We start from the raw sequence: 43,007 nt of genomic DNA, 5'->3' as shown, positions 1-43,007 counted from the left end.
GGTTCACCCGCGATTGCGATAGTGAATTCACCGACGCAATCGCGGGTGAACCCGCTCCCACAGGGTCCATGGCGCTCTCACCTTAGTCGGCACGCTCCAGCTCGAATGCCAGGCTGTTGAGCAACGCCGGCGCCAGGATCACATCGTCGTGCTTCTGCCCTTCCAGCATCAGCGACCACACCTGCTCCAGCCCACACCCCGCCTTCAGCACCTCTTCAGCCAGCTCGACCTGCTCCGCGCTGCGACTCGCCCCCGCCCACCAGCAATGCGGCTGCACCTTCAGCGGCTTGAGCCGGAACGCCTGGCCCAACGCCATGTTGGCACTGAGCAACCGATAGCCGCTGGCAATTTCCGCCTGCACCCCGATATCCCGGTGAATCGCGCGCAGCGCGTCAATATCGGTACCACTGCGCTCGGCCACCTGGACCATCACCCAGTCCGCCGCCTCCTTCGGATCGGCAAACCGCGCCGTCGCTTCCTCGATCAAGCCCAGCACCACCGTCTCGCCGATCCCCGGGGCGAAGGCCAGCAGGCTCTTCACCAGGCCATCCCACGGTCCGGCCTCGGGCTCTTCGTCGTCCACCGCCAGCAGCCGCTCGCCCTGGGGCAGGTAGGTATCCACCAACCCGAGGAAGCCCACGGTCTCACCCGTCGCCTCCAACGCATGGGCCACCTCGATGGCCAGCGCCCCACCCAGCGACCAGCCCAGCAGGTTGTACGGCCCGACCGGGCGTACCTTGCGGATCTGCTCGACGTAGTACGCGACCATGTCGTCCCAGGAGGTTTCCTGCCAGCCCGGTACCACGTAGCTCTTGTTCACCACCCCGAGCACGCTGCGCTGCACGCCCAGGTGCCCGGCCAGCGGGTAGTAGGCGTAGGTGCCGCCACCGCCGGGCGGCAGGCAGAACAACGGCGCCCTGGTACTGGCGCTGATGTTCATGCTGACCACCGGGTTCTTTACCCGGGTTTCGCCAGCGCCGAGGAAGTCGGCGAGGTCCTCGAAGGTGTCCAGCAGCAGGAAGTCATGCAGGCTGAGCTGGGTGGAGAACGCCTCGCGCAGCCGGCTGACCAGGGTGATCACCAGCAGCGAATGCCCACCGAGGGCGAAGAAGTTGTCCTTGAGCCCGACCCGCTCGACCTTGAGCACCTCGGCCCAGATCTGCGCCAGTTGCCGCTCGCGCTCGTTGCGCGGCGCCTCGTAGCCGACCTGCGCCTGGCTGCCATCGGGCTTGGGCAGGGCCTTGCGGTCGAGCTTGCCGTTGGGCGTCTGCGGCATCTTTTCCAGCCACACCAGGTGACCCGGCACCATGTACTCCGGCAACCCGGCCTTGAGGTGCGCACGCAACTCCACACGCAAACCGTCCGGATCCCCTGCCCCCTCAACCGGCACCAGCCAGGCCGCCAGTTGCTTGATGCCGGACACCTCGATATCGATCACCACCGCCTCGCGCACTGCCGGATGCTCCAGCAGCCGCGCCTCGATCTCGCCCAACTCGATGCGGAAGCCGCGGATCTTCACCTGGTGGTCGAGACGACCGACGTACTCGATCACCCCGTCAGCGTGGTAACGGGCCACGTCGCCGGTGCGGTACAGGCGGCCGCCCGTGGTCGAGAACGGGTCCGGCACGAAGCGCTCTGCGGTCAGCGACGGACGCTGATGGTAGCCGCGAGCAAGACCTTCTCCGCCGATCAGCAGTTCGCCCCGTGCGCCTACCGGCAGCACGTCGAGGTCGTCGCTGACGATATGCAAGGTGGTGTTGGCCAGTGGCTTGCCCAGCCAGACGTCATCGCTGCGGGTCAGGTAGTGGCGCGCCGACCAGATGGTGGTCTCGGTCGGGCCGTAGACGTTCCACACATGCCCGGCCTGGTCGATCAGGCGCTGGGCCAGTTCCGCGCTCAATGCTTCGCCGCCACAGAGAATGGTCTTGCCCTTCAGGGCATCAGCCGGAGCAGCGTCGAGAATCATCCGCCAGCTGGACGGCGTGGCCTGGATCACGCTCACACCCTGCTCGGCGATCACCTGTAGCAGTGCCTGCGGGTCCTTGTTCTGGTGCGGCTTGAGCAGCACCACCGAGGCCCCGCGAATCAGCGGCAGGTACAGCTCCAGGCCGGCGATATCGAAGGACAGCGAGGTCAGCGACAGCACCCGGTCGTTGGCGCTCAGCCCCGGCTGCCCGGCCATGCTGAACAGGAAGTTGACCAGGGACTGATGCTGCAGGGTCACGCCCTTCGGCAGGCCGGTGGAGCCGGAGGTGTAGATCACGTAGGCGAGGTTTTCCGGCGCGGCCGAAGGCGGCAGGTTGTCCTGCTCGTAGCCTTCCAGCCAGTCGCCTGGCTGGTCCAGGCACAGGGTTTCAACGCCCGCCGGGATGGTCAGTTGCTCCAGCAAAGAAGACTGGCTGAGCAGCAGCGTCAAACCACTGTCCTGCATCATGTAGGCCAGCCGGTCACGGGGGAAATCCGGGTCCAGCGGCACGTAGGCGCCGCCGGCCTTCAGGATCGCCAGCAACCCGACGAGCATTTCCGCACCCCGTTCCAATGCCACGCCCACCAGCACATCCGGGCCGACACCCAGTTCACGCAGCTTGTGCGCCAGCTGGTTGGCACGTGCATTCAGTTCGGCGTACGCCATCGACGCTTCGGCAGAGACCAGGGCAACCGCCTCCGGCGTTTCCCGTACCTGCGCCTCGAACAGCGCCGGCAGGCACTGCTGGCGCGGGTACTCGGCCTGGCTCTGGTTCCAGTCCACCAGGATCTGCTGGCGCTCATCGCCGTCCAGCAACGGCAGCTCGGCGATACGCTGCCGGGCATCGACACAGACGCCTTGCAGCAGATTGCGCCAGTGCCGGGCAAAGCGCTCGGCGGTGGCGCTATCGAACAGTGCCGTGGCGAAGGTCAGCACGGCACCGATGCCGCTGTCCCGCTCCAGGGTTTCCAGGGTCAGGTCGAACGCCGCGCTGTGCTGGCCGGCCGGCAGCTTCTCCACGGCCAGCCCCGGCAGTTGCCGAGCCTGGCCGAGGGCCTGGGTCTGGTGGTTGAACATCACCTGGAACAGCGGGCTGCGGCCCAGGTCGCGCTCCGGGTGCAGGGCCTGCACCAGTTGCTCGAACGGCAGGTCCTGATGGGCCTGGGCTTGTACGGCGGTGTCCTTCACCTGTTGCAGCAACTGGACGAAGGTGAGGTCGCCGGAGAAGTCGGCCTTGAGCACCTGGGTGTTGACGAAGAAGCCGATCAACCCTTCGGTCTCGGCGCGGTTGCGGTTGGCGGTGGGCACGCCGACGCGGATATCGGCCTGGCCGGTATAGCGGTGCAGCAGGGTCTGGAACGCCGCCAGCAGGAGCATGAACAGGGTCACGCCATGCTGCCGCGCAAGGGCCTTGAGCGCCTGCGCCAGCTCTGCCGGCAACTCGATATCCAGGCGTGCACCGGCATGGCTCTGCACCAGTGGCCGCGGGCGGTCGGTGGGCAGTTCCAGTATCGGCTGCTCGCCGCCCAGTTGCGCGGTCCAGTAGCCCAGCTGGCGCTCCTGCTCGCCCGCCTCCATCCAGTTGCGCTGCCAGATCGCGTAGTCGGCGTACTGGATCGGCAAGGCCGGCAGATGCACGGCCTGGCCACGGCAATGGCCGTCGTAGAGGCGCACCAGCTCGTCGATCATGATCGGCATCGACCAGCCGTCGGAGACGATATGGTGCTGCACCACGATCAGCACATGCTCCTGCGCGCCCAGGCGCAACAGGCGCACCCGCAGCAACGGGCCCGCCTCCAGGTCGAAGGGCGCCCACAGCTCGGCAGCCACCCGCGCATCGAGGGCAGAGGGATCCTCCAGGTCTTCCACCGCCAGGCTGAACGCCTGCGGCGGATGCACCACCTGCAACGCCTGTTCGCCGTCCTGGCGGAAGGTGGTGCGCAGGGTTTCGTGGCGAGCCACCAGCGCGCCGAACGCCGCTTCCAGCGCCGCCACGTCCAGGCTCCCGCTCAGGCGCAGGGCCACCGGGATGTTGTAGGCGCTGCTGCGCGGTTCCAGTTGCCAGAGAAACCACTGGCGCTGCTGGGCGTAGGACAGCGCCGCGCTGGCCTCGATCTCGCGCTTGAAGATCGGGGTCACCCCGTACAGATTCACCCCCTGTCGCTTGAGCAGGGCGGCCAGCGCCTTGCGTTCCCGGGCAGACAGCGATTTAACGGAGTCAAGCAGCTCTTGCACGTGTGGGTCTCCAGTCAGGCGGGTTTCGCACGGACCTGTAGGAGCGGGTTTACCCGCGATTACGGTAGTGAATTCACCATCGCAATCGCGGGTGAACCCGCTCCTACAAGGTCCGCGTCCCCTATCAAGCGAGCAGGTTATCGATTTCCTCTGCACTAAGACGTTTGAGGGCCTCCAGGGATTTAGTCAGTTCGTCCTGAGCATGATCGACCTGGCCGCGCTTGGCCTCGACCACCGCGCACAGATCACCCAGCGTGCTCTTCTCGAACAGCTCGCGCAGGGCGATCTCGCAGCGCAGCTGATCGCGGATGCGCACCAGCATCTGCACCGCCAGCAACGAATGACCACCCAGCTCGAAGAAGTTGTCGGCCAGGCCGACCCGCTCCACCTGCAGCACCTCTTGCCAGATCGCCGCCAGTTGCTGCTCCAGCTCGCTGACCGGCGCCACATAGGCCGATTGCAGCGTGTCCGCCTGCGGCAGGGCCTTGCGGTCCAGCTTGCCGCTCGGCGTCAGTGGCAACTGCGCGAGGAACAGCCACTGTGCCGGCACCATGAAGCCCGGCAGGTCGCGGGCCAGCAGCGCCTTCAGCTCGTCCTGCGGCGCGCCATCGGCCACCACATAGGCCACCAACTGGTTGTCCCGCGCCAGCACCACCGCTTCGCGCACCGCCGGGTAGGCGAGGATCAAGGCCTCGATCTCGCCCAGCTCGATGCGCAGGCCACGCAGCTTGACCTGATGGTCGATCCGCCCGAGGTAGTCGATCACTCCGTCGGCACGCTGGCGCACCAGGTCGCCGGTGCGGTACAGGCGCGCGCCCGGGGTGAACGGATCCGGCACGAAGCGCTCGGCCGTGAGATCAGCACGCCCGTGGTAGCCGCGGGCCAGGGAATCGCCGCCGACATACAGCTCGCCGGCACTACCCGGCGCACAGGCCTGCAGGTTGCCGTCGAGCACATAGGTGCGCACGTTGGCGATCGGCCGGCCGATGGCGGCGACTGCCGTGTCCACAGGCCCTTCGATCAGCAGGCTGCTGGTGTCGATGGTGGCTTCGGTCGGGCCGTACAGGTTGTACACCTGCCCGCCCCACCGCTGGCGCAGTTGCTCCACCAGCGTGGCGCCCAGCGCCTCGCCGCCGAAGGCCAGGGTGCGCAAGGAATCCAGCTGCCCCGGGCGCACGCCCGGCAGCAGGGCCTGGAGCACCGACGGTGCCAGTTGCAGGACGCTGATGCGCTGGCCTTCCACTTCGCTCCACAGCAACGCCAGGTCATCGCTCAGCGCCGGGGTGGCGAGCACCAGTTGCGCGCCATTGAGCAGCGGCAGCCAGAACTCCCAGACCGAGGCGTCGAAGCTGAACGCGGTCTTCTGCAGCACGCGGTCCTGCGGCGTCAGCTTCAGCTCGCCCTGCATCCACAGCATGTGGTTGCTCAGCGCACCGTGACGGATCTCCACGCCCTTCGGCCGGCCAGTGGAACCGGAGGTGTAGATCACGTAGGCGAGGTTATCGGCGTGCACCGGCACCTGCAGCGGGGCGACGTCGCCGTGGTCCGCCCAGTCGATCGCCAGGTCGAGGTCCAGGCGCTCGACCCCGTTGTCGTGCAAGCCGCTGCGGGTCAACAGCAGTTCCACGCCGCTGTCGCGCAACATGTAGTCCAGCCGTTCGCTCGGATAGGCCGGGTCCAGCGGCACATAGGCGCCGCCGGCCTTGAGGATCGCCAGCAGGCCGACCACCAGTTCCAGGCTGCGCTCCAGCGAGACGCCCACCAGCACGTCAGGACCGACGCCCAGCGCCACCAGACGATGGGCCAGGCGATTGGCCTGGCGATCCAGCGCGGCATAGTCGAGGGTGCGCTCGCCCAGCCGCACGGCGATGGCGTCCGGCGTCGCCCACACCTGCGCCTCGATCAGCTCGTGCACGCTGCCCGCATCGAACGCCACTGCCGTGTCGTTCCAGCGTTCGGTGACCTGCTGGCGTTCCTCGGCATCGAGCATCGGCAGCTCGCCCAGGGGGGCTGCGGCATCGGCCACCAGGCCTCGCAGCAATTGGTCGAAATGCCCGGCGAGGCGGGCCATGCCGGTCTCGCTGAAGCGCTGGCGATCGAAGTTGAAGCGTACCGCCAGGGTGTCGTTGGCCTGCACCACCAGGGTCAGCGGGTAGTGGGTCTGCTCCTGGGTGATCACGCTGCCGAAGCGCAGCTCCGCTGGCGCTGCGGCTTGCAGCGCCTCGGACACCGGGTAGTTCTCGAACACCAGGATATTGTCGAACAGCGCCTCGCCGCCCTGCCCGGCCCAGCGCTGGATGTCGTACAACGGCGTGTGCTCGTGCTCGCGCAGGGCCAGGTTGAAGTCCTGCACCTGGCGCACGAAGTCCGCCACCGACTGCTCGGCCCGCGGGCTGCCCACCACCGGCAGGGTGTTGATGAACAGGCCCAGTTGTTCCTCGATCCCCGCCAGTTCCGCCGGACGCCCGGCCACGGTGGCACCGAAGGTCACGCTGGCCTGCCCGCTGTAGCGTTGCAGCAGCAACAGCCAGGCCGCCTGGACCAGGGTGTTGAGGGTGACCCGCTGCTCCCGGGCAAAATCGCCGAGCTTGCGGGTGTCCTCGCGGTCCAGCGCGTAGTGCAGGTCGACGTAGCCCGAGGCCGCGCCGTCCGGCTTGAGCACCTGGGCCAGGCGGGTCGGCGCGTCCAGCACCGCCAGCTGCTCGCTCCAGAAGCGCTGGCTGGCCGCCGCGTCCTGGCGTTGCAGCCACTCGATGTAGTCGCGGTAGCGCGCGGCGGACAAGGCCGGGGCCTGGCCGTGGTAGCGCTGCAGCACTTCGCCGAGCAGCCGCGAATTGCTCCAGCCGTCCATGAGGATGTGATGGCTGGTGTACACCAGGTGATGGCGCTCATCGCCGGTGCGCAGCAGGGTCAGGCGCAGCAGGGCTTCCTGCTCCAGGTCGAAGCCACGCTGGCGATCGCCGTCGGCCCAGGCCTTCAGCACCTCCGGCGAGTGATCGCGACCACGCCAGTCCTGCTCGGCGAACGTCGCCACGACCTGCTTGCGGATCACTTGCAGCGGACGCTCCAGGTCGCTGACGAAAGCCGCGCGAAGCACGTCGTGCTGGTCCACCAGCGCCTGCCAGGCAGCCTGGAAGCGCGCCACGTCGAGGCCTTCGACATCGACGCGCATCTGGTTGACGTAGTTGCCCGCGGCCTTCTCGTACAAGGTGTGGAACAGCATGCCCTGCTGCATCGGCGACAGCGGATAGATGTCGGCGATCTCTGCCACTGCCACCGGCAGCCGGTCGATCTGCGCCTGTTCCAGGCGGGCCAGGGGGAAGTCCGATGGCGTGGCGCCGGCAACGCCATCGGCCAGGCAATGCTCGATCAGCTGGCGCAGTTCCTCGCCGTAGCGTTCGGCCAGGTCCTGCAGCAGCGCCGGCTCGAAGGCCGCGGTGCTGAAGCGCCAGTTCAGTTCCAGCTCGCCACCGTAGACCTGGCCACTGACGCTGATCAGGCTGTCCAGCGGCGCATCGATGCTGTGCATGTCACCGCGGCTTTCGCTGGCCGGGACGAACAGCGCGTCCTCGGCGGCGAAGCTGCCGTCGAACTGGCCCAGGTAGTTGAACACGATGCTGCCCTTGGCCAGCGCCGCCAGGCTGCTGCGTGCCTCGGCGCTGCCGAGATGGCGCAGCACGCCGTAGCCGATGCCCTTGTTGGGGATCGCCCGCAGCTGTTCCTTGACCGTCTTGATCGACCCGGCCAGGTCCGCCTGCGGACTCAGTTTCACCGGGTAGATGCTGGTGAACCAACCAACAGTGCGGGTGATGTCGAGGTCGTCGAACAGGTCCTCGCGGCCATGGCCTTCCAGCTTGATCAGCGACGACGGCTGCCCGGTCCACTGGCACAGCACCCGCGCCAGGGCGGTGAGCAGCAGGTCGTTGATCTGCGTGCGATAGGCCGCCGGGGCGTCCTGCAGCAGCTGGCGGGTAGCCTCGCGATCAAGACGGGTGGACACGCTGCTGACATGCCGGCTGGTCAGCTCGCCGCCGCGATGGCTCAGCGGCAGCTCGTCGCTGGCGTCGGCCAGCTGTGCCTGCCAGTAGGCCAGTTCCTGCTCCAGGGCCGCGCCCTGGGCATAGTCGCGCAGGTGCTCGCCCCAGTGCTTGAAGGCACTGGTCTTGCGCGGCAGGGTCACGGGCTGGCCGTCCAGCAGGGCGGCATAGGCCTGTTGCAGGTCTTCCAGGAGGATGCGCCAGGACACGCCGTCCACCACCAGGTGGTGGATCACCAGCAGCAGGCGCTGGGTGCCGTCCGGCAGCTCGGCCAGGACCGCGCGCAGCAGATGGCCGCGTTGCAGGTCGAGGCTGCGCTGGGCTTCTTGCACCAGCGGCTCCAGGTCGTCGGCGTAGGCCAGCGGGCGCAACCAGAGCAAGGCCTCGTCGCTGCTCGCCACATGCCGGGCCTGCCAGCCGCCGTCGGTTTCGACGAAGGCCAGGCGCAGGGCATCGTGGTGGGCCAGCAGCGCGCGCAGGGCCTGTTGCAGGGGCGCCGCGACCAGGGCCCGGGCCGGCTGCAGCAGCACCGCCTGGTTCCAGTGGTGACGGGTCGGGATGGGGCTGTCGAAGAACCCTTGCTGTACCGGCGTCAGCGGCGCCTCGCCCTGCACCGCGCCCTGCTCGATGGCCGTGGCGTCGGCCAGCCGCGCGACGGCGGCCAGGCTCTGCACGGTCTGGCGCTGGAACAGGTCCTTGGGCGTGAAGAAGATCCCGGCATGGCGGGCACGGCTGACCACCTGGATGGAAATGATCGAGTCGCCACCCAGTTCGAAGAAGTTATCGTGCAGGCCAACCCGCTCGACCTTCAGCACCTCTGCCCAGATCGCCGCCAACTGCATTTCCAGTTCGCTGCGCGGCGCCATCCAGGCCACCTGGGCCTGTCCGGATCCCGGCTGCGGCAGGGCCTTGCGATCCAGCTTGCCGTTCGGCGTCAGCGGCAGCTGCTCGAGGAACAGCCAGTGCGCCGGCACCATGAACGCCGGCAGGTCCTCGCCCAGGCGCGCCTTCAGGGTTTCGACCCATTGCTCGTCAGGCGCTCCGACCAGGTACGCCAGCAGTTGCGTGGCGTTAGCCAGCACCACCACATCGCGCCCTTCGGCGTGCCGGCGGATCACCGCCTCGATCTCGCCCAGCTCGATGCGCAGGCCACGGATCTTCACCTGATGGTCGATCCGCCCGAGGTAGTCGATCACCCCATCGGCGCGGTAGCGCACCAGGTCGCCGGTACGGTACAGACGCGCACCCGGCGTGAATGGATCCGGCACGAAGCGCTCGGCGCTCAGGTCAGCGCGACCGTGATAGCCACGGGCCAGGGCATCACCGCCGACGTACAGTTCGCCGGCACTGCCTAGCGGACAAGGTTGCAGGTTCGCGTCGAGCACGTAGGTGCGCACGTTGGCGATCGGCCGGCCGATGGCAGCGATGGTGCTGTCCACCGCTCCCTCGATCAGCAGGCTGCTGGTGTCGATGGTGGCTTCGGTCGGACCGTACAGGTTGTACAACCGACCCTCCCACTGCTCGCGCAACTGTTCCACCAGCACCGCACTCAACGCCTCGCCGCCGCACGCCAGGGTGCGCAGCGACGCCAGCTGGCCGCTGCGGACCTCCGGCAGCAAGGCCTGCAGCACCGACGGCGCCAGTTGCAGGACGCTGACGGCATGCCGCTCCACCTCGCTCCACAGCAACGACAGGTCGTCGCTCAGTGCCGGACTGGCCAGTACCAGTTGCGCACCATTGATCAGCGGCAGCCAGAACTCCCAGACCGAGGCGTCGAAGCTGAACGCGGTCTTCTGCAGCACCCGATCCCGTGCTGTCAGCTGCAGTTCGTCCTGCATCCACAGCATGTGGTTGGCCAGGGCGCCGTGGCGGATTTCCACGCCCTTCGGTCGCCCGGTGGAACCGGAGGTGTAGATCACGTAGGCGAGGTGGTCCGGGTCTACCGCGACCTGCACCGGTGCCACGTCGACGTGGTCCTTCCAGTCGATCGCCGTGTCGAGGTCGAGCCGGCGCACCCCCTCGCCCACTTGCAGCGACGAATGGGTCAGCAACAGACGGATACCGCTGTCACCCACCATGTAGTCGAGACGCTCACGGGGGTACGCCGGGTCCAGCGGCACATAGGCGCCGCCGGCCTTGAGGATCGCCAGCAGGCCAACGACCATTTCCAGGCTGCGCTCCAGCGAGATGCCCACCAGCACGTCCGGGCCCACGCCCAGGTCCAGCAGATGACGGGCCAGGCGGTTGGCCTGGCGGTCCAGGTCGGCGTAGCTCAGTTGCAGCTCGCCGAGGATCACCGCGACGGCCTCCGGCGTGGCCTGCGCCCGGGCTTCGACCAGCGCCGGCACGAAGGCTTCGGGGAAGATCACCGGGCTGGGATTGAAGCCCTGCAATAGCTGCTCGCGCTCGCCCTCGGTCAGCAACGACAGGCTGCCAAGGGGCGCCTGCGCATCCTCGATCAGCGCCCGCAACAGTTGCTCCAGGTGAACGGTGATGGCCGCCGCCTGTGCTGCGTCGCAGCACGTCCGGTCATGCCCCAGGCGCATCGACAGACGCGTGCCGACATTGACCACCAGCGCCAGCGGATAGTGCGCCTGCTCCTGGTTGTTCAGAGCACCGAACACCAGCCCTTGCGGTGCGGCCTGTTCCAGCGCCTCGGACACCGGGTAGTTCTCGAACACCAGGATCGAGTCGAACAGCGCCTCGCCGCCATGGCCGGCCCAGCGCTGGATATCGTTCAGCGGCGTGTGCTCGTACTCGCGCAGGGCGACGTTGCCGGCCTGCACCTGCGCCAGCCACTGCCCGACGCGCTGCTCGGGACGCGGGCAACCCAGTACCGGCAAGGTATTGATGAACAGGCCCAGTTGCTCCTCAATGCCCGCCAGTTCAGTCGGACGACCGGCCACGGTGGCGCCGAACACCACCACGGACTGCCCGGTATAGCGTTGCAGCAGCAACAACCAGGCGGCCTGGACCAGGGTGTTGAGGGTGACACGGTGCTCCCGGGCGAACTCGCCCAGGCGCAGGGTCAGTTCGGCATCCAGGCTGTGCCCATGATCGCCGTAGCCTTCGCCGGCACGGGGCGTGACCAGTGCCGTGGAAAGGCGGGTCGGCGCTTCCAGCGCACGCAGTTGCTCGCTCCAGAAGCGCTGCGCGGCGGAGCCATCCTGATCCTGCAGCCAGGCGATGTAGTCGCGGTAACGTCCGGCCTGCCGGGGCACGACCTGGCCGCTGTAGCGCTGCAGGACTTCACCGAGCATGCGCGAGGTGCTCCAGCCATCCATCAGGATGTGGTGGCAGGTGTAGATCAATTGATGGCTGTGCGCGCCGGTGCGGGCCACCGCCAGGCGCAGCAGCGGGCCCTGGTCAAGGACGAAGCCGCGGCTACGCTCCTCGGCGGCCCGGGCATCGAGCCAGGCGCGCTGATCGTGCGCCATGCGGGCATCGCACTCGACGAATGGCACCTCGACCTCGCGCAGGACGATCTGCAACGGCTGCTCCAGCGCGGTGACGAAGACACTGCGCAGCACCTCGTGCTGATCCACCAGGCCTTGCCAGGCGGCGCGGAAGCGGGCCACGTCGAGGCCGTCGACATCGATGCGCAACTGGTTGATGTAGTGCCCCGCCTCCGCCTCGTAGAGGCTGTGGAACAGCATGCCGCGCTGCATCGGCGACAGCGGATAGAGGTCCTGCACCTGGCCGGCAGCCACCGGCAGCCCGTCCAGCTCGGCCTGGGTCAGCGCCACCAGGGGGAAGTCCGACGGGGTGATTCCGGCCACGTCGTCGCGAGTGCAATGCTCCACCAGCAGGCGCAGCTCCGCCGCGTAGTCGTCCGCCAGGCGTTGCACGGTTTCACGCTCGAACACCGCGCTGCTGAAGCTCCAGCCCAGGTCCAGCTCGCCGCCGTACACCTGGCCATTGAGGCTGAGCAGCGCGGCCAGCGGCGCGGCGAAGTCCTGACCGTCGCCAGCGCTTTCACCGGACGGTGCGAACAGGGCGTCCTCGGCGGTGAAGCTACCGTCGAACTGGCCCAGGTAGTTGAAGACGATATTGCCCTGGGCCAGGCCGTCGAGGGTGGCGCGGGCCGCGTCGTTGCCGAGGTGGCGCAGCACGCCGTAGCCGATGCCCTTGTTGGGGATCGCCCGCAGCTGTTCCTTGATCGCCTTGATCGAGGCGCCGAGGTCCGCCGCCGGGGTCAGGCGCACCGGGAACAGGTTGCTGAACCAGCCGACGGTGCGGCTCAGGTCGATATCGTCGAACAGGTCTTCGCGGCCATGGCCTTCCAGACGCACCAGGGCATGGGCCTGCCCGGTCCAGCGGCAGATCACCCGGGCCAGGGCACTGAGCAGCAGGTCGTTGATCTGCGTGCGGTAGGCCGCCGGGGCGTCCTGCAGCAGCTTGCGGGTCAGCTCGGCATCCAGGTGGGTGCTGACCGACACGGCATGGCGGCGCTGCTGGCTGCCTTCGGGATGATCGCAGGGCAGCGCGTCGCTGACGTCCTGCAGTTGCGCCTGCCAGTAGCCCAGCTCCTGTTCCAGCACCGGGCTGACGGCGTAGTCGTGCAACCGGCCGGCCCAGTCCTTCAGCGAGCTGGTCTTGGCCGGCAGCGGCTGCTGCTGGCAGGCGCTCTGCAGGTCTTCCAGCAGCACGCGCCAGGACACGCCGTCCACCACCAGGTGATGGACCACCAGCAGCAGGCGCTGCTCGCCGCCGGCCAGGTTGACCAGCACGGCGCGCAGCAGCGGGCCGTCCTTGAGGTCGAGGCTGCGCTGGGCTTCGTTGGCCAGTTCACGCAGCGCGCCGACATCGTCCAGCTCGCGGACCCAGAGCACGCCGGCGCTGTTGGCCGGGGCGAAGCTGGCCTGCCAGTCGGCGGCCTGCTGCTGGAAGCTGAGGCGCAGGGCATCGTGCTGTTCGATCAACGCATGCAGTGCGGCCTGCAGGTGCACCGGGTCGAGGACCCGGGTGGGCTTGAGCATCACCGCCTGGTTCCAGTGCTGGCGTTCGGGGATGGCGGTGTCGAAGAAGCGCGCCTGGATCGGCAGCAGCGGCAGGCGCCCGCTGATCTGCACCGGGGCCGGGGCAGCGGCTTTCTTCTCGATCAACTTGGCGACGCTGGCCAGCTGGCCGATGGTCTGTTTCTCGAACAGCTGCTTGGGGCTCAGCTTGATCCCCTGGCGCTTGGCCCGGGCGATGATCTGCAGGCTGAGGATGGAGTCGCCGCCCAGCTCGAAGAAGTTGTCGGTGCTGCCGACCTGCTCCAGCTTGAGCACGTCGCGCCAGATCGCGGCGAGCTTTTCCTCGATCTCGCCGGACGGCGCCACATAGCGCTGCTTGACCGCGCCCGGCTTGGGCAGGGCGCGCTTGTCGAGCTTGCCGTTGGCGGTCAGCGGCAGGCGCTCCAGCAGGAGGATCTGCGCCGGTACCAGGTACTCCGGCAGGCTGGCCGCCAGTTGCTGGCGCAGGGCTTCGCCGTCGAGGCTGACGCCGCTGGCGGCGACGCAGTAGCCCACCAGTTGCAGGCGCGTTTCGTCGCTGTCTTGCGGCAGCGCGAGAACCACCGCCTCGGCGACGCCGGCAAGGCCTTGCAGCAGGTGCCCCACTTCGCCCGGCTCGACCCGGTAGCCGCGGATCTTCACCTGGTCGTCGGCACGGCCGAGGTATTCCAGTACCCCGTCCACCTGCCGCGCGCGGTCACCGGCGCGGTAGCGGCGCTGGCCATTTTCCGCCGGAACGAAGCGTTCGGCGGTCAGCGCCGGCTGGCCCAGGTAGCCCTGGGCCAGGCCCTGGCCGCCGAGGTACAGCTCGCCGGCGACGCGTTCCGCCACCGGGTTGAGCCAGGCATCCAGCACCTGCGCCGTCGCGTTGGCCAGCGGTTGGCCCACCGGCACGCTGCGGCAGCCATCGAGGCGCGCGCCGACTTCGTGGGTGAGGATGCCGACGGTGGTTTCGGTCGGGCCGTAGTGGTTGAGGATCCGGCAGCCCGGCTTCAGGCTGCGCACCTGCTCCACCAGGCTCCAGCTGCTGGCCTCGCCACCGAGCACCAACAGTTGCCGCGGCAGCACGTCCGCCGCGTTGGCCGCCTGCAACAGGCCTTGCAGATGACTCGGCACGATCTTCAGCACGTCGATGCGCTGCTCGGCCATGTAGGCGGCGAAGCGGTCCGGGTCGAAGGCGTGTTCGTGGGACAGCAGGTGCAACGGCCGGCCCGCGGCCAGGGCGCCGAAGAGCATGGTGTGGCCGAGGTCGGCGGCGATGGTCGAGACCATGGCCAGGCTGGCGTCGGCGTCCAGGTCCTGGCGTTCAAGCACGGCCTGCACGTAGTTGGCCAGGGCGCCATGGCTGATGACCACGCCCTTGGGCTGGCCGGTGGAGCCGGAGGTGTAGATCAGATAGGCCGGTTGTTCGGCGTGGATCTGCACGGCGGGCGCCTGGGTGTCGCAGGCGGCCCACAGTTGCGGATTCCAGCCGAGGGACGGGCAGCCCAGGTCGAGGTCGCCGCCCTGGATCAGCAGCACCGCGCCGCTGTCGCGCACCAGCTGGCGCAGACGCTCCTTGGGCTGGCGGGTGTCCAGCGGCAGGTAGACTGCGCCGAGCTTGAGCACTGCCAGCAGGCTGACGACCCACTCGATGCCACGCTCTTGGCACAGCGCCACGGTCTGCCCGGCAGCGACGCCCTGCGCTTGCAGGTAACCGGCGAGCTGGTTGGACTGGGCCTCCAGCTGGTCGTAGTCGAGGGTCTGTTCACCGGCACGCAGGGCCAGCTTGCCGCGACCGGCCTGCAGGCCGTGCTGCCACAGGGCGATGAAGTTGCCACCGGCCAGCGCCGGGGCCTGCGCTGCGGCCAGTTGCGCGGCCTGCTCGGGGAAGCCCAGCACGGCTTCGCCGGTATGCGCCACCAGGTTTTCCAGTACGCGACGCAGCGACCCGGCGATGCGCTCGATGGTCGCCGCCTCGAACAGGTCGGTGGCGTAGGTGAAGTAGCCACGCACGCCGTCCGGGCCGTCGACAAAGTCATAGGCCAGGTCGAAGCGCGCATCGGTGGAGCCGGAGGCGTACTTCTCGACGCTCAGCCCCTCGACGCTGCCGCCCTCGCCGTCGTCGGCGCCGGCCACCTGCTGGTTGATCTTGAACTGGAACAGCGGGTTGTGGCCGAGGTTGCGCTCCGGCAGCAGGGCGTCCACCAGGTGCTCGAAGGGCAGTTCCTGGTGCGACTGGGCACCGCTGACCACCTGCTTGACCTGCTCCAGCAGCGCGGCGAAGGTCTGCCGCTCGTCCACCTGGATGCGCAGCACCTGGGTGTTGATGAAGAAGCCGATCAGCCCTTCCAGCTCGCTGCGGGTACGCCCGGCATTGGGCGCGCCGATGCGGACATCGGCCTGGCCGCTGTAGCGCGACAGCACCACTGCCATGGCCGCCAGAACCAGCATGAACAGGGTCTGGCCATTGCCGCGGGCCAGTTGCTTGAGCTGGGCGGACAGCGCCGCCGGCAGGTCGGCCCGCAGCACGGCGCCGCGATGGCTTGGTTGCAATGGGCGTTCATGATCCAGCGGCAGGCTCAGCACGGGCTGCTCGTCGCCCAGTTGCTGCTTCCAGTAGTCCAGCTGGCGCTCGCCCTCCCCGGCTTCCAGCCAGGCGCGCTGCCAGATCGCGTAGTCGGCGTACTGGATCGCCAGTGCCGGCAACTGCGCCGGCTGGCCGCTGATCTCGCCCTGGTAGAGCTGGACGAACTCGCGCACCAGCAACTGCCCGGACCAGCCGTCGGAGACCACGTGGTGCATGCACAGGGTCAGCACATGCTCGCTGGCGCCGAGGCGGAACAGCCGGGCCCGCAGCAGGTTGCCGCCGAGCAGGTCGAACGGCGCCTGCAATTCGGCCTGCACCTGCGCCTGCAACAGCGCTTCGTTGGCGACCTCGGTCACCTCCAGGGCCACCGGCACCTGGTCGAGGATTTCCTGGTGGAAAGCCCCTTCCTCCGAGACAAAGCGGGTGCGCAGGGCTTCATGGCGCTGCACCAGCGCGTGCAGGGCGCGGCCCAGGCCGTCCTGGTCCAGCGTGCCGTTCAGGCGCACCGCCATGGGCACGTTGTAGGCGCTGTCATCCGGCGCCATCTGCCACAGGAACAGCATGCGCTGCTGGGCGTAGGACAGCGGGATGCGCGGCGTGTCGTGGCGGGTAACAGCGATCGGCAGCAGGCGGAAGCCCTGCCCGGTCTCGCGCATCTTGTCGAGGATCTGCCGGCGCTGCTCCAGGGGCAGGCCGACGAAACGTTTGGCAATGCGCTCTGCGGTAGTCTTGTCCATCTCAGGCTCCTGCCAGTTCGTTCATCAGTTTTTCGATATCGGACAGGCCGTCTTCGGTGAGCGACAGGCCGGTGTCGGCGAAGGCCAGGAGGAAATCGTTCAATTGCGGTTTCTCGAAGATAAGGCGCAGCGGTACGTCGATACCGAGGCCGGATTGAATGCGTGAGACCAGTTGCGCGGCCAGCAGGGAATGCCCGCCCAGCTCGAAGAAATCATCGAGCAGGCCGACGCGCTCGACCTTGAGCACCTCGGCCCAGATCGCCGCCATCTGCTGTTCCTGCTCGCTGACCGGAGCCACGTAGCTGCGCTGGGCCAGGCTGGCGTCCGGGGCCGGCAGGGCCTTGCGGTCGAGCTTGCCGTTGGGCGTCTGCGGCATCTTTTCCAGCCACACCAGGTGGCCCGGCACCATGTAGTCCGGCAAGCCGGCCTTGAGATGGGCCTTGAGGGCGTTGCGCAGCTCGGTGCTGTCCTCGTCGGCGACCAGGTAGGCGGCCAGTTGCTTGTGGCCGGCCAGGTCGATATCGATCACCACGGCCTGGTGTACTGCCGGGTGCTCCAGCAGCCGCGCCTCGATCTCGCCCAGCTCGATACGGAAGCCACGGATCTTCACCTGGTGGTCGAGACGACCGACGTACTCGATCACCCCGTCAGCGTGGTAACGGGCCACGTCGCCGGTGCGGTACAGGCGGCCGCCCGTGGTCGAGAACGGGTCCGGCACGAAGCGCTCTGCGGTCAGCGACGGACGCTGATGGTAGCCGCGAGCAAGACCTTCTCCGCCGATCAGCAGTTCGCCCCGTGCGCCTACCGGCAGCACGTCGAGGTCGTCGCTGACGATATGCAAGGTGGTGTTGGCCAGTGGCTTGCCCAGCCAGACGTCATCGCTGCGGGTCAGGTAGTGGCGCGCCGACCAGATGGTGGTCTCGGTCGGGCCGTAGACGTTCCACACATGCCCGGCCTGGTCGATCAGGCGCTGGGCCAGTTCCGCGCTCAATGCTTCGCCGCCACAGAGAATGGTCTTGCCCTTCAGGGCATCAGCCGGAGCAGCGTCGAGAATCATCCGCCAGCTGGACGGCGTGGCCTGGATCACGCTCACACCCTGCTCGGCGATCACCTGTAGCAGTGCCTGCGGGTCCTTGTTCTGGTGCGGCTTGAGCAGCACCACCGAGGCCCCGCGAATCAGCGGCAGGTACAGCTCCAGGCCGGCGATATCGAAGGACAGCGAGGTCAGCGACAGCACCCGGTCGTTGGCGCTCAGCCCCGGCTGCCCGGCCATGCTGAACAGGAAGTTGACCAGGGACTGATGCTGCAGGGTCACGCCCTTCGGCAGGCCGGTGGAGCCGGAGGTGTAGATCACGTAGGCGAGGTTTTCCGGCGCGGCCGAAGGCGGCAGGTTGTCCTGCTCGTAGCCTTCCAGCCAGTCGCCTTCCTGGTCCAGGCACAGGGTTTCAACGCCCGCCGGGATGGTCAGTTGCTCCAGCAACGACGACTGGCTGAGCAGCAGCTTCAGGCCACTGTCCTGCATCATGTAGGCCAGCCGGTCACGGGGGAAATCCGGGTCCAGCGGCACGTAGGCGCCGCCGGCCTTCATGATCGCCAGCAGGCCGACGAGCATTTCCGCACCCCGCTCCAGCGCCACGCCCACCAGCACATCCGGGCCGACGCCCAGTTCGCGCAGCTTGTACGCCAACTGGTTGGCATGGCCGTTGAGTTGCCCGTAGCTCAGGGTGATATCGCCCAGGACCAGCGCGGTGGCCTCCGGCGTCGCCCGCACCTGCGCCTCGAACAGCGCCGGCAGGCACTGCTGGCGCGGGTAGTCGGCCTGGCTCTGGTTCCAGTCCACCAGGATCCGCCGGCGCTCGTCGCCGTCCAGCAACGGCAGGTCGGCGATGCGCTGCCGGGCATCGGCGCAGATCCCTTGCAGCAGGTTGCGCCAGTGCCCGGCCAGGCGGGCGATGGTCGCGCCGTCGAACAGCGCCGTGGCATAGCTCAGTTCAGCCGCCAGGCCAGCGGCATGCTCGACGGTGTTCAGGGTCAGGTCGAACTGCGCCGACTGGCTGTCGGCGGCAAGCACCTCGACGCTCAGCCCCGGCAATTGCCGCGCCGTGCCCCGGGCCTCGGCCTGATGGTTGAACATCACCTGGAACAGCGGGCTGTGGCTGAGGCTGCGCTGCGGTTGCAGGGCTTCCACCAGTTGCTCGAAGGGCAGTTCCTGGTGCGCCTGGGCCTGCAGGGCGGTCTGCTTCACCTGCTGCAACAGCCCGGCGAAGGTGGTGTCCGCGCTGAACTCGGCCTTGAGCACCTGGGTGTTGACGAAGAAGCCGATGAGCTTCTCGGTCTCGGCCCGGGTGCGGTTGGCGATCGGCACGCCGACGCGGATATCCGCCTGGCCGCTATGGCGCTGCAGCAGGGTCTGGAAGGCCGCCAGCAGGAGCATGAACAGGGTCACGCCGTGCTGCCGTGCCACGGCCTTGAGGCTGTCCACCAACGCCGCGTCGAGGCTGATGGCATGGCGCGCGCCGGCCAGTTGCTGGATCGCCGGACGCGGGCGGTCGGTGGGCAGTTCCAGCACCGGCTGCGCACCGCCCAACTGCGCGGTCCAGTAGTCGAGCTGGCGCTGCTGTTCGCCGGCTTCCATCCACTGGCGCTGCCACAGGGCGTAGTCGGCGTACTGGATCGGCAAGGCATCGAGGCGGGTTTCCCGGCCCTGGCTGAAGCCTTCGTAGAGGCGCACCAGTTCGTCGACCATGATCGGCATCGACCAGCCATCGGAGACGCCATGGTGCTGGGTCAGCACCAGCACATGGCGGTCCTCGCCCAGGTGCAGCAGCCTGACCCGCAGCAACGGGCCCTGTTGCAGGTCGAACGGACGCCGTACCTCACGGGCGATGCAGTCTTCCAGGGCCTCGCCGGCCGCCAGCGTTTCCACTGCCAGCACCAGTGGCGCGGCCGGATGGACGATCTGCACGGCCTGTTCGCCGTCCTGGCGGAAGGTGGTGCGCAGGGTTTCGTGGCGGGCGATCAGCGCACTGAAGCTGGACTCCAGCGCCTCGATATCCAGCGCACCGTCCAGGCGCAGGGCCACGGGGATGTTGTAGGCGGCGCTGTCAGGCTCCAGTTGCCAGAGGAACCACTGGCGTTGCTGGGCGTAGGACAGGGCCAGCGGCTGCTCGCGGTCGGCGCGGACCAGGGCCGGTGCCTGGCTGGCCGGGCCTTGTTGCGCAGCAGCGGCGAAGGCCGCAAGGTCGGCGGACTCGAACAGATCGCGCAGGGACAGCTCCAGGCCCAGTTGCTGGCGCACCCGGGAGACCACCTGGGTGGCCAGCAGCGAGTGGCCGCCCAGTTCGAAGAAGTTGTCGCTGAGGCCGACCTGTGCCACCTGCAGGACATCGGCCCAGATGGCCGCCAGTTGCTGTTCCAGTTCGCTGACCGGCGCCACGTAGGCACCTTGCGCGGCGGAGGCGTCCGGCTTGGGCAGGGCCTTGCGGTCCAGCTTGCCGTTGGCGGTCAGCGGCATGGTGTCGAGCACTATCAGGTGCGCCGGGACCATGTAGTCCGGCAGGTTGGCCTTGAGATACGCCTTCAGGGTGTCGCGCAGATCGCTGCCAGCAGCGTCGTGCGGCACCAGGTAGGCCGCCAGTTGCTGGCCGGCCGGGCCGTCGACGGCGAGCACGATCACTTCGCGCACGGCGTCGTGTTCTTGCAGGCGCGCTTCGATCTCGCCCAGCTCGATACGGAAGCCACGGATCTTCACCTGATGGTCGATACGGCCGGCGTATTCGATCACCCCTGCGTCACGGAAGCGGGCAAGGTCGCCGGTGCGGTACAGGCGGCTGCCATCGGCGGCGAACGGGTTGGGCACGAAGCGTTCTGCGGTCAGCGCGGCGCGGTTGTGGTAGCCGCGGGCGAGGCCGGCATGGCCGACATGCAGCTCGCCACACACACCCGGGGCTACAGGGTTGAAATCGGTGTCGAGGACGACCATCGACAGGTCCGGGATCGCCTCGCCGATCGGGCTGACTTCGGCCTGTTGCAGGTCGGCCTTGCTGATCGGCCGGTAGGTCACGTGCACCGTGGTTTCGGTGATGCCGTACATGTTGATCAGCTGAGGCTGCTGATCGCCGAAGCGCTCGAACCAGGGTTGCAGGCTGCCGACGTCCAGCGCCTCGCCGCCGAAGACGACATAGCGCAGGGCCAGGGCATCCGGCGCATCACAGGCGACCCGGGCCAGTTGCTTGAACGCCGAGGGCGTCTGGTTCAGCACGGTGACCTGCTCGGCCACCAGCAGCTTGTGGAAATCATCCGGCGAGCGGGTGACTTCGCGTGGCACGACCACCAGGCGACCGCCATGCATCAGCGCACCGAAGATCTCCCACACGGAGAAGTCGAAGGCGTAGGAGTGGAACAGGGTCCACACGTCCTTCTCGTCGAAGCCGAACCAGGCCTCCGTGGCCTCGAACAGGCGCAGCACGTTGCTGTGCGGCAGCAGCGCGCCCTTCGGCTTGCCGGTTGAGCCGGAGGTGTAGATCACGTAGGCCAGGTTGTCCGGCGTGGTCAGGTTCACCGGGTTTTCTTCGCTGTGGCCCGTCAGTGCGCTCGGCAGCAGATCCGCCTGGGTCAGCAGCAACCTGATCCCGCTGTCCGACTGCATGTAGTCCAGACGGTCCTGTGGATAATCCGGGTCCAGCGGCACATAGGCACCGCCCGACTTGAGGATGCCCAGCACGCCGACCAGCATGTCCAGGCCACGCTCGATGGACAGCCCCACCAGCACATCCGGCCCCACGCCCTGCCCGCGCAGCTTGTGCGCCAGCTGGTTGGCCCGTGCGTTGAGCTGCGCATAGGTCAGCTGCTCGCCGGCGAAGCTCACCGCCACTGCCTCGGGCAGCCGTGCCGCCTGGGCTTCGATCAGTTGATGAATGCACGCCTCGTTCGGGAAGCGGGCAACGTCCTGCATCGGCGTCGAAGGCAACGCCAACTGGCCCAGCCGCGCCTGAGGGTCAACGACCAGCGCCGCCAGCAGGTGATTGAAATGCGCCGCCAGTTGCGCCACCGCCCGCTCGCCGAAATGCCGGCGGTCATGGCTGATGCGCAGCGACAGGCGCTCGCCGGTATTGACCACCAGGGTCAGCGGATAATGGGTCTGTTCCCGGGTGCGCACGTCGCCGAACACCAGTCCGTCCGGCGCCGCCTGTTGCAGGGCATCGGAAATCGGGTAGTTCTCGAACACCAGGATATTGTCGAACAGCGCCTCGCCGCTCCAGCCGGCCCAGCGCTGCACCTCGTACAGCGGCGTGTGCTCGAACTCGCGCAGGGCCAGGTTGAGCGCCTGCACCTGCTGCACGAAGTCGGCAACGGACTGCTCCGGACGCGGGCTGGCGACCACCGGCAGGGTGTTGATGAACAGGCCCAGCTGTTCCTCGACACCGGCCAGCTCGCTGGGTCGCCCGGCCACGGTGGCGCCGAAGGTGACGCTGGACTGCCCGGTGTAGCGCTGCAGCAGCAACAGCCACGCGGCCTGCACCAGGGTGTTGAGGGTGACCCGCTGTTCCCGGGCGAAATCGCCGAGACGGCGGGTCAGGCCGGCATCCAGGTCTTCGAGATGATCGCCGTAGCCCTGGCCCTCTCCCGCGCCCTTGAGGGCCTGGGCCAGACGGGTCGGTTCGTCGAAGGCGGCCAGTTGCTCCACCCAGAAGCGCTCGCCGGCCGCGGCGTCCTGCTGCTGCAGCCAGCGGATGTAGTCGCGGTACTGGCTGCCCTGCCCCGTCGGCGCGTGGCCGGCGTAGCGCTGCAGGACCTCGCCGAGCATGCGCGAGCTGCTCCAGCCGTCCATCAGGATATGGTGGCTGGTGTAGATCAGTTCATGACGGTCGTCGTCGGTGCGGATCAACGCCACCCGCAGCAGCGGGCCGCGAGTCAATTCGAAACCCTTGTCGCGCTCGATCCGCGCCCAATCGTCCAGCCAGGCATCCAGGCTTTCGCGGCCGCGGGCATCGATTTCCACGAACGGCAGCACCACCTGGCGCTGCACCACCTGCACAGGGTGCGCGGCGTCGCTGACGAAGCTGCTGCGCAGCACTTCATGCTGGTCCAGCAGCCCCTGCCAGGCTTCACGCAGGCGCGCGGCGTCGAGGCCGCCGACGCTGACCCGCAGCTGGTTGACGTAATCGCCTGCGCCCTGCGCATACAGGCTGTGGAACAGCATGCCCTGCTGCATCGGCGACAGCGGGTAGATGTCCTCGATGCCGGCGGCGGCCAGCGGCAGGCGATCGAGTTGTTGCTGGGTCAGCGCCGCCAGCGGGAAGTCCGACGGCGTGACGCCGTGATGGCCGGCCACGCAATGCTCCACCAGGTCTTGCAGCGCCCGCTCGTAGTCGCGGGCCAGGGCCTCGATGGTTTCGCTGCGGAACATCCCGCGGCTGTAGGTCCAGTCCAGGCGCAGCTGGCCGTCGAACACCTGGCCGTTGATACCCAGCCAGTTGCCCAGCGGGCCCTCGGGGCACAGCGGCTGGCCGCTGCCTTCCGGGGCGAGGCCGAAGGCGGCGTCCTGCTCGAAGCTGCCGTCGAACTGGCCGAGGTAGTTGAAGGTCACCCGTGGCTGTGGCAGCGCCGCCAGCGCGTGGGCGAAGTCACCATCGCCGAGGTAGCGCAGCACGCCGAAGCCGATGCCCTTGGCCGGCACGCCGCGCAACTGTTCCTTGATGGCGCACAGCGATGCGGCCGGGGTCGCGCCCGGGGTCAGGCGCACCGGGAACAGGCTGCTGAACCAGCCGACGGTGCGGCTCAGGTCGAGGCCGTCGAACAGGTCTTCGCGGCCATGGCCTTCCAGTTGCACGCGCACCGAAGGCTGCCCGCTCCACTGGCACAGGACCTGGGCCAGGGCGGTCAGCAGCAGGTCGTTGACCTGGGTGCGGTAGGCCGCCGGGGCGACCTTGAGCAGTTGCGTGGTCAACTGCGCATCGAAACGCGAGGTGGCATGGGCGGCATCCTGCACGCGCAGGCTGCCTTGCGGGTTGTCCTGCGGCAGGTTGTCTGCGGCACCGTCGAGCACGCCGCGCCAGTAGTCGCGCTCGGCTTCCAGGGCCGGGCTGTTGGCGTAGGCATGGAGCTTTTCGGCCCAGTCCTTGTAAGCGCTGGTCTTGGCCGGCAAGGCCGGGGCGCGGCCCGCCGCGATGGCGCTCCAGGCCTGTTGCAGGTCTTCCAGCAGCACGCGCCAGGACACGCCATCCACCACCAGGTGATGGATCACCAGCAGCAGGCGCTGCGAGCCGTCCGCCAGGTCCACCAGCACGGCGCGCAGCAGCGGGCCACTCTTCAGGTCGAGGCTGCGCTGGGCTTCGTCGGCCAGGGCGTCGAGGTCGTCGCTGCTGCGGGTCCACAGCAGCGAGGTGCTGTCCAGCGGCGCGAACACCGCCTGCCAGCCGGCGTATTGCCGGGCGAAATTGAGGCGCAGGGCATCGTGCTGCTCCAGCAGGGCATGCAGCGCCGCCTGGAGATGGGCAGGGTCGACCCTCTGTCCCGGCTTGAGCAGCACCGACTGGTTCCAGTGCTGGCGCTGCGGGATGTCCATTTCGAAGAAGCGCGCCTGGATCGGCAGCAGCGGCAGGTTGCCGCTGACCTGCTCGACCACCGGGGCCACGGCCTTCTTCTCGATCAGCCTGGCCACCGTGGCCAGCTGGCCGATGGTCTGTTTCTCGAACAGCTGCTTGGGATTGAGCTTGATCCCCTGGCGCTTGGCCCGGGCGATGATCTGCAGGCTGAGGATCGAGTCGCCACCCAGTTCGAAGAAGTTGTCGGTGCTGCCGACCTGTTCCAGCTTGAGCACGTCGCGCCAGATGGCCGCGAGCTTTTCCTCGATCTCGCCCTGGGGCGCCACGTAGCGCTGCTGCACCGCGCCCGGCCTTGGCAGGGCACGCTTGTCCAGCTTGCCGTTGGCGGTCAGCGGCAGTTGCTCCAGCAGGACGACCTGCGCCGGCACCATGTACTCCGGCAGCACCCCGGCCAGTTGCTGGCGCAGGGACTCGGCGCTAGCGCCTTCGGCCACGACCCAGGCCAGCAGTTGCAGGCGGCTGGCATCGTCGTCCTGCGGCACGGCGAGGACCACGGCCTGTTGCACCAGGCCTTGCAGCACCCGCGCGACTTCCGCCGGTTCGACGCGGTAGCCGCGGATCTTCACCTGGTCGTCGGCGCGGCCGATGAATTCCAGCTGGCCTTCGCGGTTGCGGCGCACGCGGTCGCCACTGCGGTACAGGCGCGCACCGGCCGGGCCGTGCGGGTCCGGCACGAAGCGCTCGGCGGTCAGCGCCGGCTGGCCGAGGTAACCCAGGGCCAGGCTGTCGCCACCGATATACAGCTCGCCGGGCACGCGCTCGGCGACGCCGTTGAACACATCGTCCAGCACCCGTACCACGGCACCCGGCAACGCTTCGCCCACTGGCACGACCTGGGGGATTTCGCCGGTGACTTCATGGGTCAGCACGCCGACCGTGGTTTCGCTCGGGCCGTAGTGGTTGACCACGCGGCACTGCGGACGCAGCTCGCGCACCCGCTCCACCAGCCCGGCCGGACAGGCTTCGCCGCCGACGATCAGCAGGTGCCGTGGCAGCACGTCCGCCGGCCGCGCGGCCTGGAGCAGCGCGGCAAGATGGCCGGGAACGATCTTCAGCACGCCGACCTGGTGGGTCGCCATGTAGTCGGCGAAGGCGTCCGGGTCGAAGCCCAGGGCCTCGGGCAGCACATGCAGGGTGCGCCCGGCGCACAGGGCGCCGAACAGCACGGTGTGGCCGAGGTCGGCGGCGATGGTCGAGGCCAGCGCCATGCTCGCCTCCGGTGCCGGTTGCAGGCGCGCCAGCAGGCCGCGCACGTAGCTGGCCAGGGCGCCATGGCTGACCAGCACGCCCTTGGGCTGGCCGGTGGAGCCGGACGTGTGGATCACGTAGGCCGGGGACTGCGCGGGCAGGGTGACGGTCGGCGTGGTGTCCGGTTGCTGCTCCCACAGCGTCGGCTGCCAGGCGATATCCACCGCCACGTCGAGGCGCGGGGCACCTTCGCCACGCAGCACGGCCTTGGCCCCGGCGCGCTCCAGCATCTGCTGCAGGCGCTCGTCCGGAGCCTTCACATCCAGCGGCATGTACACCGCACCGGCCTTGAAAATCGCCAGCAAGGCGGTCAGCCAGGGCAGCGAGCGCTCCATCAGCACCGCCACCGGCTCGCCCTGGGCGACGCCCTGTTGCTGCAGGTGATGGGCGAGACGGCTGGATGCCTGGTCCAGCTCGCGCCAGGTCAGGCTCTCGCTCAGGCAGCGGGCAGCGATGGCCTCCGGCTGGCGGGCGACATTGGCCTGCCACTGGCTCAGCACCGAAGGCGCCGCCGGCAGTGCCTGGACGGCCTCGGCTTGCGGCAACGCGGCAAGCTGGTAGAGCGGCGCTTGCGGCGCATCCAGCACGGCGTCGAACAGCGCCAGCAGTTGCGGAATGAACGCCTCGACCGTGGCGCGCTGGTAAAGGTCGCTGGCATAGGCGATATCGCCGTGGATCAACTGGCCGTCATCGGTGATGTCCAGGGCCAGGTCGAAGTGCGCGCCCTCGCGCTGCATCGGGTACTCGCTGACCTCCAGCCCCGGCAGCTTCAGTGACAGCTCCTGCTTGAGCACCACGTTCTGGTTGAACTTGGCCTGGAACAGCGGGTTGTGGCCAAGGTTGCGCTCCGGCGCCAACTGGTCCACCAGTTGCTCGAAGGGCACATCCTGATGGGCCTGGGCCTCGAACGAGGTCTCGCGGATCTGTGCCAGCAGGTCGAGGTAGCTCAGGCGCTCGTCCAGTTGGCAGCGCAGCACCTGGGTGTTGATGAAGAAGCCGATCAACCCTTCGGTCTCGCTGCGGCCGCGGTTGGCGTTGGGCACGCCGATACGGATATCGCGCTGCCCGGACTGGCGCGAGAGGAACAGCGAGAAGCCGGCCAGCACCAGCATGAACAGGCTCATGCCCTGGCTGCGGGCGAAGGCGTTGAGGCGCTGCGAGCGCGCGGCGCCGAAATCGAATTTCAGGTGCGCGCCACGGAAGCTCTGGGCCGGCGGGCGCGGGAAGTCCTGGGCGGCTTCCAGCAGCGGTTGCTCGTCACCCAGCTGGCGGCGCCAGTAGTCGAGCTGGCGCTCGCCCTCCCCGGCTTCCAGCCACTGGCGCTGCCAGATGGCGTAGTCGGCGTACTGCAATGGCAGCGCCGGCAGATAGGGTTGCGCGCCCTGGCTGAAGGCCTGGTAGCTCTGGGCGAACTCCTTGACCATCACTTCCATGGACCAGCCATCGGAGACGATATGGTGCATGCACACCACCAGCACATGCTCGTCGTCACTCACGCGCAACAGGCAGGCGCGCAGCAGCGGGCCCTTGAGCAGGTCGAACGGCCGGGCGATGAATTCGCCGGCCAGGCGCTCCAGCTCGGCATCGCTGGCCGGCTCGGCGCGCTGCAGGTCGATGGACAGCTGCGGCAGGATCACCTGGCGCGGCTGCTCGCCATCGGTGCTGAACACGGTGCGCAGCACTTCATGGCGTTGCAGCAGGTGGTCGAACGCGCGTTGCAGGGCCTGCTCGTCCAGCTGTCCGCGCAGACGCAGGGCGGTGCTCATCTTGTAGGCATCGCTGCCCGGGTCGAGCTGCCAGAGGAACAGCAGGCGCTGCTGGGCGTAGGACAGCGGGATCAGCTCGACGTCGTGGCGGCTCTCGACGATCGGCAGCAGGCTGAAGTCCTTGCCGTCCGCCCGCAGCTTGGCGAGGAACTGACGGCGCTGGTCGAGCGACAGACCGACAAAGCGTTTGGCGATACGTGCAGTGGTGGTCCCGCTCATGCTTCGGTTTCCTCCAGTGAATCCATGAACTGGTCCATGTCGTCCCAGTCATCATCGGTCGTGGTAGTGCTCAACGCCGCCACGGCAGCGGCCAGCTGGCTCAGCAGCGGCTGTTCGAACAGGGTGCGCAGCGGCAGGCTGACCCCCAGGTGCTTCTTGATCCGCGCGACCATCTGCGCCGCCAGCAGGGAATGCCCGCCCAGCTCGAAGAAACTGTCGTTGAGGCCGACCCGCTCGATCTTCAGCACCTCGGCCCAGATCGCCGCCAGTTGCTGCTCGATATCGGTGACCGGCGCCATGTAGCGCGCCTGCGCCTGGCTGGCGTCCGGCTGCGGCAGGGCCTTTCGGTCGAGCTTGCCGTTAGGCGTGAGGGGCATGGCATCGAGTGGGATGAAGAAGGTCGGGACCATGTAGTCCGGCAGGTGGGCCTTCAAGGCAGCCTTGAGCGAGTCGACATCGAGTTCGCTACGCAGGGTCAGGTAGGCCGCCAGTTGCTTGCCTTGCGGCCCCTCGATATCGAGGACCACGGTTTCGCGGATCGCCGGCTGTTCCAGCAGGCGGGTTTCGATCTCGCCCAGCTCGATGCGGTAGCCGCGGATCTTCACCTGGTGGTCGGCGCGACCGACGTATTCCAGCACGCCATCGACGCGGCGGCGGGCCAGGTCGCCGGTGCGGTACAGGCGCTCGCCCGGGGCGCCGAACGGATTCGGCACGAACACCGGCACGGTGCGGCGGGTATCGCTCACATAGCCGCGGCCGACGCCGGTACCGGCGACGCACAGCTCGCCCACGGCGCCCAGCGGCACCAGTTCCAGGGCATCGTCCAGCAGGTAGATCAGGTTGTTGTCGGTCGGCGTGCCGATCGGCAGGTAGGTGCTTTCGGTGGCGGCCAGGTCGACGCGGAAGAAAGCCACATCGTCCGAACACTCGGCCGGGCCATAGGCGTTGACCAGGCCGATCTGTGGATAACGCAGCAGCCACTGGCGCGCCAGTTCCGGCGGCATGGCTTCGCCGGTCGGCAGCATCCAGCGCAGGCCGTCGAGGTTGACGCGTTCTTCGGCCAGCAGGCCCTGGATCAGCGACGGGACGCTTTCCAGCACGGTAATGCCCTGCTCCACCACATGGGCCAGCAACGCCTGCGGATCACGAGCGATATCGTTCGGCACGATATCCACGCGGGCGCCGAACAGCGGTGCGGCGAGGAACTGCCAGACCGAGATATCGAAGCTCTGCGAGGCGGTCTGGGCGATCACGTCCTTGTCGCTCAGGTCGAGGTACGGAACCTTGCTCAGCTGGTTGTTGAGCATGCCGCGCTGTTCGACCATCACGCCCTTCGGCAGGCCGGTGGAGCCCGACGTGAAGATCACGTAGGCGAGGTTGTCCGGGGCGCTGTAGCGGCCCGGGTTGGTGATGGCATCGCTTTGCTGCACCTGTTCCCAGACCAGCAGTTGCACGCCCTCCAGCCCAACCAGCAATTCACGCGCCTGAGCCTCGCACGCGGCGCTGCACACCAGCACCGGCGCCCCGCTCTGCCCGATCACGCCGCTCAGGCGCTGGTTCGGCAGCGCCGGGTCCAGCGGCAGGTAGCCGGCACCGGCCTTGAAGCTGCCGACGATCATGCCCAGCAGGTCCGGGCCACGCTCGGCGAGCAAGGCGATCGGCTGGTCGAAGCCGGCGCCCGCTGCAATCAGGGCATGGCCCAGGCGGTTGGCCCTGGCGTTGAGCGTTGCGTAGCTCTGCTGCTGATCGAGAGAGCTGACGGCAATCCGTTCCGGCTGGGCTGCCACGCGCTCTTCGAACTGCGCCACATAGCTGCGCCCCAGCGGATACTCGCGGGCGCTGTGGTTGCAGCCGCGGGTCAGAAACGCCTGTTCCTCGTCGCCCAGCAGCGGCAACTGATCGATGCGCGCCCGGGGGTTGGCGCAGATCCCGCCCAGCAGGGTGCGCCAGTGGCCGGCCATGCGCCGCACCGTGGCTTCGTCGAACAGGTCGGTGGCGTAGGTGAAGGAGGCCTTCAGTTGCTCGCCTTCGCCGCTGGTTTCCAGCATCAGGTCGCTGCCCGCCGCCTGCGGGCGCTGGTCTTCGCCCAGTTGCTCGGCGCTCAGGCCGGCGACCGTCAGGCCGCAGGCCAGTTGCCGACCCTGGATGGCATTGACCAGCGGACGGTGGTTGAACATCACCTGGAACAGCGGATTGCGGTTCTGGCTGCGCGGGATCTGCAAGCCGTCGACGATGGCATCGAACGACAGCTCCTGGTGCGCCTGGGCGCCAAGGGCGGTCTGGCGCACGGTCTGCAACAGGGCGTCGAAACGGCTGTCGGGGAGGACTTCGCTGCGCAGCACCTGGGTGTTGACGAAGAAGCCGATCAAGCCTTCGGTTTCACTGCGGGTGCGGTTGGCGATCAGCCCGCCGACGCGGATATCGCGCTGGCCGCTGTAGCGGTGCAGCAGGGCCTTGAACGAGGCCAGCAAAACCACGAACAGGGTCACGCCCTGCTGCTGGGCGAGGCCTTGCAGGTTTTTCAGCAGGCTGCTGTCGAGGTCGATTTCCAGGCACTTGCCCTGTTGGCTGGGCAGTTGCGGATGGGGGCGGTCGGTGGGCAGTTCCAGCAGCGGATGCTCGTCGCCCAGGTGGGCGCGCCAGTACGCCAGCTGCCGCGCCTGCTCGCCGGCGTCCAGCCAGGCGCGCTGCCACAGGGCGTAGTCGCGGTACTGGATCGACAGCGGCGCGAGCTCGACGGGCTTGCCGGTCACCAGGGCGTCGTAGCAGGCCAGGCACTCGTCGATCAGCACGCCCATGGACCAGCCGTCGGTGATGATGTGGTGCAGGGTCAGCAACAGCACGTGCTGCTGCGCGGCCAGGCGCAGCACGCGCACGCGGAAAAGCGGGCCCTGTTGCAGATCGAAGGGGGTCAGCGCCTCGCTGGCCATCGCCTCGCGGGCGGCGAGCCACTGCTGGGCCTCGGGCAGTGCGCTGAGGTCGCGCAGGGTGATATCCACCGAACCGCTCTCGGCGACGCACTGGATCGCCTGTTCGCCGTCCTGGGCGAAGGTGGTGCGCAGGCTTTCATGGCGCTCCACCAGCACGGCGAAGGCGCGCTCCAGGGCAGCCATGTCGAAGGGACCGTTCAGGCCGACCGACACCGGCAGGTTGTAGGCGGGGCTCTGCGGATCGAACTGCCAGAGGAACCACATGCGTTGTTGGGCATGGGACAAGCCGTCGCGCTCGGCGAGCCCGGCGCAGGACGGAATCGGAAACTGGGCGAAGTCCACCTCTTCCCGACGCAACGCGTCGAGGAACAGGCTGCGTTTCTCGGCAGGCAACTCGACGAAACGGCGGGCGAGTGTCCGGGCTTGTTCGGCATTCATGCAGTGGGTCCTTGCTGATCGGCGTGACCGTGGCTTGGTCGTATGAACAAGAACGAACTGGAAGGGAAATATTTAGAAAGGAATGGCGGCGTTGGTCGGGGAAGCGTATCGGGGCTGTAGCGCCTTTGAGATCGAGCCGTACATCGCGCCGTGCATGCAGGTGTTTTTCTAGCTCACCCAAGATCAAGCGCCGCCCCCGGGGTGTCATATAAAGCTACGAAAAGCGCGTAATTTCTTCCTTTCTTGTAGGCAATTTCCCAAGCATACTTCCGCGCCTCGTTTGACATTGCGCTTCTGGAAATCGGCACCTAGGCTGCGTCGGTCGCCGCTTGCTGGCGATCAGGTTTGGTCACCTGTCGATTATGCGGAGTTGCTCATCTTCAACGTTGAGCGCGTTGGCTGCTGCTATGGCGGCTGTGCGCGGAGCACCCTAGGGTGCGCCGGATAATGCTCCTGTAATCCCGGTTGACCAATCCGCGTACAGTCGCCACCCAATCGTTTGGTCACGTACTGGATGGCGATCCCTTTGAATTACAGGAGCGTCATCATGATCAAACCCGTACCCGATCCACCCCGTACCGCCCACACCCACTTCGCCACCTGCAACGGCACCCACCCACCGCTGTTCGCCGTCTGCGAAGGCGCCAGCCTGGAAGATGCCCTGGTGCATATCAGCCTGTCCCTGGCCTCGGCCTACGAAACCAACTACCAACTCTGCGAATCGGGCGGCAAGCCGGTCCAGGGCCTGGCCTGGGCCACGCAGCATGCGCTGGAGATCAGCCAGGCGCTGGTTGAGTCGCTGTTGAAGGGGATCAGACAGTCCCTGGTTTGATATGGGCTGTATCGCGAAGAAGGCTGCAGGCATCGTCCTGTGGCCTTTTTTGTTGGGCTTTCCACCTGCACCGAGCAGCTTCCAAAAATCCCTATACATCTCTCGGAAACGTCTGATGTTTTTTCCCGTCTCGGGACTTCAGGGTTGCAGCCTTCCAACCGACGGGCACCACGGTTTTTTCATTCCGAAGAAGTCCGCGCGGCCTGCAAGCAAGGAGCAACCCCATGGACGCCGACATTCCACGCTTCACCAACCGAACCTCGCCTGTCATCCCGGGCTTCGTCCTCTCCGGCGAGGACAGTTAAGCCATGGCGCGCTCAACGCTCAACGGCCTGGGACAAGGCCTCGATGGCGACAAGACCACTACCGGTGCGACCTGCATCAGCAGCTTGCCCAACATGTCGCAGGAAGACCGGGGCGTGCTGCGTCTCGGTGACAAGACCACGCGGTGCCCTCGGTGCGGTGAAGTGGGCGTCATTGCCGAAGGATCACAGATCTTCAAGTGGTATGACATTCCCACTGCGCTGGATGGTGCGCGCATTCAGTGTGGCTGTCCGGTAGGCAGCAATCGCTTGATCGCCATAGCGGGCTCACCTCCGGCGGGCACCGCCCCGGCAGCCTCGCCTCGTAGTGCGATCACTCCAACCAGTGCACAACCCGCCGCCCAACCGGCTGCCGCTGCGCGTTCGGCCTCGCCCTTATCGTCGACTGGAACGCCAGTGCGTCCGAGCACTGAAGACAACGAGCCTGTCGAGCCCGGTTTCTATATCGTGCCGAAGTCCATCAACCGACGTGCGCTGGAAGCTGAATTGTTCGGTGACCTACCTTCGCCAGACGTGCTGCGCAAGTTCAATGGCCTTAACGGCAGTCTCGGTGATGACATCGTGAAGGCGGGGCAACTGGTCGTTCTCAGTGATCCGCGTAACAACATGTGCATGCGGGAAGAAGCGCATTTGATGCAGGCGGCGGAGGAAACGGCCGAGGCGTTGAGGGAATTAGCGCCGGAGGAGGCTGATTTAATGGTGAAGCATCAGGCAGCAATTGCTGCCGTGCTCGGCGAAGTGTCCACCTGGGTTGGCGTTACTACAGCAGTACTTGAAAAACACATGAAAGACTTGACCCGGATATTGATTGATCTCGAAAAACTACATCAAGAGACTTACCGTGTGCATGGCCATTTGCGTGGGGCCGATTTTTTCGAAAGACGTAAAAATTTACTGGACGAATTGGACACCAGTTTCTTCAAGTCAAACAAGCTACGCAGTGTCACCTCACTTGGCAGTCACCCCAAATTGAAAAAAGCCTTGGGAATCTCGACAAAAAGCCTTGTTCATCATTGGAACAAAGCAGGTGGACCAGGGCCTATCCCAGGATATTCAAATTATGTAAATGCCGTCGCCAAGGCGGAGAAATATATGAAGGTGGGTGGCGCTGTCGCCATAGGCATTGGTGGTGTTTCTTCAGTACTGGCAATTAAGGACGTTTGCATGGCTGGCACGGAAGAAGCTTGCAGGAAGAAGATTTTGACTGAAGGGAGCAAGTTTTCCGGAGCGACGGTGGGAGGAGTTGCCGGTGCGAAGTTAGGAGTCAAGTATAGTCCCGCTATCTGTGTCAGCCGTAGCAGCAGTCCTAGTGCGAGAGAAATTCTTGTATGCTCGCTGGTGGTTGTAGGAGGTGCATCCTGGCTAGGAAGTTTCTTCGGTGGGAAGGGTGGTGAGCGGAGTGGAGAAGTCATGCATGACTTTTATCTATATGACTGATCTGAACAACTGGCCAAAATCAATGGTCCTATTTCTCATAGTTGGGGTCGCGCTAGTTTTCTTCTGCTGGCTCGCTTTCAGGCTGTACATTACGAAAAGATACTGGAGCGATATATCTTCTTCATTTTCGAATAGCCCACTCATCAACTCGACCATTTCCGCACTTCAAGCCCAAGGACTTTTTGCACGGAGCTTCGCCATTGACTTTATCAGTGGGACGCTGTCCTGTTCGAAGGTACTGATTCGTAAGCAGAGAGTGTCCCACGATGACATTAAGTCTTTCCCCTCACATCTCAGAAGTTTGTTTTCCAAGGAAAGCCTGATTTTTCGGGTTTTCATACTATGGTCCATTGTCCTCTATCTGCTCTTGGAGTTCAGAGGACACAGCTCCTGAGGTTGCGCCGCGCGGGCGGCGCTCGATCTCAAAGGGCGCTGAAGAACTCAAGACAGGCGCGCACCGACGCAATCTCCAGCCCCCTCCCCTCAGAACCGCGTACGCATCGTAAACATCAAATTCCGCGGAGTACCAAAGTACGTACTGTTCTCCACCGTCCCCGTCTGCGAGTAGTAGGTCCGGTCGAACAGGTTCTCCACATTCACCGACAGATTGACGTTCTGGCTCAGGTCATACCCAACCCGGGCGTTGTACACCGCATAACCGCCGGTCTCGTTCTTCACGCCGGTACCGGGCACCGTGTCGATATAGCGACCATAGACACCACTCTGGATATTCCCACCCACACCAACCTGCCACTTGGACCACTCGCCCGGCAGTTGATAGTTGGCCCACAGGCGCAGCATGTGTTCCGGCATCGCGGTCAGGAACGACGTGCCCTCCAGCGCCACGTTGTCCGGGTTGCGCACGTACTGGCTGCGGTTGTAGGTGTAGCCGGCACTCAGCTCCAGCCCCGGCAGCACCTTGCCCGAGACTTCCGCCTCGAAACCTTCGGACCGCACCTTGCCACCGGCGACGTAGCAGCGGCAGGTGGCCGGCTGGGTCTGGTCGGTCTGGGCGCGACCCGAGTAGTTGGTGCGGAAGATGGCGAAGGCGGTGTTCAGCGCGCCGTCATACAGCTCGCCCTTGATCCCCAGTTCGTAGGACTCGCCGGAACGCGGTGCCAGCGGGTTGCCGGCCGCGGTTTCGTAGCTGAGCTGCGGGGTGAAGATCTCGGTGTAGCTGGCATAGGCCGACCATTCCGGGTTGAGCGCATAGACCAGGCCGTAGAACGGCACGACCTTGGCGTTGGTCTTCTGCGCGGTGAGGGTGTGCCGGCCATTGAGTTCGTTGAGCTGGTCCTGGGCGTAGTCCCACCAGCTGACCCGGGCGCCGACGATCACGTCCAGCGGGTCGATGACGTTGACCCGCAGCGAGCCATACACCCCTTGCTGGTCGAGGGTGGCGGTGGTGGTGCGGTATTTGTCGGTGAGGTCGTACTTGGGCGGGTCGAACTGGGTGATGTCCGGAATGAAGTCGTAGGCGCCGTTGTACCAGGTGACGTCGTAACGCCCGGCCACGCGCTTGCTGTGGGAGACGTTGCCACCGAGGATCAGTTCGCTGCGCCGGCCCAGCAGTTCGAAGTTGCCGTTGAGGAACAGGTCGGTGTTGTACTGGTAGTTGTTTTCGCCGCGGCCCTCGGCCCAGTTGTAGGCGCCGGAATTGTCGGCCGGGTCGATCAGGCCGCCGGTGTTGCTGTACAGCGCGTCGAGATTGAGCCGGGTGTAGTTGCTGGAAAGGGAGACTTTCCAGTCCTCGTTGAGCTGGTGCCTGGCCTCGATGAAGACCTGGGTCGACTCGACGTCGTTGTAGTCCGAGGGCGAGCTGAGGTTGGTGGAGCGCTTGAAGTCGATCTTCGAGCCGTCGCGGTAGGTGGGCAGGCCCCAGTCCATGGTCGCGTGGTTGTTGGCGTTCTGGTAGTTGAAGCCGACGCTGAGCAGGGTGTCCGGGGTCAGGTCGAATTCCAGCACGCCGTAGGTGGAAGCCCGCTCGCTCTTGCCCTCGTCGTAGAAGTAATGCCGCGAGCCGTAGGCGGTGGCCAGGCGGCCGCGCACGGTCTTGTCGGCGTTCAGCGCGCCCTGCACGTCGACTTCCTGGCGGTAGTTGTCCCAACTGCCGGCCTGGGTGACGGTGTTGAGCTGGAACTCGGCACCGGCCCGCTTGCGCACCAGGTTGATCGCACCGCCCGGCGAGCCCGCGCCCTGGAACAGGCCGGACGAGCCCTTGAGCACTTCCACCCGCTCGTAGGCGATCAGGTCGGTCCAGTTCAGCGAGGTGATGCCGGTGCTGGTGCCGGCGGGAATCGGGATGCCGTTGATCTGGAAGTTGTCGATCTCGAAGCCGCGGGCGTAGGGCTGGTTGTCGCCGTTCAGCGCGCCATAGGCGACCACGCCCTGGACGTTGTTGTAGACGTCGTTGAGGGTGGTGATGTTCTGGTCCTTGAGGCGCTGGGCGGTGAGTACCGTAACCGTCTGCGGAATCTCCTTGAGGCTGCGCTCGCTCTTGCCGATGGTCACCGCGCCGGTGGTGTAGGAACGGGTGTACTCGGTGTTCACCCCCAGGGTCTGGCCGTCGATGCTGGTGGGCGCCAGTTGCAGCGCGCCGCTCGGGTCGGCGGCGGGCAGCAGCAGGTAGTTGCCCTGAGCGTTGCGGACCACGGTCAGGCCGGTGCCGGCGAGAATCCGCGCAAAGCCCTGCTCCACGCTGTACTGGCCCTGCAGGCCGGCACTGGTCTTGCCGTTGGTGAGGCGCGCATCGGTGGCCAGCGGGATCGCCGCCTGCCTGCCGAACTGGCCGAGGGCCTGGTCCAGCGGGCCGGCGGCGACGCTGAAGGTGCGGACCGCGCTTGCCGTCGACACGCTGTCGTCGGCCTGGGCGGTCAGGTTGCAACCGAGCAGCAGGCTGCCCACCAGGGTCAGGTGCAGGGCCGAGGTACGGGTGTCGTGGATGGCGCGGGCCAGCGGGTGGAGACGATGCGTCATGGAGAGTTTCCGAGAGGTTCAAGGGGCCGCGTCAGCAGCGGGATTACCCCTAGGCCAATCGAGCGCGAGAAATCTGCCAGCCGGGTGAAAAAATTATCCGGCCTGTCGTGCTGCGACCGTGACCCAATAACGCGTGCGATGCCTGACGCTGACCGGCAGGCTGTCCACCAGTTGCGAGAAGATCCGCTCCTGGTCATCCAGCGGGAAGGAGCCAGTCAGGCGCAGTTCGGCCACCGCCGGCTCGCAGCGCAGGATGCCGCGGCGATGGCGGGCCAGTTGGGTGACGAAATCCGCCAGGCGCATGCGCTCGGCAACCAGGAAGCCATCGATCCAGGCTGTCGCGCCAGGGTCGATCGGCGCCAGCTGCGACACGCCGCGCGCATCGATGAACACCTGGTTCCCGGCCTCCACCACCTGTGCCTCGCGTCGACCGGGCACGGCTACCGACACACGCCCGCTGCTCACCGACAAGCGCGTGCCGCTGCCCGCTTCGTCGCAGCGTACGCAGAAGCGCGTACCCAGCGGCTGCAGCAGTGCATCCGGGGTCTGCACCCGCAGCGGCCGGCCGGCGGGGTCGTGGCCGGTGAGAATGTCCACTTCACCAAAGCGCAGCACGATCCGCCGCTCGCCGTCGCTGAAGCGCAGGTCCACGGCGCTGGCGGTGTTCAGCCACAGCTGGGTGCCGTCGGCCAGGGTCTTGTGCAGGCGCTGGCCGGTGGCGGTGGCGAGGTCGGCCAGTTCGCCCTGGACCCAGTGGCTGTCCTTGCCGTGCCAGGCGGCGGCGCCAAGCACGCCGACGCCGAACAGCAGCTTCAGCACCTGGCGGCGGTCGCCACTGACGTAGCGGGTGTGCTGCAAGGCCCCGCGCGCCACCGGGTTTTCCAGCAGCCGCGCGTGATTGCGCAGCACCCCCGGCAGTTGCGCCATGCGCTGCCAGGCGCGCTCGTGCTCGCTGTCGCTCTGCCGCCAGCGTTGCAGTTGCTGCAGCTCGGCCTCGCTGATATCGCCGGACTGGGTCAGGCTGAACCAGGCCAGCGCCTGGTCGCGCACGCGGGGGCTGATCGGGGCTTCCGGCACGGTGCTCACTCGAACAGGCTGGCGTAGCAGCGGCTGAACGCCTTGAGCATGGCCTTCTGCACCTGGTTGACGCTCAGGCCCAGTTGCGCGGCGATCTGCTTGTAGGACAGGCCATCGAGCTGCGAGAGCAGGAACACCTCCCGCACCCGCGGCGACAGGCCATGCAGCACGGCATCGATCTCGGTCAGGGTTTCGATCAGCAGGTAGCGCGCCTCGGCGGACAGGTCGAGCGCCTCCGGCTGCGCCGCCAGGGCCTCGGCATAGGCCCGCTCCACCGCCAGGCGGCGCCAGCGGTTGACCAGCAGGCTGTTGGCGATGGTCGCCAGGTAGGCCAGGGGCTGCTTGAGCTCGGCGACCGGACTGCGGGCGCGGATGATGCGCACGAAGGTGTCGTGGGCCAGGTCATCCGCATCCGCCGCCTCGCCCAGGCGGCGCTGCAACCAGCCCTTGAGCCAGCCATGATGTTGCAGGTAGAGGACTTCGACGTCCTGTTCGAATGAGTTGTGCGTGCCCATGGGACAGAACGCCTGCGTAGATGGTAACGATTCGCAATACTATCGATTCGCTCAACCGGGACGCAACTGCCTTGCTGAAACGCGGACCCTGTAGGAGCGGGTTCACCCGCGATGACGCCAGTGAATTCACTATCGCAATCGCGGGTGAACCCGCTCCTACAGGGCTCGTGCCACTCCTGATGCGGCTCTGTGAACTAGCGCTCCGAATGCCCCCGCGCCATCGCCACCACCACCTTGCGCTTGCCAGTGAACGGCGAGCGCGCATGGGCCGCAAGCATGTTGTCGAGCATCATCACGTCGTTTTCCAGCCAGGGGAACTTGATGGTGCATTCGTCCAGCACCCCGCGCACCTCGTCCAGCAGGTCCACCTCGATCGGCGAGCCGTCGCCGTAGTAGACGTTGCGCGGCAGCTCGTCCTCTTCCACCACGTCCAGCAGGCTCTCGCGCACTTCCGGCGGCAGGTTGGAGACGTGGAACAGGTGCGCCTGGTTGAACCAGACCATGTCCTGGGTCACCGGGTGCCGCGCCACCGACTGGCAGATCTGCCGGGTGCGCAGCTCACCGTCGTCCTTCCACTCGCACTGGATCGAATGGGCGCGGCAATAGGCCTCGACCACGCTTTCGTCCTCGGTGTTGAACACCTGGCTCCATTCCACGTCGAGGCCGTTGCCGTAGTTGCGCACGTACATCAGCTTCTTCTCGATGAAGCGCTCGCGGATCCGCGCCGGGATCCGCCGGTAGATCTCGCGGCTGTCGGCGATCGGCGTCTCGCCGCCGGTTTGCGCGGCGATCATGCTGTAGAACCAGATGCGCATCGGCCAGTCGAGGGTGTAGGCCTGCTCGTTGTGCAGCGGGATGCTCTGGTGCGCCGGGTATTCGGTGGAGGTGTAGACGCCCTTGGTCACGTTGCTGCGCGGGGTCGAGCCGAACTCGTAGCTGAGCAGCGGATCGCCGAAGCCCGCGGCAAATTCGCGAAAGCGCTCGGCGCCCCCCACCTCGAAGCCACGGAACAGAATGCCGCCGGCGGTGTGCAGGTGCTGCGCCACCAGCGGCTTGAACTCGCCGAGCGTTTCCATCAGGTCCAGCCCCGGCTCCGGCGCCTCGATCAACAGGGGCAAGGTGCCCGCACCCTCCAGCAAGGGCCGGATGTCCAAACTCAACGCTTCACTCATGAAGATTTCTCCCTGGTCGGTGCGAACGCCCGAGCCCCAGCGGTCGGGCACGCACCCTGTGCAGATGGAACGTTTGGCCGTGGCGGAAAATTAATCCCGCCTGGCGTGTCGTTGTGCCGCAGAAACATTTACTTGCAACTGGCGACTAAAATGCACGCGCCCTTGTTCGTAGAGAAATGGATGCAGCGGTCGCACCCGGCCGCTTTCACCGACAGCGAAAGCGAGAGCGCAACCCATGTCGAAGAAGTCCCGCTCGAAACTCTGGTTCCTGGTGCACAGCTGGCTGGCCCTGCCGATCTGGTTCTTCGTGCTGATCGTCTGCGTGACCGGGACCCTGGCCGTGGTGAGCAAGGAAATCATGTGGCTGGCCTACCCGGAGATGCGCGCCACCGCGCCGACCGACGATGCCGAGCGCCTGAGCTTCCAGCAGATCAAGGACCACCTCGACCAGAAGAACCCGGACGCGACCCTCGGCGCCCTGTTCCAGCCGGACGGCGACTATTTCGCCCTCAACGCCACCCTGACCCTGCCCGGCGGCCGCTCCACCATCGCCTACATCAACCCGTACAGCGGCGAGATCCAGGGCTACGCGCCAGACTTCGACTTCCGCCGCTTCACCCGCGCCCTGCATGGCTGGTGGCTGGTGCCGTTCACCAACGGCTATCCGTGGGGCTGGTACCTGGTGGCCTTCCTCGGCCTGCCGATGCTGGCCTCGCTGGTCACCGGGCTGGTGGTGTACAAGCGCTTCTGGAAAGGCTTCTTCAACCCGGTGCTGCGCCTGCGCCACGGTGCACGGATCTTCTGGGGCGACCTGCACCGGCTCAGCGGCATCTGGTCGATCTGGTTCATCGCGACCATCTCCATCACCGGCACCTGGTTCCTGATCCAGGCGATCCTCAGCGACAACCAGATCAGCATTTCCAGCTACTCGCCGGTGACCTCGGTGATCACCCACGGCAGCGTGCCCCTGACTGCGGACGGCAACCCGCCGCCGATGGTCAGCCTGGACCAGGTCCTGAAGGTCGCGCAGGACAAGGTCCCGAGCCTGGACGCGAGCAATATCTTCCTGCCCAGCAACACCTACGGCACCCTGCAGGTGGCCGGGCGCAGCTGGTATCCGCTGATGGCGCAGTCGGTGAACGTCCATCCCTACACCGGCGAGGTCACCTCGTCGCGGCTGCTGTCGGACCGCACGCCGCTCGAGTTCGTCACCGAATCGATGCGGCCGTTGCACACCGGTGATTTCGGCGGCTTCTGGATCAAGGCGATCTGGGCCTTCTTCGGCCTGGTGCTGTCAGTGATGGTGCTCAGCGGCCTGCTGATCTGGAGCAAGCGCACCGCCCTGGCCACCGCCGCCGCGCTCAAGCGCGAGACCCGTGAAGCGCGCAAGCCGCGCAATGCCGAGCCCCTGGAGAACCCGTCATGAGCAAGGACCTGGCAACCCCGGCACCCTCCGGCCTGGGGCGTTTCTGGCGCAAGTGGCGCTTTCACCTGAATATCCTGCTGATCCTGGTGCCGCTGGGGTTCATGCCACGCTATTTCGCCGAGACCGCGCTGTTTCGCGGCGACAAGGGCCTGGGGCAGCGGGTGGTGGGCGAAGTGCAGGTCGGGCCGTGGAGCCTGACGCTGGCCGAGCTGAAGGACAAGGCGCCGGAACTGGATGGCGTGTCCGGCTACATGAAGGGCTTCAATGCCGCGCTGTGCGACGCCTGCGCCCAGCGGGTCAAGGCCACCTACCTGAGGATCGGCAAGCCGCGCAGCTTGCGGGCGGCGGGGGTGATCTTCTTTGGCTCGGCGCATCGCCAGGGCGCGAGCTTGCCGGTGCCGCAGAACACGCCGGTGGATGCGCAGCTGTGGATCACCATGGAAGGCTGGGACGGGTCGGTACACCAGGCGGCGATCCCGCTGGAGCAGGCTTCGCCGAAGACGGTGGAGTGGCTGGCCAAGGCGGCGAGATAACTGAATCTGCATGGCCCTGAAGGGCCTGACGGAGCCTGTAGGAGCGGGTTCAGCCGCGATTGCGTCGGTGATGCCACCATCGTAATCGCGGGTGAACCCGCTCCTACAGGGATCGCGTGCACCGCAAAACGGTCAACGCCCCACCTGCTCCTCCATCTTCTTGCGCAGGCTCAACGGCCGCATATCGGTCCACACCTCCTCGATATAGGCCAGGCAGTCCTTCTTCAGGCCGCTCTTGCCCACGGTGCGCCAGCCCGCCGGGACTTCCTTGTAGTCCGGCCAGATGGAATATTGCTCTTCATGGTTGACCACCACCTGGAACAGGATGTCGTCGCGATCGAATACTGAAGTCATTGCCGTTCTCCGAAACCTTGAGGGATGACGCGAAAAATTACAGGCCGGCCACCGCCGCCGCCAGCGCCCGGGCGAAGATCGCCGCGACTTCGTCGACCTGCTCGGCAGTGATCACCAGCGGCGGCAGGAAGCGCACCACGCTGCCATGCCGGCCGCCCAGTTCGAGGATCAGGCCACGCTTCAGGCATTCGCGCTGGACCAAAGGTGCCAGACGCGGGAAGTACGGGGCATGACCCAGGGCATCCACTTCGCCATCCGGGTCCACCAGTTCGACACCGAGCATCAGCCCGCGCCCGCGGATATCGCCCAGCTGTGGATAAGCCCGCTGCAGCTCGCGCAGGTGCCCGCCCAGGCGCTCGCCCATGGTTGCGGCGTGGGCGCAGATATCGTGTTCCTTGAGGTAGCGGATCACCGCCGAGCCCGCCGCCATGGCCATCTGGTTGCCGCGGAACGTGCCGGCATGGGCACCCGGCGCCCAGCTGTCGAGCCACTGCCGATAGACCACCACCGCCAGCGGCAGGCTGCCACCGATAGCCTTGGACATCACCACCACGTCCGGGATGATCCCGGCGTGCTCGAAGGCGAACATCTTGCCGGTGCGGGCAAAGCCGCTCTGGATCTCGTCGACGATCAGCGCCACGCCGGCCTTGGCCGTGATCGCCCGCACGCCGCGCAGCCAGTCGAGGTCGGCCGGGATCACCCCGCCCTCGCCCTGCACCACCTCGACGATCACGGCGGCCGGCAGTTGCACGCCGGCTTCCGGATCGCCCAGCAGGTTTTCCAGGTAGTTGAGGTTGGCCTTGACCCCGGCCGCGCCACCCAGCCCGAACGGGCAGCGGTAGTCGTACGGGTAGGGCATGAACTGCACGCCGTTGCTCAGCAGCGCCCCCAGCGGCCGCTTCGGCCCGAGGCTGCCCATCAGGCTCAGGGCGCCCTGGCTCATGCCGTGGTAGCCGCCCTGGAACGACAGCACGGTGCTGCGCCCGGTAGCGGTACGCACCAGCTTCAGCGCGGCTTCCACCGCGTCGGTGCCGGTGGGGCCGCAGAACTGGATCTTCGCTTCCGCCGCCAGCTCGGCCGGCAGCACGCTGAACAGGTCCTGGACGAACTGGTCCTTGACCGGTGTGGTGAGGTCCAGGGTGTGCAGTGGCAGTTCATCGGCCAGCACCTGCTGGATGGCCTCGATCACCACCGGGTGGTTGTGGCCCAGGGCAAGGGTGCCGGCGCCGGCCAGGCAGTCGATGAAGCGCCGGCCCTCGACGTCCTCGACATGCAGGCCGCGGGCGCGTTTCAGCGCCAGCGGAATACGCCGCGGGTAGCTGCGGGCGTTGGATTCCTGGCGGCTTTGCCGGGCCAGCAGCGGCGACTCGTCGAACTGGTAGAGCGTTTCGCCGGCGTCCTGGTCTTCGGCAACCCTGATAGCGACTGACATCTGTGCAACCCTCGAAAAAGATGGATGAGGTGAGTTTCCTTCCTAGAAAAACGCACCAGCGCGGTAGGGATTTACAACGTGAAACAGGTTTTTTTCCACTTTGAGCATGCCCCCTGTGGGAGCGGGGTTAACCCCGATTGCGACCGTGAATTAGCCGCCGCAAACGCCGGGAAAACCCCGC

13 protein-coding genes and 1 pseudogene are annotated in these 43,007 nt (G+C 66.8%); 4 read left to right on the top strand and 10 right to left on the bottom strand.

Annotated features, from left to right (window positions below; all coding sequences use genetic code 11):
* Positions 1–82: 82 nt before the first annotated feature.
* From V0R59_RS27895 to V0R59_RS27880, 4 genes and pseudogenes are all read right to left on the bottom strand, one after another.
* A pseudogene (locus tag V0R59_RS27895) lies at positions 83–4,063 on the bottom strand (amino acid adenylation domain-containing protein); the annotation flags it as partial.
* Positions 4,064–4,325: 262 nt separating this feature from the next.
* Complete coding sequence (locus V0R59_RS27890) at positions 4,326–16,541, bottom strand: non-ribosomal peptide synthetase (protein ID WP_330077268.1); 12,216 nt, start codon at positions 16,539–16,541, stop codon at positions 4,326–4,328.
* A gap of 1 nt (position 16,542) precedes the next feature.
* Complete coding sequence (locus V0R59_RS27885; RefSeq protein ID WP_330105851.1) at positions 16,543–27,381, bottom strand: amino acid adenylation domain-containing protein; 10,839 nt, start codon at positions 27,379–27,381, stop codon at positions 16,543–16,545.
* Positions 27,378–30,749: an amino acid adenylation domain-containing protein gene (locus V0R59_RS27880; RefSeq protein WP_330105850.1), complete on the bottom strand. Its 3,372-nt coding sequence runs from the start codon at positions 30,747–30,749 to the stop codon at positions 27,378–27,380. The genes V0R59_RS27885 and V0R59_RS27880 overlap by 4 nt, the downstream gene beginning before the upstream one ends.
* Positions 30,750–31,296: 547 nt before the next feature.
* Here V0R59_RS27880 and V0R59_RS27875 point away from each other — a divergent pair.
* Positions 31,297–31,581: a hypothetical protein gene (locus V0R59_RS27875; protein WP_330077265.1), complete on the top strand. Its 285-nt coding sequence runs from the start codon at positions 31,297–31,299 to the stop codon at positions 31,579–31,581.
* A gap of 308 nt (positions 31,582–31,889) precedes the next feature.
* On the top strand, positions 31,890–33,341 hold the full coding sequence (locus tag V0R59_RS27870; RefSeq protein ID WP_330077264.1) for a PAAR domain-containing protein: 1,452 nt from the start codon (positions 31,890–31,892) through the stop codon (positions 33,339–33,341).
* A 483-nt stretch (positions 33,342–33,824) separates the two neighbouring features.
* On the opposite strand, the gene V0R59_RS27865 is transcribed toward V0R59_RS27870, so the two are convergent.
* From V0R59_RS27865 to V0R59_RS27850, 4 genes are all read right to left on the bottom strand, one after another.
* Positions 33,825–36,317 carry a TonB-dependent siderophore receptor gene (locus tag V0R59_RS27865; protein WP_330077263.1) on the bottom strand — a complete coding sequence of 831 codons (2,493 nt, stop codon included), beginning with the start codon at positions 36,315–36,317 and terminating at the stop codon, positions 33,825–33,827.
* Positions 36,318–36,410: 93 nt separating this feature from the next.
* On the bottom strand, positions 36,411–37,394 hold the full coding sequence (locus V0R59_RS27860) for a FecR domain-containing protein (RefSeq protein ID WP_330077262.1): 984 nt from the start codon (positions 37,392–37,394) through the stop codon (positions 36,411–36,413).
* A 5-nt stretch (positions 37,395–37,399) separates the two neighbouring features.
* Complete coding sequence (locus V0R59_RS27855) at positions 37,400–37,909, bottom strand: sigma-70 family RNA polymerase sigma factor (protein ID WP_330077261.1); 510 nt, start codon at positions 37,907–37,909, stop codon at positions 37,400–37,402.
* 194 nt (positions 37,910–38,103) lie between these two features.
* A complete protein-coding gene (locus V0R59_RS27850; protein WP_330077260.1) occupies positions 38,104–39,081 on the bottom strand; it encodes a TauD/TfdA family dioxygenase in 978 nt (325 codons plus the stop codon).
* Positions 39,082–39,316: 235 nt separating this feature from the next.
* Here V0R59_RS27850 and V0R59_RS27845 point away from each other — a divergent pair, with 235 nt between their 5' ends.
* Entirely contained in the window at positions 39,317–40,507 is a 1,191-nt protein-coding gene (locus V0R59_RS27845; protein WP_330077259.1) for a PepSY-associated TM helix domain-containing protein, read from the top strand.
* Positions 40,504–41,040 carry a thiamine pyrophosphate-binding protein gene (locus V0R59_RS27840; protein WP_330077258.1) on the top strand — a complete coding sequence of 179 codons (537 nt, stop codon included), beginning with the start codon at positions 40,504–40,506 and terminating at the stop codon, positions 41,038–41,040. The genes V0R59_RS27845 and V0R59_RS27840 overlap by 4 nt, the downstream gene beginning before the upstream one ends.
* Before the next feature lie 132 nt (positions 41,041–41,172).
* On the opposite strand, the gene V0R59_RS27835 is transcribed toward V0R59_RS27840, so the two are convergent.
* Positions 41,173–41,394: an MbtH family protein gene (locus tag V0R59_RS27835; RefSeq protein ID WP_330077257.1), complete on the bottom strand. Its 222-nt coding sequence runs from the start codon at positions 41,392–41,394 to the stop codon at positions 41,173–41,175.
* Positions 41,395–41,431: 37 nt separating this feature from the next.
* A complete protein-coding gene (locus V0R59_RS27830) occupies positions 41,432–42,826 on the bottom strand; it encodes an aspartate aminotransferase family protein (RefSeq protein ID WP_330077256.1) in 1,395 nt (464 codons plus the stop codon).
* Positions 42,827–43,007: the final 181 nt, after the last annotated feature.

This window comes from Pseudomonas ulcerans (genome assembly GCF_036324125.1).
GTDB lineage: Bacteria > Pseudomonadota > Gammaproteobacteria > Pseudomonadales > Pseudomonadaceae > Aquipseudomonas > Aquipseudomonas ulcerans.
The sequence above is the reverse complement of the archived record's forward strand: the minus strand, read 5'-3'. Positions and strand labels throughout refer to the sequence as shown.

Bases quoted from the DNA above. Each gene is read 5' to 3' on its own strand.
- V0R59_RS27890 (WP_330077268.1), bottom strand. From the start codon at position 16,541: ATGGACAAGACTACCGCAGAGCGCATTGCCAAACGTTTCGTCGGCCTG.
- V0R59_RS27885 (WP_330105851.1), bottom strand. From the start codon at position 27,381: ATGAGCGGGACCACCACTGCACGTATCGCCAAACGCTTTGTCGGTCTG.
- V0R59_RS27880 (WP_330105850.1), bottom strand. From the start codon at position 30,749: ATGAATGCCGAACAAGCCCGGACACTCGCCCGCCGTTTCGTCGAGTTG.
- V0R59_RS27875 (WP_330077265.1), top strand. From the start codon at position 31,297: ATGATCAAACCCGTACCCGATCCACCCCGTACCGCCCACACCCACTTC.
- V0R59_RS27870 (WP_330077264.1), top strand. From the start codon at position 31,890: ATGGCGCGCTCAACGCTCAACGGCCTGGGACAAGGCCTCGATGGCGAC.
- V0R59_RS27865 (WP_330077263.1), bottom strand. From the start codon at position 36,317: ATGACGCATCGTCTCCACCCGCTGGCCCGCGCCATCCACGACACCCGT.
- V0R59_RS27855 (WP_330077261.1), bottom strand. From the start codon at position 37,909: ATGGGCACGCACAACTCATTCGAACAGGACGTCGAAGTCCTCTACCTG.
- V0R59_RS27850 (WP_330077260.1), bottom strand. From the start codon at position 39,081: ATGAGTGAAGCGTTGAGTTTGGACATCCGGCCCTTGCTGGAGGGTGCG.
- V0R59_RS27845 (WP_330077259.1), top strand. From the start codon at position 39,317: ATGTCGAAGAAGTCCCGCTCGAAACTCTGGTTCCTGGTGCACAGCTGG.
- V0R59_RS27840 (WP_330077258.1), top strand. From the start codon at position 40,504: ATGAGCAAGGACCTGGCAACCCCGGCACCCTCCGGCCTGGGGCGTTTC.
- V0R59_RS27835 (WP_330077257.1), bottom strand. From the start codon at position 41,394: ATGACTTCAGTATTCGATCGCGACGACATCCTGTTCCAGGTGGTGGTC.
- V0R59_RS27830 (WP_330077256.1), bottom strand. From the start codon at position 42,826: ATGTCAGTCGCTATCAGGGTTGCCGAAGACCAGGACGCCGGCGAAACG.